The 53,705-nt window shown below is 63.0% G+C and carries 60 protein-coding genes and 1 tRNA gene (1 of these 61 running past the window's edge); 33 read left to right on the top strand and 28 right to left on the bottom strand.

Going from position 1 to position 53,705, the window contains the following annotated elements; translation table 11 throughout:
* From ACUXVH_RS15115 to hpaI, 7 genes are all read left to right on the top strand, one after another.
* Window positions 1–54, top strand: partial view of a fumarylacetoacetate hydrolase family protein gene (locus ACUXVH_RS15115; protein WP_019095470.1) — the 3' end only. 747 nt of this gene lie to the left of the window's left edge; only the last 54 of its 801 coding nucleotides appear in the window; the start codon falls outside the window, past its left edge; it ends in the stop codon at window positions 52–54.
* Window positions 55–1,515 carry a 5-carboxymethyl-2-hydroxymuconate semialdehyde dehydrogenase gene (gene hpaE, locus ACUXVH_RS15110; RefSeq protein ID WP_041118525.1) on the top strand — a complete coding sequence of 487 codons (1,461 nt, stop codon included), beginning with the start codon at window positions 55–57 and terminating at the stop codon, window positions 1,513–1,515.
* Between the two features lie 54 nt (window positions 1,516–1,569).
* Entirely contained in the window at window positions 1,570–2,427 is an 858-nt protein-coding gene (gene hpaD, locus ACUXVH_RS15105; protein ID WP_065364203.1) for a 3,4-dihydroxyphenylacetate 2,3-dioxygenase, read from the top strand.
* 65 nt (window positions 2,428–2,492) lie between these two features.
* Window positions 2,493–2,882 carry a 5-carboxymethyl-2-hydroxymuconate Delta-isomerase gene (locus tag ACUXVH_RS15100; protein WP_011061656.1) on the top strand — a complete coding sequence of 130 codons (390 nt, stop codon included), beginning with the start codon at window positions 2,493–2,495 and terminating at the stop codon, window positions 2,880–2,882.
* Between the two features lie 135 nt (window positions 2,883–3,017).
* Complete coding sequence (locus tag ACUXVH_RS15095) at window positions 3,018–4,325, top strand: MFS transporter (RefSeq protein ID WP_011061657.1); 1,308 nt, start codon at window positions 3,018–3,020, stop codon at window positions 4,323–4,325.
* A gap of 2 nt (window positions 4,326–4,327) precedes the next feature.
* Complete coding sequence (gene hpaH, locus ACUXVH_RS15090; RefSeq protein ID WP_015635875.1) at window positions 4,328–5,131, top strand: 2-oxo-hept-4-ene-1,7-dioate hydratase; 804 nt, start codon at window positions 4,328–4,330, stop codon at window positions 5,129–5,131.
* A 10-nt stretch (window positions 5,132–5,141) separates the two neighbouring features.
* The gene (gene hpaI / locus ACUXVH_RS15085; protein ID WP_053158925.1) at window positions 5,142–5,942 is read left to right on the top strand and encodes a 4-hydroxy-2-oxoheptanedioate aldolase; all 801 of its coding nucleotides are present in this window, start codon (window positions 5,142–5,144) and stop codon (window positions 5,940–5,942) included.
* Window positions 5,943–6,043: 101 nt separating this feature from the next.
* On the opposite strand, the gene ACUXVH_RS15080 is transcribed toward hpaI, so the two are convergent.
* Together ACUXVH_RS15080 and ACUXVH_RS15075 are read right to left on the bottom strand one after the other, a co-directional pair.
* On the bottom strand, window positions 6,044–7,183 hold the full coding sequence (locus ACUXVH_RS15080; RefSeq protein ID WP_065364204.1) for a glycerate kinase: 1,140 nt from the start codon (window positions 7,181–7,183) through the stop codon (window positions 6,044–6,046).
* Window positions 7,184–7,442: 259 nt separating this feature from the next.
* Window positions 7,443–8,564, bottom strand: coding sequence for a sugar diacid recognition domain-containing protein (locus ACUXVH_RS15075; RefSeq protein WP_065364205.1), 1,122 nt, complete (start codon window positions 8,562–8,564; stop codon window positions 7,443–7,445).
* Window positions 8,565–8,755: 191 nt separating this feature from the next.
* On the opposite strand from ACUXVH_RS15075, the gene ACUXVH_RS15070 reads away from it, so the two are divergent.
* On the top strand, window positions 8,756–10,066 hold the full coding sequence (locus ACUXVH_RS15070) for an MFS transporter (protein ID WP_011061662.1): 1,311 nt from the start codon (window positions 8,756–8,758) through the stop codon (window positions 10,064–10,066).
* 78 nt (window positions 10,067–10,144) lie between these two features.
* Here the strand turns inward: ACUXVH_RS15070 and ACUXVH_RS15065 are convergent, their stop codons facing one another.
* Window positions 10,145–10,555: a hypothetical protein gene (locus ACUXVH_RS15065; protein WP_065364206.1), complete on the bottom strand. Its 411-nt coding sequence runs from the start codon at window positions 10,553–10,555 to the stop codon at window positions 10,145–10,147.
* Window positions 10,552–11,283, bottom strand: a complete 732-nt coding sequence (locus ACUXVH_RS15060; RefSeq protein WP_053151981.1) for an SDR family oxidoreductase — start codon at window positions 11,281–11,283, stop codon at window positions 10,552–10,554. Before ACUXVH_RS15060 ends, ACUXVH_RS15065 begins: the two co-directional genes overlap by 4 nt.
* Window positions 11,284–11,383: 100 nt before the next feature.
* Between ACUXVH_RS15060 and ACUXVH_RS15055 the strand changes: the two genes are divergently transcribed.
* The 3 genes from ACUXVH_RS15055 (at window position 11,384) to rarD (ending at window position 14,610) form a co-directional block, all read left to right on the top strand.
* Complete coding sequence (locus ACUXVH_RS15055; protein ID WP_065364207.1) at window positions 11,384–12,283, top strand: LysR family transcriptional regulator; 900 nt, start codon at window positions 11,384–11,386, stop codon at window positions 12,281–12,283.
* 227 nt (window positions 12,284–12,510) lie between these two features.
* Entirely contained in the window at window positions 12,511–13,524 is a 1,014-nt protein-coding gene (locus ACUXVH_RS15050) for an aldo/keto reductase (protein WP_053151983.1), read from the top strand.
* Window positions 13,525–13,728: 204 nt separating this feature from the next.
* A complete protein-coding gene (rarD, locus tag ACUXVH_RS15045) occupies window positions 13,729–14,610 on the top strand; it encodes an EamA family transporter RarD (protein ID WP_015635880.1) in 882 nt (293 codons plus the stop codon).
* 48 nt (window positions 14,611–14,658) lie between these two features.
* Here the strand turns inward: rarD and hpaR are convergent, their stop codons facing one another.
* The 3 genes from hpaR to ACUXVH_RS15030 all read right to left on the bottom strand — a co-directional run bounded on the left by hpaR (window position 14,659) and on the right by ACUXVH_RS15030 (window position 17,494).
* The gene (gene hpaR, locus ACUXVH_RS15040; protein WP_011061668.1) at window positions 14,659–15,081 is read right to left on the bottom strand and encodes a homoprotocatechuate degradation operon regulator HpaR; all 423 of its coding nucleotides are present in this window, start codon (window positions 15,079–15,081) and stop codon (window positions 14,659–14,661) included.
* 128 nt (window positions 15,082–15,209) lie between these two features.
* Complete coding sequence (gene hppD / locus ACUXVH_RS15035; protein WP_011061669.1) at window positions 15,210–16,286, bottom strand: 4-hydroxyphenylpyruvate dioxygenase; 1,077 nt, start codon at window positions 16,284–16,286, stop codon at window positions 15,210–15,212.
* 251 nt (window positions 16,287–16,537) lie between these two features.
* Window positions 16,538–17,494 carry a DMT family transporter gene (locus ACUXVH_RS15030; RefSeq protein ID WP_065364208.1) on the bottom strand — a complete coding sequence of 319 codons (957 nt, stop codon included), beginning with the start codon at window positions 17,492–17,494 and terminating at the stop codon, window positions 16,538–16,540.
* Between the two features lie 85 nt (window positions 17,495–17,579).
* Here ACUXVH_RS15030 and ACUXVH_RS15025 point away from each other — a divergent pair, with 85 nt between their 5' ends.
* The 3 genes from ACUXVH_RS15025 to ACUXVH_RS15015 all read left to right on the top strand — a co-directional run bounded on the left by ACUXVH_RS15025 (window position 17,580) and on the right by ACUXVH_RS15015 (window position 20,689).
* Window positions 17,580–18,452, top strand: coding sequence for a LysR family transcriptional regulator (locus tag ACUXVH_RS15025; RefSeq protein WP_041118536.1), 873 nt, complete (start codon window positions 17,580–17,582; stop codon window positions 18,450–18,452).
* An 89-nt stretch (window positions 18,453–18,541) separates the two neighbouring features.
* On the top strand, window positions 18,542–20,080 hold the full coding sequence (locus tag ACUXVH_RS15020) for an EAL domain-containing protein (protein ID WP_065364209.1): 1,539 nt from the start codon (window positions 18,542–18,544) through the stop codon (window positions 20,078–20,080).
* A gap of 243 nt (window positions 20,081–20,323) precedes the next feature.
* The gene (locus tag ACUXVH_RS15015; RefSeq protein ID WP_011061673.1) at window positions 20,324–20,689 is read left to right on the top strand and encodes a histone-like nucleoid-structuring protein, MvaT/MvaU family; all 366 of its coding nucleotides are present in this window, start codon (window positions 20,324–20,326) and stop codon (window positions 20,687–20,689) included.
* A 230-nt stretch (window positions 20,690–20,919) separates the two neighbouring features.
* On the opposite strand, the gene ACUXVH_RS15010 is transcribed toward ACUXVH_RS15015, so the two are convergent.
* Window positions 20,920–21,447 carry a DUF4946 domain-containing protein gene (locus ACUXVH_RS15010; RefSeq protein WP_445495259.1) on the bottom strand — a complete coding sequence of 176 codons (528 nt, stop codon included), beginning with the start codon at window positions 21,445–21,447 and terminating at the stop codon, window positions 20,920–20,922.
* Window positions 21,448–21,645: 198 nt separating this feature from the next.
* Here ACUXVH_RS15010 and gloA point away from each other — a divergent pair, with 198 nt between their 5' ends.
* Window positions 21,646–22,167, top strand: coding sequence for a lactoylglutathione lyase (gene gloA / locus ACUXVH_RS15005; RefSeq protein ID WP_065364210.1), 522 nt, complete (start codon window positions 21,646–21,648; stop codon window positions 22,165–22,167).
* 172 nt (window positions 22,168–22,339) lie between these two features.
* Here gloA and ahpF read toward each other — a convergent pair whose 3' ends face one another.
* The 3 genes from ahpF to ACUXVH_RS14990 form a co-directional block, all read right to left on the bottom strand.
* Window positions 22,340–23,905: an alkyl hydroperoxide reductase subunit F gene (gene ahpF / locus ACUXVH_RS15000; protein ID WP_065364211.1), complete on the bottom strand. Its 1,566-nt coding sequence runs from the start codon at window positions 23,903–23,905 to the stop codon at window positions 22,340–22,342.
* A gap of 124 nt (window positions 23,906–24,029) precedes the next feature.
* Complete coding sequence (gene ahpC / locus ACUXVH_RS14995; RefSeq protein WP_011061677.1) at window positions 24,030–24,593, bottom strand: alkyl hydroperoxide reductase subunit C; 564 nt, start codon at window positions 24,591–24,593, stop codon at window positions 24,030–24,032.
* 151 nt (window positions 24,594–24,744) lie between these two features.
* Window positions 24,745–25,683, bottom strand: a complete 939-nt coding sequence (locus ACUXVH_RS14990; RefSeq protein WP_065364212.1) for a site-specific integrase — start codon at window positions 25,681–25,683, stop codon at window positions 24,745–24,747.
* A gap of 180 nt (window positions 25,684–25,863) precedes the next feature.
* Here ACUXVH_RS14990 and ACUXVH_RS14985 point away from each other — a divergent pair, with 180 nt between their 5' ends.
* Window positions 25,864–26,871 carry a DNA-binding protein gene (locus tag ACUXVH_RS14985; protein WP_011061679.1) on the top strand — a complete coding sequence of 336 codons (1,008 nt, stop codon included), beginning with the start codon at window positions 25,864–25,866 and terminating at the stop codon, window positions 26,869–26,871.
* Here the strand turns inward: ACUXVH_RS14985 and gorA are convergent, their stop codons facing one another.
* Window positions 26,872–28,230 (bottom strand): glutathione-disulfide reductase, encoded by a 1,359-nt coding sequence (gorA, locus tag ACUXVH_RS14980; RefSeq protein WP_041118540.1) that lies wholly within the window; start codon window positions 28,228–28,230, stop codon window positions 26,872–26,874. It abuts the gene before it with no gap.
* A 130-nt stretch (window positions 28,231–28,360) separates the two neighbouring features.
* Complete coding sequence (galU, locus tag ACUXVH_RS14975; protein ID WP_011061681.1) at window positions 28,361–29,200, bottom strand: UTP--glucose-1-phosphate uridylyltransferase GalU; 840 nt, start codon at window positions 29,198–29,200, stop codon at window positions 28,361–28,363.
* 465 nt (window positions 29,201–29,665) lie between these two features.
* On the opposite strand from galU, the gene ACUXVH_RS14970 reads away from it, so the two are divergent.
* A complete protein-coding gene (locus tag ACUXVH_RS14970) occupies window positions 29,666–29,947 on the top strand; it encodes a hypothetical protein (protein WP_011061682.1) in 282 nt (93 codons plus the stop codon).
* A gap of 14 nt (window positions 29,948–29,961) precedes the next feature.
* On the opposite strand, the gene ACUXVH_RS14965 is transcribed toward ACUXVH_RS14970, so the two are convergent.
* From ACUXVH_RS14965 to ACUXVH_RS14950, 4 genes are all read right to left on the bottom strand, one after another.
* Entirely contained in the window at window positions 29,962–30,192 is a 231-nt protein-coding gene (locus ACUXVH_RS14965; RefSeq protein ID WP_011061683.1) for a hypothetical protein, read from the bottom strand.
* A gap of 69 nt (window positions 30,193–30,261) precedes the next feature.
* Window positions 30,262–31,113 carry a c-type cytochrome gene (locus ACUXVH_RS14960; RefSeq protein WP_255313436.1) on the bottom strand — a complete coding sequence of 284 codons (852 nt, stop codon included), beginning with the start codon at window positions 31,111–31,113 and terminating at the stop codon, window positions 30,262–30,264.
* Window positions 31,114–31,178: 65 nt separating this feature from the next.
* Window positions 31,179–31,829, bottom strand: coding sequence for a c-type cytochrome (locus ACUXVH_RS14955; protein ID WP_065364214.1), 651 nt, complete (start codon window positions 31,827–31,829; stop codon window positions 31,179–31,181).
* Window positions 31,830–32,126: 297 nt separating this feature from the next.
* Window positions 32,127–32,477: a hypothetical protein gene (locus ACUXVH_RS14950; RefSeq protein WP_011061686.1), complete on the bottom strand. Its 351-nt coding sequence runs from the start codon at window positions 32,475–32,477 to the stop codon at window positions 32,127–32,129.
* Between the two features lie 211 nt (window positions 32,478–32,688).
* Between ACUXVH_RS14950 and ACUXVH_RS14945 the strand changes: the two genes are divergently transcribed.
* From ACUXVH_RS14945 to ada, 5 genes are all read left to right on the top strand, one after another.
* Window positions 32,689–32,991 carry a DUF1883 domain-containing protein gene (locus ACUXVH_RS14945; RefSeq protein ID WP_011061687.1) on the top strand — a complete coding sequence of 101 codons (303 nt, stop codon included), beginning with the start codon at window positions 32,689–32,691 and terminating at the stop codon, window positions 32,989–32,991.
* A gap of 29 nt (window positions 32,992–33,020) precedes the next feature.
* Window positions 33,021–33,191, top strand: a complete 171-nt coding sequence (locus ACUXVH_RS14940) for a hypothetical protein (protein ID WP_015635890.1) — start codon at window positions 33,021–33,023, stop codon at window positions 33,189–33,191.
* Window positions 33,192–33,294: 103 nt separating this feature from the next.
* Window positions 33,295–34,011, top strand: a complete 717-nt coding sequence (locus tag ACUXVH_RS14935) for a 2OG-Fe(II) oxygenase (RefSeq protein WP_065364215.1) — start codon at window positions 33,295–33,297, stop codon at window positions 34,009–34,011.
* Window positions 34,001–34,681 carry a DNA oxidative demethylase AlkB gene (alkB, locus tag ACUXVH_RS14930; protein ID WP_065364216.1) on the top strand — a complete coding sequence of 227 codons (681 nt, stop codon included), beginning with the start codon at window positions 34,001–34,003 and terminating at the stop codon, window positions 34,679–34,681. The genes ACUXVH_RS14935 and alkB overlap by 11 nt, the downstream gene beginning before the upstream one ends.
* Before the next feature lie 85 nt (window positions 34,682–34,766).
* Window positions 34,767–35,852, top strand: a complete 1,086-nt coding sequence (ada, locus tag ACUXVH_RS14925; protein WP_011061691.1) for a bifunctional DNA-binding transcriptional regulator/O6-methylguanine-DNA methyltransferase Ada — start codon at window positions 34,767–34,769, stop codon at window positions 35,850–35,852.
* On the opposite strand, the gene ACUXVH_RS14920 is transcribed toward ada, so the two are convergent.
* Window positions 35,804–36,292 carry a GyrI-like domain-containing protein gene (locus ACUXVH_RS14920; RefSeq protein ID WP_065364217.1) on the bottom strand — a complete coding sequence of 163 codons (489 nt, stop codon included), beginning with the start codon at window positions 36,290–36,292 and terminating at the stop codon, window positions 35,804–35,806. The two genes, ada and ACUXVH_RS14920, sit on opposite strands and share 49 nt — an antisense overlap.
* A gap of 214 nt (window positions 36,293–36,506) precedes the next feature.
* On the opposite strand from ACUXVH_RS14920, the gene ACUXVH_RS14915 reads away from it, so the two are divergent.
* The 7 genes from ACUXVH_RS14915 (at window position 36,507) to ACUXVH_RS14885 (ending at window position 43,699) form a co-directional block, all read left to right on the top strand.
* Window positions 36,507–37,571: an NAD(P)H-dependent flavin oxidoreductase gene (locus ACUXVH_RS14915; RefSeq protein WP_015635893.1), complete on the top strand. Its 1,065-nt coding sequence runs from the start codon at window positions 36,507–36,509 to the stop codon at window positions 37,569–37,571.
* 174 nt (window positions 37,572–37,745) lie between these two features.
* Window positions 37,746–38,513, top strand: coding sequence for a molybdate ABC transporter substrate-binding protein (gene modA / locus ACUXVH_RS14910; protein WP_011061694.1), 768 nt, complete (start codon window positions 37,746–37,748; stop codon window positions 38,511–38,513).
* Window positions 38,514–39,194 carry a molybdate ABC transporter permease subunit gene (gene modB / locus ACUXVH_RS14905; protein WP_015635894.1) on the top strand — a complete coding sequence of 227 codons (681 nt, stop codon included), beginning with the start codon at window positions 38,514–38,516 and terminating at the stop codon, window positions 39,192–39,194.
* A 4-nt stretch (window positions 39,195–39,198) separates the two neighbouring features.
* Window positions 39,199–40,281 (top strand): molybdenum ABC transporter ATP-binding protein, encoded by a 1,083-nt coding sequence (gene modC, locus ACUXVH_RS14900; RefSeq protein ID WP_065364218.1) that lies wholly within the window; start codon window positions 39,199–39,201, stop codon window positions 40,279–40,281.
* A gap of 80 nt (window positions 40,282–40,361) precedes the next feature.
* The gene (locus tag ACUXVH_RS14895) at window positions 40,362–41,399 is read left to right on the top strand and encodes a DNA topoisomerase IB (RefSeq protein WP_065364219.1); all 1,038 of its coding nucleotides are present in this window, start codon (window positions 40,362–40,364) and stop codon (window positions 41,397–41,399) included.
* Between the two features lie 178 nt (window positions 41,400–41,577).
* Window positions 41,578–43,218 (top strand): ABC-F family ATP-binding cassette domain-containing protein, encoded by a 1,641-nt coding sequence (locus tag ACUXVH_RS14890; protein WP_065364220.1) that lies wholly within the window; start codon window positions 41,578–41,580, stop codon window positions 43,216–43,218.
* 88 nt (window positions 43,219–43,306) lie between these two features.
* Window positions 43,307–43,699 carry a VOC family protein gene (locus ACUXVH_RS14885; protein ID WP_019094154.1) on the top strand — a complete coding sequence of 131 codons (393 nt, stop codon included), beginning with the start codon at window positions 43,307–43,309 and terminating at the stop codon, window positions 43,697–43,699.
* A gap of 20 nt (window positions 43,700–43,719) precedes the next feature.
* Here ACUXVH_RS14885 and ACUXVH_RS14880 read toward each other — a convergent pair whose 3' ends face one another.
* Window positions 43,720–44,040 (bottom strand): YbjQ family protein, encoded by a 321-nt coding sequence (locus ACUXVH_RS14880; protein ID WP_011061700.1) that lies wholly within the window; start codon window positions 44,038–44,040, stop codon window positions 43,720–43,722.
* 123 nt (window positions 44,041–44,163) lie between these two features.
* Complete coding sequence (locus ACUXVH_RS14875) at window positions 44,164–44,322, bottom strand: hypothetical protein (RefSeq protein WP_011061701.1); 159 nt, start codon at window positions 44,320–44,322, stop codon at window positions 44,164–44,166.
* Window positions 44,323–44,501: 179 nt separating this feature from the next.
* Here ACUXVH_RS14875 and ACUXVH_RS14870 point away from each other — a divergent pair, with 179 nt between their 5' ends.
* Window positions 44,502–44,786, top strand: a complete 285-nt coding sequence (locus tag ACUXVH_RS14870) for a hypothetical protein (protein WP_065364221.1) — start codon at window positions 44,502–44,504, stop codon at window positions 44,784–44,786.
* A 193-nt stretch (window positions 44,787–44,979) separates the two neighbouring features.
* Here the strand turns inward: ACUXVH_RS14870 and ACUXVH_RS14865 are convergent, their stop codons facing one another.
* The gene (locus ACUXVH_RS14865) at window positions 44,980–45,366 is read right to left on the bottom strand and encodes an MliC family protein (protein ID WP_019094152.1); all 387 of its coding nucleotides are present in this window, start codon (window positions 45,364–45,366) and stop codon (window positions 44,980–44,982) included.
* A gap of 269 nt (window positions 45,367–45,635) precedes the next feature.
* Here ACUXVH_RS14865 and ACUXVH_RS14860 point away from each other — a divergent pair, with 269 nt between their 5' ends.
* A complete protein-coding gene (locus ACUXVH_RS14860) occupies window positions 45,636–46,310 on the top strand; it encodes a polysaccharide lyase family 7 protein (RefSeq protein WP_065364222.1) in 675 nt (224 codons plus the stop codon).
* 59 nt (window positions 46,311–46,369) lie between these two features.
* Here ACUXVH_RS14860 and ACUXVH_RS14855 read toward each other — a convergent pair whose 3' ends face one another.
* Window positions 46,370–46,969, bottom strand: a complete 600-nt coding sequence (locus tag ACUXVH_RS14855) for a GNAT family N-acetyltransferase (protein ID WP_011061704.1) — start codon at window positions 46,967–46,969, stop codon at window positions 46,370–46,372.
* Window positions 46,970–47,186: 217 nt separating this feature from the next.
* On the opposite strand from ACUXVH_RS14855, the gene ACUXVH_RS14850 reads away from it, so the two are divergent.
* Window positions 47,187–48,134: a hypothetical protein gene (locus ACUXVH_RS14850; RefSeq protein WP_065364223.1), complete on the top strand. Its 948-nt coding sequence runs from the start codon at window positions 47,187–47,189 to the stop codon at window positions 48,132–48,134.
* A gap of 71 nt (window positions 48,135–48,205) precedes the next feature.
* Here ACUXVH_RS14850 and ACUXVH_RS14845 read toward each other — a convergent pair whose 3' ends face one another.
* The 6 genes from ACUXVH_RS14845 to ACUXVH_RS14820 all read right to left on the bottom strand — a co-directional run bounded on the left by ACUXVH_RS14845 (window position 48,206) and on the right by ACUXVH_RS14820 (window position 52,102).
* Window positions 48,206–48,589: a c-type cytochrome gene (locus ACUXVH_RS14845; RefSeq protein WP_072441558.1), complete on the bottom strand. Its 384-nt coding sequence runs from the start codon at window positions 48,587–48,589 to the stop codon at window positions 48,206–48,208.
* A 484-nt stretch (window positions 48,590–49,073) separates the two neighbouring features.
* Window positions 49,074–49,394: a hypothetical protein gene (locus tag ACUXVH_RS14840; protein ID WP_041774282.1), complete on the bottom strand. Its 321-nt coding sequence runs from the start codon at window positions 49,392–49,394 to the stop codon at window positions 49,074–49,076.
* 265 nt (window positions 49,395–49,659) lie between these two features.
* Window positions 49,660–50,292: a hypothetical protein gene (locus ACUXVH_RS14835; protein ID WP_019095839.1), complete on the bottom strand. Its 633-nt coding sequence runs from the start codon at window positions 50,290–50,292 to the stop codon at window positions 49,660–49,662.
* 634 nt (window positions 50,293–50,926) lie between these two features.
* Window positions 50,927–51,013, bottom strand: a tRNA-Leu gene (locus ACUXVH_RS14830).
* 356 nt (window positions 51,014–51,369) lie between these two features.
* Window positions 51,370–51,570 (bottom strand): hypothetical protein, encoded by a 201-nt coding sequence (locus ACUXVH_RS14825; protein ID WP_015635906.1) that lies wholly within the window; start codon window positions 51,568–51,570, stop codon window positions 51,370–51,372.
* A 268-nt stretch (window positions 51,571–51,838) separates the two neighbouring features.
* A complete protein-coding gene (locus ACUXVH_RS14820; RefSeq protein WP_015635907.1) occupies window positions 51,839–52,102 on the bottom strand; it encodes a DUF1652 domain-containing protein in 264 nt (87 codons plus the stop codon).
* Between the two features lie 352 nt (window positions 52,103–52,454).
* Between ACUXVH_RS14820 and ACUXVH_RS14815 the strand changes: the two genes are divergently transcribed.
* Window positions 52,455–52,943 carry an AAA family ATPase gene (locus tag ACUXVH_RS14815; RefSeq protein ID WP_015635908.1) on the top strand — a complete coding sequence of 163 codons (489 nt, stop codon included), beginning with the start codon at window positions 52,455–52,457 and terminating at the stop codon, window positions 52,941–52,943.
* Window positions 52,944–53,705 lie beyond the last annotated feature (762 nt).

Genomic DNA, 53,705 nt, shown 5'->3' with positions numbered 1-53,705 from the left:
TTCACCCATCACGCCCACCCGGAGCCCACTGCCGTGGCCAAGGAGCACGCATAAATGATCAAGCACTGGATCAACGGCCGCGAAGTCGAAAGCCGCGAAGTGTTCACCAACTACAACCCCGCCACCGGTGAAGCCATTGGCGAGGTGGCCAGCGGCGGCGCCGAGGAAATCGCCCAGGCGGTAGCGGCGGCCAAGGACGCCTTTCCGAAATGGGCCAATACCCCGGCCAAGGAACGCGCGCGGCTGATGCGCCGCCTGGGTGCGCTGATCGAAGAGAACGTGCCGCACCTGGCGGAGCTGGAAACCCTGGACACCGGCCTGCCGATCCACCAGACCCGCAACGTGCTGATTCCCCGGGCCTCCCACAACTTCGATTTCTTCGCCGAGGTCTGCACCCGCATGGATGGCCACAGCTATCCGGTGGACGACCAGATGCTCAACTACACCCTGTACCAGCCGGTGGGCGTCTGCGCCCTGGTGTCGCCATGGAACGTGCCGTTCATGACCGCCACCTGGAAGACCGCGCCGTGCCTGGCCCTGGGCAATACCGCGGTGCTGAAGATGAGCGAACTGTCGCCGCTGACCGCCAATGAGCTGGGCCGGCTGGCGGTGGAAGCCGGGATTCCCGCCGGGGTGCTGAACATCGTCCAGGGCTACGGTGCCACCGCCGGCGATGCCCTGGTGCGCCACCCGGACGTGCGGGCAATTTCCTTCACCGGCGGCACCGCCACCGGCAAGAAGATCATGCAGACCGCGGGCCTGAAGAAGTACTCCATGGAACTGGGCGGCAAGTCGCCGGTGCTGATCTTCGAGGACGCCGACCTGGAACGGGCCCTGGACGCCGCGCTGTTCACCATCTTTTCCCTGAACGGCGAGCGCTGCACCGCCGGCAGCCGGATCTTCATCCAGGAAAGCGTCTACCCGCAGTTCGTCAAGGAGTTCGCCGCCAGGGCCAGGCGCCTGATCGTCGGTGACCCGCAGGACCCCAAGACCCAGGTCGGCTCGATGATCACCCAGGCCCACTACGACAAGGTCACCGGCTATATCCGCATCGGCCTGGAAGAAGGCGCAACCCTGCTGGCCGGCGGCCTGGAACGCCCGGCCAACCTGCCGGCGCACCTGGCCCGCGGGCAGTTCATCCAGCCCACGGTGTTCGCCGACGTGGACAACAAGATGCGCATCGCCCAGGAAGAGATCTTCGGCCCGGTGGTGTGCCTGATCCCGTTCAAGGACGAGGCCCAGGCCCTGCAACTGGCCAACGACACCGAGTACGGCCTGGCCTCCTACATCTGGACCCAGGACATCGGCAAGGCCCATCGCCTGGCCCGTGGCATCGAGGCCGGCATGGTGTTCATCAACAGCCAGAACGTGCGCGACCTGCGCCAGCCCTTCGGTGGCATCAAGGGTTCGGGCACCGGTCGCGAAGGCGGCGAATACAGCTTCGAGGTCTTTGCCGAGATCAAGAACGTCTGCCTCTCCATGGGCAGCCACCACATCCCGCGCTGGGGCGTGTAAGGTTCAGAACCGTCCCGGATCACCCCAACAAGAAGATGTTTCAGGAGAAGCACCATGGGCGAAGTCGTCATGGCCGCCAAGGTCTGCCACGTACCATCGATGTACCTGTCCGAACTGCCGGGCAAACACCACGGCTGCCGTGAGGCGGCCATTGCCGGGCACAAGGAGATCGCCCGCCGGGCCCGGGAGCTGGGGGCCGACACCGCGGTGGTGTTCGATGTGCACTGGCTGGTCAACAGCGGGTACCACATCAACTGCGGCGAGGCGTTCAACGGCACCTACACCAGCAACGAGCTGCCGCACTTCATCAAGAACATGACCTACGACTACCAGGGCTGCCCGGCGCTGGGTGAGCTGATCGCCGCCGAGGCCAATGCCGCCGACGTGCGCACCCTGGCCCACAACATTCCCAGCCTGGAACTGGAGTACGGCACCCTGGTGCCCATGCGCTACATGCACATGGACGTGCCCGCCGCCGAGCACTTGAAGGTGGTGTCCATCGCCGCCTGGTGCGCCTGGCACCGCCTCGAAGACAGCTTCACCTTTGGCGCCGCGGTGCGCCGGGCCATCGAGAAGAGCGATCGCAAGGTCCTGGTGCTGGCGTCGGGCTCCCTCTCCCACCGTTTCTCCAACGACCGCGAGGCCGAGGCCAACATCCACAACTGGACCCGGGAATTCGACAAGCAGGTGGACCAGCGGGTGGTGGAGCTGTGGCAGCAGGGCCGCTTCCGCGAGTTCTGCGCCATGCTCCCGGACTACGCCAGCAGCTGTCATGGCGAGGGCGGAATGCACGATACGGCCATGCTCCTGGGGCTGTTGGGCGGGCCTGAATACAACCGCCCAGCGGAAATCGTCACTCCGCTGTTCGGCAGCTCCGGCACCGGCCAGATCAACGCCATCTTCCCTGTCTAGGCCCAGCTGCCACCCTGACTCGCAAGCGGCCGGGTTCCCGCCGGCCACTTGCGAAGGAGTTCCCCATGCCGCATTTCATCGCTGAATACACCGACAACATCGAACAGGCTGCCGACCTGCCGGGGCTGTTCGAAAAGGTCCATGACTACCTGGGCGCCACTGGCGTGTTCCCCCTGGGGGGCATCCGCAGCCGCGGGGTGCGCCTGGACACCTGGCGCATGGCCGACGGCAAGCACGACTACGCCTTCGTCCACATGCGCCTGCAAGTGGGAGCCGGCCGCGACCTGGCCACACGACGCCAGGTCGCCGAAGGCCTGTTCGAGATCATCAAGGCGCACTTCGCCGAGCTTCAGGGCCAGCGCCTCTTGGCCCTGTCGTTCGAAATGAGCGAGCTGGATGCCGAGCTGAACTTCAAGCACAACAACGTGCACGAGTTCCTGCGCGGACAAGCCTGAGGGTAGCCGCCGGTAGGAACCGGCTCGCCAGCGAAGCGGCCCTCAGGCCTTGTGCCAGCCCCGGATCCGCCTTCGCCGGCAAGCCGGCTCCTGCAGGCCGGCCACCCACACAAGAACAATAACGAGATCATTGCCATGCCCCACTCAACCCTTGCCACGGCGCCGGTCGCCGAGGTCGATGACTGCTATCGCAAGATCACCTGGCGGCTGATGCCGCTGTTGTTCGTCTGCTACATCTTTGCTCACCTGGACCGCATCAACATCGGTTTCGCCAAGCTGCAGATGACCCAGGACCTGGGCTTCAGCGACAGCGTCTATGGCCTGGGTGCCGGGCTGTTCTTCGTCGCCTACGCGCTGTTCGGGGTGCCCAGCAACCTGGCCCTTGACCGGGTCGGCCCACGGCGCTGGATCGCCTTCCTGATGCTGGTCTGGGGCCTGCTGTCCAGCGCCCTGATGCTGGTGGACAGCGCCTGGGGCTTCTATGTTTTGCGCTTTCTGCTGGGGGTCGCCGAGGCCGGCTTCTTCCCCGGCATCCTGGTGCTGCTCAACCGCTGGTTCCCGGCCAGCCGCCGCGGCCAGGTCACCGCCCTGTTCGCCATCGCCGTGCCCATGGCCGGAGTCATTGGCGGCCCCCTCTCCGGGTGGATCCTGGAAAGCTTCCACGACTTCGGCGGCCTGCGCGGCTGGCAGTGGATGTTCCTCATCGAAGGCCTGCCGGTGGTGCTGCTGGGCCTGGTGGTGCTCAAGGCCCTGCCGGAAAGCATCGAACAGGTGGGCTGGCTGACCCCGGCGCAGAAGACCTGGCTGCTGCAGGCCCTGCAACAGGAAGAACAGCACAAGTCCATCACCCGTTTCAGCGGCATCCTCAGGGACCGCCACGTCTGGCTGCTGGTGTGCATCTACTTCGCGGTGATGCTGGCGGTGAACACCATCGCCTTCTGGATGCCGACCCTGATCCACCACGCCGGCATCGCCCGGGACAGCAATGTCGGCCTGCTCAGTGCCCTGCCCTACCTGGCAGGCTGCCTGTTCATGCTCGGCGTCGGCCGCTCCTCGGACCGCCTGCGTGAACGCCGCTGGCACCTGGGGGTGCCGCTGCTGATGTCCAGCCTGGGGCTGATCCTCACCGGGCTGGCCCCGGACAACCCCTGGCTGGTGATGTTCGGCCTGCTGGTGGCGGGCATGGGTGCCAGCGCCGCCTTACCGATGTTCTGGCAGTTGCCGCCGGCCTTTCTCGCCAGCAGCACCCAGGCCGCGGGTATCGCCCTGATCAGTTCCTTCGGCAGCGTCGCCGCGTTCCTTGCCCCTTACCTGATCGGCGTGGTGCGCGACGCCACCCAAAGCGCCAGCCTGGCCCTCTACGCCCTGGCCCTGCTGATTGCCTGCGGCGCCTGGCTGGTGCTCCAGGTACCGGCTCATATCGTCAACCCTCGGGAGAAATAACCATGCTCAGCCCCTCGGATATCCAGGAAGCCGCCGCGCGCCTCAACGCCGCCGAGCGCAGCCGTGAACAGATCGGCCAGCTGTCCCTGCAATACCCCGCTATCAGCATCGAAGATGCCTACGCCATCCAGCGCAGCTGGGTGGAACAGAAAATCCGCGACGGGCGCAAGCTGGTGGGCCACAAGATTGGCCTGACCTCACGGGCCATGCAGGTTTCCTCGAACATCACCGAGCCGGATTTCGGCGCCCTGCTGGACGACATGCTGTTCGATGAAGGCAGCGACATTCCCTTCCAGCGCTTCATCGTGCCCCGGGTCGAGGTGGAACTGGCGTTCATCCTCGGCAAGCCGCTCAAGGGGCCCCACTGCACCCTGTTCGATGTGCTGGACGCCACCGACTGGGTGATCCCGGCGCTGGAGATCATCGATGCGCGCATCCAGCAGGTGGACCCGCAGACCCAGGCCACCCGCAAGGTCTTCGACACCATCTCGGACAATGCCGCCAACGCCGGGGTGGTGATGGGTGGCCGCGCCGTGCGTCCAGGGGATGTGGATTTGCGCAAGGTGCCGGCGGTGCTCTACCGCAATGGCGTGATCGAGGAGTCCGGGGTCTCTGCCGCGGTGCTCAACCACCCGGCCAAGGGCGTGGCCTGGCTGGCCAACAAGCTCGCGGCCTATGACGTCGGCCTGGAGGCCGGGCAGATCATTCTTGGCGGCTCCTTCACTCGCCCGGTGGCCGCCCGTCCCGGGGATGTATTCCACGTGGACTACGATCAGTTGGGCAGCATTGCCTGCCGTTTCGTCTGAGGAGACTGCCATGGACATGCCACTGAACCTGTTCAAGCAACGCCTGCAACAGCGCGAACCGCAGATTGGCCTGTGGCTGGGCCTGGCGGACGGCTACTGTGCCGAGCTGGCGGCCAACGCCGGTTTCGACTGGCTGCTGCTGGACGGCGAACACGCGCCCAACGATCTGCGCAGCCTGCTGGCGCAGTTGCAGGCCATTGCCCCTTACCCAGCCCAAGGCATTATCCGCCCGCCCATTGGCGATACCGCGCTGATCAAGCAATTGCTGGACATCGGCGCCCAGACCCTGTTGATCCCCATGGTGGAAAGCGCCGAGCAGGCACGCCAGCTGGTGCGCGCCATGCGCTATCCGCCACTGGGGGTTCGTGGCGTAGGCAGCGCCCTGGCCCGGGCGTCGCGCTGGAACAGCATCGCCGGCTACCTGGATCAGGCGGACGAGCAGATGTGCCTGCTGGTGCAGATCGAGAACCTCGAAGGCCTGCGCAACCTGGATGAGATTCTCGCGGTGGACGGGGTCGACGGGGTGTTTATCGGCCCGGCGGACCTGTCGGCGGCCATGGGCCAGCGGGGCAACCCCGGGCACCCGGACGTGGTGGCCGCGATTGAAGACGCCATCGTGCGGATTCGTCGGGCGGGCAAGGCCGCAGGGATTCTCAGTGCCGATCAGCGACTGGCGCGGCGTTGCATCGAGTTGGGGGCAAATTTTGTCGCGGTGGGCGTGGATACCACCGTCCTGATGAAGGGCCTGCAGAGCCTGGCCGGCCAGTACAAGACCCTGGACACCCCCACCAGCGAAGGCGGGGTTTACTGACGCGCGATGGCTGTAGGAGCCGGCTTGCCGGCGAAGGCGGTCTTGCGGATGCGGCAAGGCTTGAGGGCCTATTCGCTGGCAAGCCAGCTCCTACGGGGTGCCTAGTGGTTGCTGGCCAGGCGCCAGACGCGGGCGATGTCGGCGGCGCGTTCGCGCAGCAGACGCGGAGCTTCGCGGCAGGCCTGTTCCAGGCTCATGGGGCCTGAGGTCAGGGCGAAGGCCGCATCCACGCCGTGGGCGTACATCTGCTGGTAACCCTCGCCCAGGGTGCCGGCAATGACAATCACCGGAACCCCCTGCTCACGGGCGATGCGCGCCACGCCGAACGGGGTCTTGCCGCGCAAGGTCTGGGCGTCGAAGCGACCTTCACCGGTGATCACCAGATCGGCACCGCGCACGGCCTGTTCCAGGCCCACCAGTTCCGCCACCACTTCCACCCCGGGACGAAATTGCGCGCCGAGAAACGCCTTGGCGGCAAACCCCAGGCCACCGGCCGCGCCGCTGCCGGGTTCATCACGCACATCCTTGGGCAGTACCTGGGCGCACAGGTCGGCAAAGTGTCCCAGGGCCTGGTCCAGTTGCTGCACCTGCTGCGCCGAGGCGCCTTTCTGCGGGCCGAAGATGGCTGAAGCGCCGTGCTCGCCGCACAGCGGGTTGTTGACGTCGGCGGCGATGTCGAAGCGCACCTGGGCCAGGCGCGGGTCCATGGCATCCAGTTCGATGTGGGCGAGGTCGGCCAGGGCCAGGCCGCCGCGAGGCAGTATCCGGCCCTGGCGGTCCAGCAGCTTGACCCCCAGCGCCTGCAGGGCCCCCGCGCCGCCGTCGTTGGTGGCGCTGCCGCCGATGGCCAGGATGATGCGCCGGGCACCGGCCTCCAGAGCGGCCTGGATCAGCTCCCCGGTGCCGAAGGTGCTGCTGTTGCACGCATCGCGCTGCTCCAGCGCCAGCAGTTGCAGGCCACTGGCCTCGGCCATTTCGATGATTGCCGTGTGGCTCTGGGGCAGCCAGCCCCAGCGCGCCTCCACGATCGCTCCCAGCGGCCCCTGGACCCGGTTGCTGCGCAGTTGCCCGTCACAGGCGGCGAGAATCGATTCCACCGTCCCTTCGCCACCGTCGGCCATGGGGCATTGGCACAGCTCGGCGTCGGGCCACACATCCGCCAGCCCCTGGGCAATGGCCTGGGCCACGCCTTCGGCACTCAGGCTGTCCTTGAACGAGTCGGGGGCGATGATGATCTTCATGGGTTTTCTCCGGTTCTTGTGCCGCCATGCTGCCATCTGGCGCAGGCGCTGACCCCGGGCCACTGCACAAGTCCGAGGGCGCTTTATTGTTCATTGCTACAACCGCGCAACCTCGCCTAGCGTTGAAACCGCTGCCGCAGGCTGCGAACGGGCGCGTAGCGCTCGCGAGGGTCTTGGAAGCGATACAGGTTTGGCTGGAGATTGCCAGGCAAGGCCCTGTTGGATCGGGATAGGCGATGGTGGAGATCGGCGCGATAAATCAGGCCGGCTCGCTGCGGTGGGGCAGCAGCTGTACGCCAAGATAAAGAGCCAGCATGCCGTCCAGGCGCAAGGGGTCGACGCCGCTGAGCTCGGCTATCCGTTCCATGCGGTAGCGCAGGCTGTTGCGGTGGATGCCCAGGGCATCGGCGCAGGCCTGGCTCTGGCCGTCGTGGTCGCACCAGCTACGCAGGGTCGCCAGCAACTGGCCGTTGCTGTCCTTGGCCAGGACCTTGCGCAACGGCGTCAGCAGTTCGTCCAGGGCGTCATCGTTGCGGTGGCGCCAGAGCATCACCGGCAGGCGGTAGCGGTTGAGGGTGAGCAATCGCGCGTCCGGCAGGATATCCCGGCCGTAGGCCAGCAGGTCGCCGACCCGGCGGTAGCAGCGGCGCAATCCGGCCAGGCCCTCGGCCTGCCCGCCCACCGCCACCCGCAGGATGTTCCAGCCCTGGCCGTCGAGCTTTTCCAGCAGCCGCGGGTTGTCCAGGCTCAGGCTCGCCGGGCGGCACCAGAGCAGGGAACTCTTCGACGAGCTGACGCACCAGCTGTCCGGATAGCGGCTCAGCAACCAACTGCTGAGGCTATCCACGCCATGCCCCGAGGTCGGTTCCTGGGCCAGTTCGAACAGATAGGGCGTACGCGCCAGCTGTGGCTTGAGGCCCATCTGCTGGGCTTCATCCACCAGCCGCGGTGAGTCGCCGCCGTCGCTCAGCAGCAGGGCCAGCAGGTCGTCGCAGCGCTGGCGCCGCCATTGCTGCTCGGCCTGCTGGTGGCGCTGGCCCACCAGCATCTCGGCGGTCATGCGCACCAGTTCGGCATAGGTGCGCAACTGCGCCGGGTCGCCGGTAATGCCCAGCACCCCGATCAGCCGCTGGTCATGCAGCAACGGCAGGTTGATGCCCGGCTGCACGCCCTTGAGCTGGCGCGCGGTGGGTTCGTCGATCTCCACCACCCGGCCGTTGGCCAGCACCAGTTGCGCGCCTTCGTGCCGGGTGTTGATACGCTCCGGCTCGCCGCTGCCAAGGATCAGGCCCTGGCTGTCCATGACGTTGACGTTGTAGGGCAGGATCGCCATCGTGCGGTCGACAATATCCTGCGCCAGGTCATGATCCAGTTCGAACATGGGGGGATGATCCTTGACGGCTACAGCTGCGTGGGCGGGCCGCGGGGTACGCGGCGTTGTTCAGTGGCACAGGGCCCGGGGCCAATCGCTGTGCGCCGGCACAAAGACAGGCCCGCGCCGGTGACCGAGACTCTCAGGGCGGTCAACGTTACCCTTGCACCGCGAAAAATCATAATAAAGAGAGACACACCATGTCACAGAGCGCCGCTGCCCCACTGGCCCAGGCTGACGACAAGAACGCCGTCTACAAGCGCATCACCCTGCGCCTGATCCCCTTCATCTTCGTCTGCTACCTGTTCAACTACCTCGACCGGGTCAACGTTGGCTTCGCCAAGTTGCAGATGCTCGATGCCTTGAAATTCAGCGAAACGGTCTACGGCCTGGGCGCCGGGATTTTCTTCATCGGCTACGTGCTGTGCGGCGTGCCGAGCAACCTGGCACTGAACCGGTTCGGCCCGCGGCGCTGGATCGCGCTGATGATGATCACCTGGGGCACCTTGTCCACCTGCCTGCTGTTCGTCACCACGCCGACCCAGTTCTACACCCTGCGCCTGTTCACCGGGGCTGCCGAAGCCGGCTTCTTCCCCGGCGTGGTGCTGTACCTCTCGCAGTGGTTCCCGACCTTCCGCCGTGGCCGGATCATGGCCCTGTTCATGTCGGCGATCCCGGTGTCCGGCCTGCTGGGCAGCCCGTTTTCCGGCTGGATCCTCAACCACTTCGCCGCCGGCCAGGGCGGCCTCGCCGGCTGGCAGTGGATGTTCCTGCTGCAGGGCATTCCTACCGTGATCCTCGGCGCCCTGGCGTTCTTCCTGCTTAGCGACAGCTTCGCCCATGCCAAGTGGCTGACCCCGACTGAACGCGCGGTGCTGGAGGCCGACCAGGCCAGCGACCTCGCCAACCAGCCCAAGACCGCCAGCGACTCCCTGGCCGCGGTGTTCAAGAACCCGGCGATCTGGGCCTTCGGCCTGATCTACTTCTGCATCCAGAGCGGGGTTTACGCGATCAACTTCTGGCTGCCGTCGATCATCAAGAACCTGGGGTTTGCCGACAACCTGGTGATCGGCTGGCTGAGTGCCATTCCCTATCTGCTGGCGGCGGTGTTCATGCTGCTGGTGGGGCGCTCGGCGGACCTGCGCAAGGAGCGCCGCTGGCACCTTGTGGTGCCGATGCTGATGGGCGCCGTGGGGCTGCTGATCGCGGTTAACTTCGCCGCCAACCCGGCCATCGCCATTCTCGGCCTGACCCTCGCCACCATGGGTGCCCTCACCGGCCTGCCGATGTTCTGGCCGGTGCCCACTGCCCTGCTCAGCGCCGGTGCAGCTGCCGGTGGCCTGGCGCTGATCAACTCCATGGGCCAGATGGCCGGGTTCCTCAGCCCCTATATCGTCGGCTGGGTCAAGGACAGCACCGGTTCCACCGACGCCGCGCTGTACCTGCTGGCCGGGGTAATTGTTGCCGGCAGCCTGCTGGCGCTGCGCATGACCCGCACCCTGAACCGCTAAGCCCCGGCACTACACAGCCCCGGCCACGACAAAAGCCCGTTCGAGCCTCGGCTCCAACGGGCTTTTTCATGGCTGGGCTCAGGCCGGTGCCCCACCTTGTCGGGCGTAGTCGTGGCTGATGCTCAACGCCCCCATCGCCGGAGCATCCAACTCCAGCACCAGGCCGCCGGGCAAGCGGACGAAGATCTGCCAGATGCCGTCTTCCGGCACCTGCGCCACTTGATGCTCCAGGCCACTGGCCTGCACCCGGCGCAACACGGCTTCGGCTGCCTCCTGGGTACTGAAGGCGATGTGGCTCAGTTGCGGCTCAGGGCAATGGGCCTGTTCGATGACGTGCACCAGCGCCGCCTCGCCCTGGTACAACCAGCGCCCGGGAAAGGGAAACGGCGGCCGCCGGCCCGTTTGCAGGCCCAGCAGATCGGCGAAGGCCTGCTGCAACGCCTCGCCCTCGGCGCAGTTGAACGCCAGGTGATCGAAGCGCCAGCTCATAACAGGCCTCCACCATCGACATCGATCAGGCTCCCGCTGATAAAGCCGTTCTCCATGGCCAGGATAAAGGCCGCCGCCACCTCATCCGGCTGGCCGACGCGGCCCACCGGCAGGTTGGCACCGGTGCGGGCGAACATGGCTTCGCGGGCGTCCTCGGGCATCCCGGCATAGGCTTCGGTGGCGGTGACCCCGGGGCTGATGACATTCACCCGGCGTGGCGCCAGCTCCTTGGCCAGGTGCTTGCCCAGGGCTTCGAGGGCGGCGTTGAGGGTGGTCTTGAGCACTTGCCCGGGGACCATTTTGCGCGACAGCAGGCCCGAGGTCAGGCTGATGCTGCCTTGCGGCGCGAGTGTCGGCAGCGCCGCCTGGACCGCGCGCCACACGCCCCAGAACTTCACCTCAAAAGCCCGCTGGGCATCCAGCAGATCGGTGTCGGCCAGGGGCTTGGCGGCAATGGCCGGACCGGCGCTGATCACCAGGTGATCGAAGGCCCCCACCCTGGCGAACAAGGCCTGGAGACTGGCGGTATCGGTAATGTCCACGGCGATGCTGCAGGCCGATTCCGGCAGCTGTGCCTGCTGGCGCTGCAAGGCCTCGAGGCTGCGCCCCGCCAGTACCACCCGAGCGCCACGGGCCGCGGCCTGGCGCGCCACCGCGGCGCCAATGCCGCTGCCGGCGCCAATCACCACCAAGGTTTGCTGGGCCAGGCTTGAGTTGGAAAGAGTCATTGCGATCACCTGCTGCGATTGAAAGTGATTGCATCTTCCCAGCTTGCCAATCGAGGAAAAATCCAGCTAAAACGCAAAGATCTTTAAAGGATTTTTATTAATGAGCTCGATACTGGACCTGGAAATCTTCGTACGCACCGCCGATGCCGGGAGCATTTCCGCCGCGGCCCGCTCCCTGGGCCTGACCGCCGCAGCCGCCAGCATCGCCCTCAAGCGCCTGGAAACCCGCCTCGGCAGCCGTCTGCTGGCGCGTTCCACCCGCAGCATGCGGCTCACCGAGGAAGGCCGCCGCTACCTGGAAAGCGTGCGCCTGGCCCTGACCACCCTGGAGGACGGCGAGCTGGCGCTCAAGCAGCAGAGCCTGGGCCTGGCCGGGGTGCTGCAACTGTCGGCGCCCTCGGACTTCGGGCGCAATGCCCTGCTTCCCTGGCTCGATGAATTCAAGGCCGAGCACCCGCAACTGCGCCTGCAACTGCGGCTCGATGATCGCCACGCCGACCTGTTCCGCGACGCTGTGGATGTGGCCCTGCGGTTTGGCGTGCCCGAGGATTCCAGCCTGGTGGCCTTGTCGATTCTCCCCGGGCACCGACGCATCGCCTGCGCCAGCCCGGCCTACCTGGCCCGTTGCGGGGTGCCGCAAAACCCCGAGGCGCTGGCCGGGCACAGCGCCCTGCTGTACCTGCGCAACGGCCAGCCCTATGACCGCTGGCGTTTCAGCCGCGGCAGCGAAACCCGCGAAGTCCTGGTGCGGGGCGATTACCTGTGCGACGACGGTGAGGTGGCCCGGCGCTGGGCCCTGGCCGGCCACGGCATTGTCTACAAGGCCCGGCTGGATGTGGCCGAGGACATCCGCGCCGGGCGCCTGGTGCCGCTGCTCGGCGACTGGCAAGGGGAACCGGCCCCCTTCAACTTGCTGTGCCCCCATCGCCTACAGGTTTCCCAGCGGGTGCGCCTGCTGCACAGCTTTGTGTTGCAGCGCTGCCGGGCGCTGTGCCCCTGACCCGCAGCGGCTCCGGGACGGCTGGCCGTTGCGCGGTTCGCCGGCAAGCCGGCTCCTACGGAACCTCCTTGCAGGAGCGGGCTTGCCAGCGATAGCGATCTCACGGGCACCTGTGCCGGCAAGGAGGCGCCATTCAGGCATTGCAGAGGCCCGGGGTTGTGGTATTTGATGGTCGCCCCCATGGCCGGAAACGCACTGGCCAGCCCTCTAGCACAAGGATTCCGCCCATGAGCTATCGCACCCTCGGCCATTCCGGTCTCAAGGTTTCCACCCTGACCCTGGGCACCATGATGTTCGGCGAGCAGACCAGTACCGAAGACTCGCTGCGTATCATCGACAAGGCCTGGGACCAGGGGATCAACTTCATCGACACCGCCGACGTCTATACCCAGGGCCGCTCCGAGGAGATCGTCGGCGAAGCCATTGCCAGCCACCGCCATGAGTGGGTGCTGGCGTCCAAGGTCGGCTTCGGTCCGGTGGACGGCGTGCCCAACCGCAGCGGCCTGAGCCGCAAGCACATCTTCAACGGCATCGAGGCCAGCCTGACCCGCCTGGGCACCGATTACCTGGATATCTACTACCTGCACCGCGAAGACCACAACACGCCTCTGGAGGTGAGCATCTCGGCCATCGGCGACCTGTTGCGCCAGGGCAAGATCCGCTACTGGGGCCTGTCCAATTATCGTGGCTGGCGGATTGCCGAGGCGATTCGAGTCGCCGACCAGTTGGGGGTGGACCGCCCAGTGATCAGCCAGCCGCTGTACAACATCGTCAACCGCCAGGCGGAGGGCGAGCAGATCACCGCCGCCCGCGCCTATGGCCTGGGCGTGGTGCCCTACAGCCCCCTGGCCCGTGGTGTGCTCAGCGGCAAGTATGCGCCGGACGTCACCCCGGACGCCGGCAGCCGCGCCGGGCGCCAGGACAAGCGCATTCTGGAGACCGAATGGCGGGTCGAATCCCTGCGCATCGCCCAGCAGATCCAGGAATACGCCCAGGGGCGCGGGGCCGGGATCGTCGAGTTCGCCATTGCCTGGGTACTGAACAACCAGGCGGTGAGCTCGGCCATTGTCGGCCCGCGCACCGAGGCCCAGTGGGACGCCTACACCCGGGCCCTGGAGGTGAAGATCAGCCCTGAGGACGAAGCCTTCATCGACGCGCTGGTGACCCCGGGGCACGCCTCGACACCCGGTTTCAATGATGTCGGCCATTTTGTCTCCGGACGTTTTGCGCACCTGGGCTAAACACGGGCCCTGGCCGCGCAAACCCAGCAGCCATCGCAGTCCGGCCTTTCCCTGGAAGGCCGGGCCGCGCCACAAACGAGAAATTTTCCCGCCGGGGTGTCGCAAACAGAGCAAAAATCCCGGGGCAAACCCTCTATATTCCCCCTCGCTCCACTCTCCCCTTCTTTTTGTGCATCCCGAGCGTTCGGGTTCTACGAGGACTGCGTGTCTAAAGGTATTGCGTTATCGGTTCTGGCGTCGGTGCTGTTTGCCGTCATGTATTTCTACACCTCGCTGCTGGCGCCCCTGACCGGGGTGGAGATCTTCGGCTGGCGGATGTTGCTGACCCTGCCCTGCATGACCCTGTTCATGCTCCTGGCCGGTGAATGGCATCGGGTCGACGAGGTGCTGCGACGGGTACGCAGCAAGCCCGTGCTGGGCCCGGCGCTGCTGCTGTCGTCGGCGCTGGTCGGGGTGCAGCTCTGGCTGTTCATGTGGGCACCGCTCAACGGCCACAGCCTGGATGTATCCCAGGGCTATTTCCTGCTGCCGCTGACCATGGTCCTGACCGGACGCATCGTCTATGGCGAACGTCTGTCGCGGCTGCAGAAGCTGGCAGCGGTGCTGGCCTGCATCGGCGTGCTCAACGAGCTGTACCAGGTGGGCAGCTTTTCCTGGGCGACCCTGGTGGTGGCCCTGGGCTACCCGCTGTATTTCGTCTTGCGCAAGCGCCTGGGCACCGACCACCTGGGCGGCCTGTGGGTGGACATGGCCCTGCTGATGCCGGTGGCGCTGTGGGTGGTGCAGAGCGGCGAACAGGGCATTGCCGTGGTCGCGGCCCAACCCTGGCTGTACCTGCTGATTCCCGTGCTGGGGGTGATCAGTGCCTCGGCGCTGGTGTGCTACATCATTGCCAGCCGCTTGCTGGCCTTCAGCCTGTTCGGCCTGCTCAGCTATGTGGAACCGGTACTGCTGCTGTTGGTGGCGCTGCTGCTGGGGGAAAGCATCAAGGCCGGGGAATGGCTGACCTACGTGCCGATCTGGCTGGCGGTGCTGGTCCTGGTGCTCGAAGGCGTGCGCCATCTGCTGCGCCAGCGCCGGGGCTGAGCCCGGCTGCGGGGGTATCTCGCGTGCATCAAGGCCTGCAATACGGGCTCAGGGCTTGATCTGCTTCAGTTCGTTGAGCAGGGCCAGCAAGGCCTGCATCTTGTCTTCGCCGAACTGCTGCTGGATCTTCTGGTAGTTGATTTCCATGTCGCCGCTCATGGATTCGAAACAGGCCTGGCCCTTGTCGGTCAGGGTGATGAACAGGCGGCGCTGGTCTTCCGGAGACTTGCGCCGGCTGACGTACTGGTCGCGCTCCAGGCGGGTCAGCACGCCGGTCATGCTCGGCGGCAGGATGCAGGCCATCTTCGCCAGCTGATGGCTCTCCAGCTCGCCGTTCTGGCGCAGGATGCGGATCACCCGCCATTGCTGTTCGGTCAGGTCGTGCTGGTTCAGCGAGGGACGGAAAAACGCCATGGCGGCCTCACGGGCCTGCAGCAGGGTCAAGGTCAGGGAAGGTCTGGGTGTGTTCATCGAGGCATCGGTCAGGGGCTGGGAATCGGGGGCGAAACATTAACACATTCACAATCGCCAACCGACAGGCAAAATAAAGCCCGACCAGAAACCTCCTGATCGGGCCTTGGACTCAAGCGTGCCGGGGCTTACTCGGTGGCGAGTACGCCACGACGCACCTGGTCGCGTTCGATCGATTCGAACAGTGCCTTGAAGTTGCCCTCGCCGAAGCCATCGTCGCCCTTGCGCTGGATGAATTCGAAGAACACCGGGCCCATCAGGGTTTCCGAGAAGATCTGCAGCAGCAGGCGCTTGTCGCCGGCTTCCGAAGAACCGTCCAGCAGGATGCCCCGCGATTGCAGCTCGTTGACCGGCTCGCCGTGGTTCGGCAGGCGCCCTTCGAGCATTTCGTAGTAGGTGTCCGGTGGCGCGGTCATGAAGCGCATGCCGATCTTCTTCAGGGCGTCCCAGGTCTTGACCAGGTCGTCGGTGAGGAAGGCCACGTGCTGGATGCCCTCGCCATTGAACTGCATCAGGAACTCCTCGATCTGCCCGGCGCCCTTGGACGATTCCTCGTTCAGCGGGATGCGGATCATGCCATCCGGAGCGGTCATGGCCTTGGAAGTCAGGCCGGTGTACTCGCCCTTGATGTCGAAGTAGCGGATCTCGCGGAAGTTGAACAGCTTCTCGTAGAAGCCGGCCCAGTAGGCCATGCGCCCGCGGTACACGTTGTGGGTCAGGTGGTCGATGATCTTCAGACCCGCGCCCTTGGGGTTGCGGTCCACGCCTTCGAGGAACACGAAGTCGATGTCGTAGATCGAGCTGCCCTCGCCGAAACGGTCGATCAGGTACAGCGGCGCGCCGCCAATGCCCTTGATCGCCGGCAGGTTCAGTTCCATCGGGCCGGTTTCAATGTGAATCGGCTGGGCGCCCAGTTCCAGGGCGCGGTTGTAGGCCTTTTGCGAATCCTTGACCCGGAACGCCATGCCGCACACCGACGGACCGTGCTCGGCCGCGAAGTAGGAAGCGACGCTATGGGGTTCGTTGTTGAGGATCAGGTTGATCGCACCCTGGCGATACAGATGCACGTCTTTGGAACGATGGGTCGCGACTTTGGTGAAACCCATGATCTCGAAGATCGGTTCGAGGGTGTTGGGGGTAGGCGATGCGAATTCGATGAATTCAAAGCCCATCAGGCCCATTGGGTTTTCGAAGATATCTGCCATGGTTGGCGCCTCATCATATTTTTAGAATTAACGGATCGTTAGTTGCTAGCAATGCTGAGGAGGGACGGTGGCGCACAGGAGATACCGCGCACGCTGCGGGCGAGGAAGTCACCATAGATCAGTTGAAACCCGAGAATCTTCATTTCGACCCTGTCTTACAGGCTGGGGGGCGAGGCTTCTGCTGCCAGAAGACTTTATTATTGTATGCGTAACCGGATTCTACACAGCGTAAAAGCCTTTGTCCGCATTCTCTATAAAATCGCCTTTTTTGCCCCGCCCGCAAGGGGTTTGTTGCACTGGTAGATACCGCCGAGAATCAGCGCCCCGCCCAACCCCATCACCGGGCTCAACTGTTCTCCCAGCACGAGCGCGCCGAGGATCACCGCCGTCAGCGGATTGAGGGCGATGAATACACCGCAACGGGTGGCACCAATCCGCCGCAAGCCGTCGTAATACCAGATATAGGCCAGCGCCGAACCCAGCACGCCCAGGTACAGCAGGCTCAAGCCCTGGGCCAGGTTCAGGCGAGCCACCGCCTGCAGGTCGAACTCGCCACGGATCAGGGTGGCGGCGCAGAGCATCAGGGTGCCCAGGAGGATCGAGCAGGTCACGGTTTGCAATGAGCCCAGGCTGTGGTTCAGCCCCCTGGAGAACAGCGAGTACACGCCCCAGCCCAGCACGCAACCAAGAATCAGCAGGTCGCCTTGCCAGCTCCCGGCCTGCGCCGCCAGGGCCGAAGGGTCACGGCTGCAGATCACCAGGGCCGCGCCACAGAGGCACAGGGCAATGCCCAACAGCTTGCGCCGGCCCAGGCGCTCCTTGAACAGCGCCCAGGACGCCAGGGCAATCACTGCCGGGTTCAGGGCCACGATCAACGATGCCCGAGAAGCCTTGACCTGCTCCAGGCCGAGGAAGAAACACAGGTTGTAGAAGAAGATCCCGAAGAACCCCAATAGTGCCAGTTGGCCGAACTGCCTGAGGCTGGGCCGCACCAGGGGAATGCGCGCCACGGCCATGAAGCCGAGCAGGGCCAGGCTGGCCAGCAGGAACCGCAGGCTGGCGGCCAGCAAGGGCGAGAGCCCGCCGGCCAGGTAGCGCCCGGCAACGAAGGTGCCGCCCCAGATCATGGTGACTGTCGCCAGGCGGCCATACACCGCCAGGTCCCGGTATTCGCCCGCCAGGGGGCCGTTGATATTGCTTTCACTCATGGTCAAGACGCTCTGAGGCAATGGGTTTGTACTGCACGACCATTTTTTGTCTAATGCCTGATCATCGTAAAATGAGCTTTTACTCATGACCCTGACCCAGCTGGAGATCTTTTCCCTGGTGGCCGAACTCCAGGGCTTTACCAGCGCCGCCACGCGCCTGGGCATCACCCAGTCGGCGGTGTCTCATGCCATCAAGTCACTGGAGCAGGAGCTGCAGGTGGACCTGTTTCGCCGGCACCAGGCCCAGGTCGAACTCACCGACATCGGCACCCAGTTGCTGCTGCGCGCCCGGGCCATGCTCGGCCTGGCGGCGACCCTGGCCCAGGAAGCCGCGGATGCCCGGGGCATGAAGCGCGGCACCTTGCGCATCGGCTCGTTCGGCCCCACCTCGTCGATCCGCCTCCTGCCCCGGATTCTTCACGACTACCGCCGCGAATATCCGGACATCGAAGTGCATATCGACGAAGGCCCCGATCGCCAGGTCCTGCAATGGCTGGAAGAACGACGGGTGGACCTGGGCTTCGTGGTGTTGCCCCAGGAGCGCTTCGACACCGTGCCTGTGGTCGAGGACCAGTTGCTGGCATTGATTCCAGCCAGCCACGCCCTGGCCAGTGAAGCGCAACTGCGCCTGGACCAACTGTGCCATGACCCCTTCGTGCTCACCGAAGCCGGCTCGGCGGAGCTGGTGTCACGCCTGTTCATCGGTGCCGGCCTGCGGCCCAATATCCGCTACCGCAGCACCCAACTGCTGAGCACCCTGGAAACCGTGGCCCGCGGCGATGCCTTGAGCATCGTTGCCGAGTTGTCCCTGCCCCAGGCCGCGGACCCGCGCTACACCAGCCGCCCCCTGGAGCCTGCCGTGCGCCGCCAAGTGGGGATCGCGGTGCTCGACCGACGCCAGGCGTCGCCGGCGGCCCTGGCCTTCATCCAGCACGCGCAGCGCCTTTATCGCCGGTAAAAGCCGGCTATCCTGCGATGATCAAGACAGCCGCAGGGGCCATGCCCCCCGGTGCCATCCTCCCCCTCGCCCTCCCACAGGTCCGATCCATGCCCCTGACCGCCAAAGGTCCATTGAAGCGCTCTACCCGTACCTTCTGGACATTGCTGGCCATGCTTCTTCCCATCGGGCTCGGCGCCCTCATCCTCTACGCCCAGGCCGAACGAACACTGATGCACAGCAGCCTGGAAACCGCCGAAGAGGCCATCCGCCAGTTCGACCTGATGCTCGACAACACCGACATCGCCGCCAGGGCGCTGCTGCCCCAGGTGGGCCGCGATTGTGATGAAGTCCGGCAACTGGCCCTGCGCGAACAGGTCACCCGCCGACCGTTCGTGCGCTCGACCAACCTGGTGTGGCGCAACAACAACTATTGCAGCTCCCTGCTCGGCAGTTTCGCAGTCCCGCTCAACCCCCTGGACTACGTGGACGGCCGCCTCTGGCTGATGAGCGGCAACCCTGTCACCCCCGACACGGCCCTGCTGGTCTATCGCTGGAGCGAGGGCGATCGCGCCGCCCTGGCCACCATCGACGGCTATCACCTGACCAATGCCCTGCGCCTGATCAGCCGCTTCGCCGACCTGCAATTGCAGGTCGGCGGGCATTGGCTGTCCAGCGACGGCCGTGTCCACGAGGGCAGCCCGCCACTGGCGGCCGTGGCCAGCCAGCAACTGAGCTCATCGCGCTATCCCTACAGCGTCAGCTCGGGGTTTCCCGAGGGCGACGTGTGGAACTACATGAAGAGCCAGTACCCGGCGCTGTTCAGCCTGCTGGTGTTTTTCGGCGCGGCGGCAGGCGTACTTGCCCACTGGCTGCAAAAGCGCTCCGCCTCCCCCACCCACGAGCTGCAACGGGCACTGGGGGCCCAGGAGTTCATTCCGTACTTTCAGCCGGTGGTGCGCGGGGACACCCTGGCGTGGGCCGGCATCGAAGTCCTGATGCGCTGGCAGCATCCGAAAGAGGGGCTGGTGCGCCCGGACCTGTTCATCCCCTTCGCCGAGCATTCGGGGCTGATCGTGCCCATGACCCGCTCGCTGATGCAGCAGACCCAACAAGCCCTGGCGCCCCATGCCGCGCACTTTACCGACGGTTTCCACATAGGTATCAACATCACCGCCAGCCATTGCCATGACCTGCAGTTGCTGGAGGACTGCCGGGAGTTCCTCACCGGCTTCCCCCCAGGCAAGGTGATCCTGGTGCTGGAGTTGACCGAACGCGAACTGATCGAGCCCACGGCCACCACCCACCAGCTGTTTGCCGCCCTGCACGAACTGGGTGTGATGATCGCCATCGACGACTTCGGTACCGGGCATTCCAGCCTGGGTTATCTGCGCCAGTTCAATGTGGATTATTTGAAGATCGATCAGAGTTTCGTCGCCATGATCGGTGCCGACGCACTGTCCCTGCATATACTCGACAGCATTATCGAACTCTCGGCCAAACTCGATCTGGGCATTGTCGCCGAAGGTATTGAAACTGCAGAACAGCGGGATTATCTAGCAGCTAAAGGGGTGGATTTCCTGCAAGGTTATTTATTCGGACGGCCCATGCCCAGTGCCGAATTTGTTGCAGCCCTGGCGCGCCATTAAATAGCCATACCCGAACAAAAAGTGCTGGATCTAACAACTCGGGGCCTGCACAAATTTGAATCAATTGGTCAATATCGCATTTAACAAGAACAACCTGATTTACTCTCGATGCATTAACTACTACAATTTTTCCCGCCTGTACAAGATTCACAGGTAGGCCACTTAATCGAGCCTTAATCGGCTCATGGCTTATAGCTTTGTTTGTGGTTTGTATCAGCCAAATAGACTAGTGGAGTGAAGATATTGTCCAGACTTGCTGAGTTTCGTGCTGCAGAAAAAGCACTTCAAGAACAGCTCGCGCAGCTTGAATCCCTGAAAAACGACGCCGGGCTCAAGAAGGAAATCGAGTTCGAAGAAAAGCTCCAGGCCCTGATGAAGTCCTACGACAAGAGCCTGCGTGACATCATCGCCATCCTTGATCCCAACCAGGGCAAGGCCGGCCAGCCACAGGCCAACGCCCCCAAGCAGCGCCGTGCCCGCGTGGTCAAGGTCTACCAGAACCCGCACACCGGTGAACTGATCGAAACCAAAGGCGGCAATCACCGCGGCCTGAAGGCCTGGAAAGAACAGTACGGTGCCGCCACTGTGGATTCCTGGCTGCGCGCTTGAACAAAGCCGCACCCCGAAAAAGGCCCTGCATATGTAGGGCCTTTTACATTGATTAAGAAAATTCTTATTACGACTTGCATCTAAGGGAAGAGCCGAGCGGGATCCCACCCCTCCCCCTAGCCGATACATCGCGCAATAACGTCTGATTCCCGAGCAACTTCAGGCTTAATGCCTTTTCGCTAACGAACGGGCAACCTGCAGAAAGCGAACCGATTGGTTCAGATTTTTCCTTAAAGTTTAAGGCCATTTCGTACAGCGAGTATTTCATCCTGGCTCTCGGCAAAAGCCGCAGCCTGGCCAGCGTATGAAAGTACATAAGCCTTATCCCCATTCAGTGCCGCCACCAATGTTTGCGAGAGCACATGCCGGCCATTCTGGGTAATGGTGCAAGTAGTCTCCAGCGCCTCGAGACGACTCAACTGCGCGGCATGAATCTTGTTACAGACACTCTGATAACCACCCTGGGCAAAGTCCTTTTGCACCGACTTGCGCATCTCCAGCAATACCCCCTGCAGATTGACTACATGCCCACTGTCCACCTGAGTCATGGTCAACTCCATGACCATGAGTGGATTGCCAGCGATATCGCTCTTGACCGCTCTCTGCCGAGACACCTTGGCGGCCTCTTCGCCTTCTGGGGCCGGCAGCGGTTCCACCGTCCAGCCCTGGGGCCAGGTCACTTGCGGCTCGGCCTCTGCAACACCGGCCAGCGCCAGTAGCAACAGAGCTGCGGCGCGGAACTTAAAAGACTCGATCATGCGTTTGCACACTGAGGTAAAGGGGCCTGGAAGTCTGAGCCCGGCGCCAGGAATGGGCAATAGATCAGGAGCTTTGGGTTTGGCGCCAGCCGACCCACTTGCGTATCATTGCCCGATCCCAAGGATGTCCGAACCATTGCCAGCCAAGGCTGCTTGCCCCGGCAAGCAGTCTTGGCCGCACTTTCTTCTGGAGGGCCCATGAGCCTCAACGAACTCAATACCTTTCCCGGCGTGACCGCCCAACCGGATGCGGCCACTGCCCGTTTCGTGTTCAACCACACCATGTTGCGCGTCAAGGACATCACTCGCTCCCTGGACTTCTACACCCGGGTCCTGGGCTTTTCCCTGGTGGAAAAACGCGACTTCCCTGAAGCCGAGTTCAGCCTGTACTTCCTGGCCCTGGTGGACAAGGCACAGATCCCGGCAGACGCTGGCGCGCGAACCGAGTGGATGAAGTCGATTCCCGGCATTCTCGAACTGACCCACAACCACGGCACCGAGAACGATCCAGCCTTCGCCTACCACAACGGCAACAGCGACCCGCGCGGCTTCGGCCACATCTGTATCTCGGTGCCGGACATCGTCGCCGCCTGCGAGCGCTTCGTAGCCCTGGGCTGCGATTTCCAGAAGCGCCTGAACGATGGCCGGATGAAAAGCCTGGCCTTCATCAAGGACCCGGACGGCTACTGGGTCGAGATCATCCAGCCAGCACCGCTGTAAACCTATGCAGGTGCGAAGCCGGCCTGTGTAGAAGCTGGATTGTCAGCACTCCCCTTCTCAAGGGCGGCGCAAGACCCAGCGGCCACTTCAGCGACAAGCCGGTGCCTGCCGGCACAGCAATAAAAAACCCCATGAGCCAGGCTCATGGGGTTTTGTTTTTCTAAGCGACCGATCAAGCCGGTGCTGAGGTACGGATCAAGTGATCGAATGCACTGAGGGAAGCCTTGGCGCCCTCGCCCACGGCTATCACGATCTGCTTGTAGGGCACCGTGGTGACGTCACCTGCAGCAAATACCCCAGGCAGCGAAGTCTCGCCGCGGGCATCGACGATGATCTCGCCACGAGGCGACAGCTCGACGGTGCCCTTGAGCCAATCGGTGTTGGGCAACAGGCCGATCTGCACAAAGATGCCTTCCAGGTCCACCGTGTGGAACTCGCCCGAATCACGGTCCTTGTAGGCCAGGCCGGTGACCTTCTGGCCGTCACCCTTCACTTCGCTGGTCAAGGCGCTGGTGATGACTTTGACGTTGGGCAGGCTGAAGAGCTTGCGCTGCAACACCGCATCCGCCCGCAGCTTGCTGTCGAACTCCAGCAGGGTCACGTGGCTGACGATACCCGCCAGGTCGATGGCCGCTTCGACACCGGAGTTGCCGCCGCCAATCACCGCCACACGCTTGCCCTTGAACAGCGGGCCGTCGCAGTGCGGGCAGAAGCACACGCCCTTGGCCTTGTATTCCTGCTCACCCGGCACGCCCATCTCGCGCCAGCGGGCACCGGTAGCCAGGATCACCGACTTGGCCTTGAGGCTGGCGCCGCTTTCGAACTGGATCTCGTGCAAGCCGCCGACTTCCTTGGCCGGCACCAGGGCACTGGCCCGCTGCAGGTTCATGATGTCCACGTCGTACTGCTTGACGTGCTCTTCCAGGGCGGCGGCCAGCTTCGGCCCTTCAGTTGCCTGCACCGAGATGAAGTTCTCGATCGCCATGGTGTCCAGCACCTGGCCACCGAAACGCTCGGCAGCCACACCGGTACGGATGCCTTTGCGAGCGGCATAGATGGCTGCCGAAGCACCCGCTGGACCACCGCCGACCACCAGCACGTCGAAGGCTTCCTTGGCGTTGAGTTTCTGCGCCTGCTTCTCCACCGCACCGGTGTCGAGCTTGGCGAGGATTTCCTCCAGCCCCATGCGCCCCTGGCCGAAGTTCACACCATTGAGGTAGACACTGGGCACCGCCATGACCTTGCGTTCATCGACTTCGGCCTGGAACAGCGCGCCATCGATGGCCACGTGACGGATGTTGGGGTTGAGCACCGCCATCAGGTTCAGCGCCTGGACCACGTCCGGGCAGTTCTGGCAGGACAGCGAGAAGTAGGTTTCGAAATTGAACTCGCCCTTGAGCGAGCGGATCTGCTCGATCACCTCGGTACTGGCCTTGGATGGATGGCCACCCACTTGCAGCAAGGCCAACACCAGGGAAGTGAATTCGTGGCCCATGGGAATACCGGCGAAACGCAGGCTGATATCACTTCCCGGGCGATTCAACGAGAACGAAGGCTTGCGCGCGTCGCTGCCGTTATCGAGCAAGGTAATCTGGTTGGAAAGACTGACAATGTCTTTGAGTAACGCGAGCATTTCCTGGGATTTCGCACCGTCGTCGAGGGAGGCTACGATCTCGATCGGCTGGGTGACCCGTTCCAGGTAAGACTTCAACTGAGCTTTAAGATTGGCGTCCAACATACGGGCGATCTCCTGTTTTGATTCGGTAGAAAAAACAACGCCCGAGCGAATCTCGCCCGGGCGTTGTTTGAGGGCGGTGCAGCTGACTTAAGTGCGGATCACCGCCCTTGGGTAATGCATGGACTTAGATCTTGCCGACCAGGTCCAGGGACGGAGCCAGGGTGGCCTCGCCTTCTTTCCACTTGGCTGGGCAGACTTCGCCTGGGTGAGCAGCGACGTACTGAGCGGCCTTGATCTTGCGCAGCAGCTCGGAAGCGTCACGGCCTACACCGCCGTCGTTGATTTCAACGATCTTGATCTGCCCTTCAGGGTTGATCACGAAGGTGCCGCGGTCAGCCAGACCGGCTTCTTCGATCAGCACATCGAAGTTGCGGGAGATGGCCAGGGTCGGGTCGCCGATCATGGTGTACTGGATCTTGCCGATGGCTGGCGAAGTGTTGTGCCAGGCAGCGTGGGCGAAGTGGGTGTCGGTGGAAACGCTGTAGATCTCGACGCCCAGCTTCTGGAATTCGGCGTAGTTGTCGGCCAGGTCTTCCAGCTCGGTTGGGCACACGAAGGTGAAGTCAGCCGGGTAGAAGAACACGACAGACCATTTGCCTTTCAGATCGGCGTCCGACACTTCGACGAATGCGCCGTTTTTGAATGCGGTAGCTTTGAAGGGTTTAACTTGGCTGTTGATGATAGGCATCGTTGACTCTCCATCAGTGGTTGAGAACATTGGGTGAAAACTTGATGGGGAGAATCCTAACCAATGAATCGCCCCTTGGCTCATTGGCAAACCTGATGCTGCCGATTGGTTTTGACTATCAGCCAACAGTATTAATAGAAGAAACCTTAATCTACTGCTGTACCGGCTTCTCGCCGATGCGCGCCATGCCCATGAACGGGTTGGCCTCGAGGTAGCGCATGGCGGACTGCATGTCCTTCCAGCCGACATAGCTCATAAGTGATTTCAGATCCCAACCGCTGCGGTGCGCCCAGGTGGCGAAGCCCCGGCGCAGGGAATGGCTGGTGTAGTGTTCGCCAGCGATACCGGCACGCTCCAGGGCTTGGCGCAGCAACGCGATCACGCTATTGGCATGCAACCCCTGCTCGCTCAGGCGCCCCCAGCGGTTGATGCCGCGAAACACCGGCCCGCGGACCAGCGCCGCGCTGTTGATCCACTCGATATAGGCCTGCACCGGACACAGGCGCAGCAAGGCCGGGGTGTGAAAGGTCCGCCCAAGGTTGTCACGGTCACTCTTGCTGCGGGGCAGGTAGAGGCTGATGCCCGACCCGGCCACCGCTTGCACATGCTCAATCTGCAAGCGGCACAACTCATCACTGCGAAAGCCGCGCCAGAAGCCCAGCAAGATCAGCGCCCGATCACGCCGGGCACGCAAGAGATCCCCCTGGCGCTGTTCAGCTGCGGCACTCGCCACCTCCTCATCTAGCCAGGCGACGACCTGTTCCAGGTGCTGCAGCTCCAAGGGTTGCGCCTGTTTTTCCTGTACCGGGTGCAGCGCACGGATGCCCTTGAACACCTGGCGCACCACCGGTGCCTTGGTCGGGTCGGCAAAACCCTGGCTGCTGTGCCACTGGGCCAGGGCCGACAGGCGCAACCGCAGGGTATTGATCGACAGCTCACCGGCATAGGCGGCCAGGTAGCGGGCCACGCTTTCGGCCGTAGCCGGAAGGAAACCGCCCCACTGCACTTCGAAATGCTCGATGGCCGCCCGATAGCTGCGACGGGTGTTGTCGCGGGTGGCGGCTTGCAGATAACGATCCAGCTCGCTCATGGCAGCTCAACTCAGGCAAATGTATGGCGATGGCTGGCGGAAACCGCCCTCAGCGCCTATCACACGGGGTAATACCATAATATCCCATGTCAGTTTCAGGCTTTTGATAATTTCACATTTGCTGTACAATTCCATGTAATTACATACCACGTAACACAGTATTAAATCGTCGGAGGATGCATGGCTCGCGGAGGCATAAACAAGGCGGTGGTGAAGAAAGCGCGTCAGGCGATTCTTGCCCGCGGCGAACACCCCAGCATCGACGCAGTACGCATCGAAATGGGTAATACCGGCTCGAAAACCACCATCCACCGCTATCTCAAGGAGCTGGATGACGGCGCCAGCCGGCGTGACAGCGGCCCTGCACCCCTGGACCAAGAACTGGGCGAACTAGTGGGGCGCCTGGCGCAACGTCTGCAGGAGCAGGCCCAGGAACCCCTGGAGCAAGCCCTCGCCCACTTCGAAGAACAGAAGCAGGTGCTGGAACACCAGTTGAACGAAGCCCACCAGCTTCAGGAGCAGTTGCAACAGCAGTTGCAGATTCAGGCCAGCGCCCTGGCCGGGGAAAGCGCCGCCCTGCAAGACACTCGCTCCATGCTGCAGAGCGAACAGACCCGCAACGCCGAACTCAACCAGGCACTCAAGGGCCTTGAGCTGCGGCTGGAGGACAAGGAGCAGCAGATCCACTCCCTGGAGGAAAAGCACCTGCATGCCAGGGACGCTCTGGAGCACTACCGCGCGGCCAGCAAGGAACAGCGCGAACAGGAGCAGCGCCGCCACGAAGGGCAGTTGCAACAGATCCAGATGGAGCTGCGCCAGGCCCAACAGAGCGCGCTGGTACGCCAGGACGAGATCACCCAACTGCATCGCGATAACGAGCGCCTGCTCAGCGAACAGCGCGCCATCCACAAAGAGCTCAAGCAAGCCCAGGATGCCGCCAGCAAGAATTCGGCGCTGCAGGCCCGCCTGAGCGAACAGGTCGCCCGCCAGGACAGCGAAAGCACCCTGCTCCAGGAACGCCTGCGCGTTGCCCAGGAAGAAGTTCAGGCACTCAAGGAACAAACCAGGAAACAGGCTCGATCGAGCAAGGAGATGGAGTTGCGCGCCACCAAGGCCGAGGCCGGCCTGGAGGCGTTGCGCCTGGCTGCTGCCACCAAGGCCCAGCCAGACGCACCTGCGAAGGCTTGATCAGCCCGCGACAGGCGTACGCATGGTGACGAACTCTTCGGCGGCCGTCGGGTGCACGCCGATGGTTTCGTCGAAGTCGCGCTTGGTCGCCCCCGCCTTCAGGGCAATTGCCAGGCCCTGAACGATTTCACCGGCATCCGGGCCGACCATGTGGCACCCCAGGACCTTGTCGCTGTCGGCGTCCACCACCAGCTTCATCAGGGTGCGTTCCTGGCAGTCGGTCAGGGTCAGTTTCATCGGCCGGAAGCGGCTCTCGAAGATCTGCACCTTGTGCCCCGCTTCTCGCGCCTGCTCTTCGGTGAGGCCGACGGTACCGATGTTCGGCAGGCTGAACACCGCCGTAGGAATCATCTGGTAATCCACGGGACGGTACTGCTCGGGCTTGAACAGGCGCCGAGCCACGGCCATGCCCTCGGCCAGGGCCACCGGCGTCAGCTGCACGCGGCCGATGACATCGCCAATCGCCAGGATCGACGGCTCACTGCTCTGATACTGCTCGTCCACTTCAATGAAACCGCGCTTGTCGAGCTTCACGCCGGTATTCTCCAGCCCCAGGTTGTCCAGCATCGGCCGGCGCCCGGTGGCATAGAACACACAATCGGCGGCCAGCTTGCGACCATCCTTGAGGGTGACCTCAAGACTGCCGTCGGCCTGCTTGTCGATGCGCTCGATGTCGGCATTGAACTGCAGGCCCAAACCACGCTTGGTCAGTTCCTCCTGCAAGTGCTTGCGCACTGCGCCGTCGAAACCGCGCAGGAACAGCTCACCGCGATACAACAGCTGGGTATCGGCGCCCAGGCCATGGAAGATCCCGGCAAACTCCACCGCGATGTAGCCACCGCCCACCACCAACACGCGCTTGGGCAGCTCCTTGAGGAAGAAGGCCTCGTTGGAACTGATGGCATGCTCACGCCCCGGGATATCCGGGATCTGTGGCCAGCCGCCGGTGGCAATGAGGATGTGCTTGGCGCTGTAGCGCTGGCCGTTGACCTCTACCTGGTGCGGATCGATCAGCTTGGCGTGGCCTTCATGCAGGGTCACGCCGCTGTTGACCAGCAGATTGCGGTAGATGCCGTTGAGGCGATTGATTTCGCGATCCTTGTTGGCGATCAGGGTCGCCCAATCGAAATTCGCCTCACCCAGGGACCAGCCGAAACCCGAGGCCTGCTCGAAGTCTTCGGCGAAGTGCGCGCCGTACACCAGCAGCTTTTTCGGCACGCAGCCGACGTTGACACAGGTACCGCCCAGATAGCGGCTTTCAGCGACCGCGACCTTCGCGCCAAAACCCGCCGCGAATCGCGCGCAGCGCACACCGCCGGAACCGGCACCAATTACATAAAGATCAAAATCGTAGGCCATTTCACTCTCCCAGGCAGGCTGACAAGCATAACCGCAGATGGCGATCGGGTCAGCGCAGAGGTCTACATAAGGGCGACAAATGAAAAAGCCACCCGAAGGTGGCTTTTCCGAAAAACCCGTGCAGCGGCTATCAGTAAGCCTTGCCGGTCTTGTAGAAGTTCTCGAAGCAGAAGTTGGTTGCGTCGATGTAGCCTTCGGCACCACCGCAGTCGAAACGCTTGCCCTTGAACTTGTAGGCCATCACGCAGCCGTTCTGCGCCTGCTTCATCAGGGCGTCGGTGATCTGGATCTCGCCACCCTTGCCCGGCTCGGTCTGCTCGATCAGGTCAAAGATGTCCGGAGTCAGGATGTAACGACCGATGATCGCCAGGTTCGACGGTGCGTCTTCCGGCTTTGGCTTCTCGACCATGCTGTGAACGCGGTAGATGTCGTCACGGATCATCTCGCCAGCAATCACGCCGTACTTGTTGGTTTCCTGCGGATCGACTTCCTGGATGGCCACGATCGAGCAGCGGAACTGCTTGTACAGCTTGACCATCTGGGTCAGTACGCCGTCGCCTTCGAGGTTGACGCACAGGTCGTCCGCCAGCACCACGGCGAAGGGTTCGTCACCGATCAGCGGGCGGCCAGTCAGAATGGCGTGGCCCAGGCCTTTCATTTCGGTCTGGCGAGTGTAGGAGAACGAGCACTCGTCCAGCAGCTTGCGGATACCGACCAGGTATTTCTCCTTGTCGGTGCCCTTGATCTGGTTTTCCAGCTCGTAACTGATGTCGAAGTGGTCTTCGAGGGCGCGCTTGCCGCGGCCGGTCACGATGGAGATTTCATTCAATCCGGCATCCAGCGCTTCTTCAACGCCGTACTGGATCAGTGGCTTGTTCACCACCGGCAGCATTTCTTTAGGCATGGCTTTAGTCGCTGGCAGGAAGCGAGTACCGTAACCGGCTGCTGGGAACAAGCATTTCTTGATCATATGAGTCCTTAAAAAGGCTGTGTGTACGAGTTTCGGCGCAGTCTAATGAGGGCGCGAGCGCCTTACAATGCCCCGCGCTGGCTAACCGCTGCCATCATAGAGAAATAAAGTGCCGGATAGTTCCGCAGCATCCTCCAGATAGCCTGCCAGGTAAACCTCCATCACCGCGCAGCGCTTGTAAACCGGCACCTGCACAGGGTTGCCGGAATGCCCCAGGCATCGACCAGGTACACCCTCGACTCAACAGCCAAGGCGGGCCATCCGGACTCCATGATGGCACCGTTTTCGCCCTGGCGATGTTCACCCGCAGGCACCACAACCCCCTCACCCAGAGGGGCTGCGGCACTTTTGCAGGCCCGCGAAGGACTAAGGTGACGTGCTGTACCGAAATGGCCATTAGCTATAGCATCGCCACTGGCATGCACGGCCACTTCACCCCCTCCCCCTCAGATGACGAAATCCCCCATGAACAGACTTTTCACTGTCACCGCAGTACTGGCCCTGAGTGGATGTGCCACCGCCTCCAATACCTACCTGGCCAATGGCGAACAAGGCCTGAGCATCGATTGCTCTGGCGAGGCCAGCTCCTGGGCCAGCTGTTACGAGAAAGCCGAGGCCTCCTGCGCCGGCACCGGCTATCGGATCGTCAGCACTGTCGGCACGCCCGCCACCAAGGAAAGCGACAAGACCCTCGGCGTCGATGTTGGCAACTATAAGAGCCGCAGCGTGGTGGTGGTCTGCAAGTAGAAGGCGCACGCCCTCTACATATGAATTTCGGCGAACTTGATGCCCAGGCCTCGAATGGTTTCGATCAGGTCGTCGAGACGGCAGAAAGATTCCACCTCGTCGCTGTCGTCCACCAGAAAATAGCTGCGCCCGGCGCTCTTCTTGAAAAACACAATCCATTCCCCTGAATTGGCGGGGTTCTGGATCACGTGGGTGGCAGAGATCAAGCCCTCTGCATGCTTTGCCCTGACATCTTCCCGCTTCATGCTTTCTCCCAAAAAATCGATGCCGCCCAGGCTTGAGCCCGGGCGGCACCGGCAACAATGGGCGCTAGTTTATCGGATGCCCTGGCCTATCAGCACGCCTTCTACCGTCTGACCGTACAAATTCACCCCGTCATTGGCGTGGAACTTGACCCGGGTCTTCTCGATGGAACCCTCCACCAGGCGCGGGTCCTGCGGCCGCTCGTGGCTGTTGACGAACGCCGCCACGTCCCAGGCCTGCTGATCGCTCAGGCTGCCGCCCTTGCCCAGAGGCATGTTGTGCTTGATGAAGGACGCCGCAGTATTGATCCGGTGCATCCCTGCACCCCAGTTGTAGGAATCCTTGCCCCAGAGTGGCGGCATCACGTAATCCGCACCGGCCTTCTGGCCCTGGCCGTTGTCACCGTGGCAAACCGCACACTGCGCCTGATACACCGCCGCACCCTGCTTGAGGTCGTAGCCTTTGGCGGGCTGCGCCACATCGGGATACCCGCGCCCGGGCAGCTCGACGCCCAGCGGCGCCTTGCTCGCCAGCCAGTAGGCATACACCGACAGCGCGGTAATCTGCGGACTGTCCGCCGCCGGCGGCTTGCCACCGTTCATGCTGAACTGAAAACAGCCTTGCAGGCGCTCGGCAAAGGTATTCACCTTGTCGTTCTTCTTGCGATAGGCCGGGTACATCGGGTACGCGCCCCACAGTGGCGCCGAGTTGGCCAGGCGCCCCTGGTCAAGGTGGCAATTGCTGCAATTGAGGCCGTTGCCAACGAACTGCGGCGCCAGGCGCTTGGTATCGACGAACAGGGCGTAGCCTTCGCGTACCAGCTTGCCGTAGGCGTTGTCCGGCAGCTCGCTTTCAGCCGGCGGCTTGAAGTACTCGACATGGGCGGAAGCGCTCGGCGCCGAGATCTGCGACTGGTCCTCCATGGCGATGGTGGCCGCCTGGACCTGGATCGCGAGCAGGCTCAGCAGCGCCCCTGGAATCAATAGTTTCATGGGCGCGCCTCCTGGGAGTTCAAGGTTGCAAAGTAGTCCGCCACGGCAGCCACTTCTTCGGCGCTCAGGGATTTGGCGATGTGCCCCATCAAGTCATTGGGGTCGTTGTGGCGGGTACCTTCACGCCAGGCGTTGAGCTGTGCCACCAGGTAGCTGGCAGGCTGCCCGGCCAGGGGTGGGAAGGCGGTACCGACGCCCACGCCACCCGGTCCGTGGCAACTGACGCACTCGGGCACTTGCCGTTCCCAGGCACCACGCAGGGCCAGGCGCTCACCGACACCGGTGGCCACCTGGCTACGGCTGACAGGAGCCAGCTTGGGCGCAGGCATGGCGGCCAGGGTCGTGGTGACCGCGGTGATTTCCTCCTCACTCAAGGCCTTGGCCAGCGGTTGCATCACAGGGCTGGTGCGGGCGCCGCTGCGAAAGTCTTGCAACTGCTTGCCCAGATAGCCCGCTGGCAGCCCGGCAAGGCGTGGAAACCCGGCCGGAGCCAGGCCCATGCCATCGGCGCCATGGCAGGCCAGGCAAGCCGTCGCCCCCGGCTGGGCGCCTCCCTGGGTAAAGACTTTCTGCCCCTCCACGGCATGGGCAGTTTGAACCAACAGCAGCATCAGGCCACTCAATAGCATTCGATCCAGTGGGATCATATGAACTCCATTATTCTAGTTATATGCTTAGACCTGCATGGCATAAGCACACAAATAGTAGGTCAATTGATCCACCGGGACAACGCGAAATTGCCCCGCGCCTATCGAATACCGAACAGCAAAACAAGGTTTTACCAGGCGAAAAAAAGCGGCTAATCGCCGCAGTGCAACAAGGCTTCTGCCCACGCAAAAGCAGCCCCGGGCCGCGCTTGGTGGCGCTACCCGGGGCCTGGGGCAAAGTCTGGAGAAGGGATGCAAGCGGGTAACCGGGGCCGGTCACCCGCAGGGAGCAACGGCTTAGCCGGAGATACAGTCTTCACCGGCCTTGCGCACATCCTGAGGGCGCAAGGGGTTGTTGCTCATCTGCTCGTGCAGCTTGATGCTGCTGCCACCGGAACGCGCCTCAATGTAGAACACTGCAGCCGGGGCCGGCGACAGGCTCTGGGGCACTAGTACCCGAAAGCCATCCTTGTGCGGCTCGACCTGCAGCGCGCCGCGGCTGCCGGAGAGCTTGTCGGCCAGGCACTTGGCGTATTCCTGAGGCTTCTTGCCGGAAATCACGCTCAGGGTTGGCGGTGTCTGGTTGATGTCCGAGACGCTTGCGCAACCGCCGATGGCCAAGACCAGAACCCACACCCAGCGCTTCATATGAAAATCTCCAATAAAGTCCCTCCGACAGCAAAGGCGCCGTTTTTCTCCGGAGGCACGGCTTTATCGCCGATAAAAATCCAAATAACTGTTTTAAATTGTCAAAGCTCGACGCCGGGGCCGAATAATACTCCTTTGGGCCTGATAAACTGCGCCACCGCCCACGCAAACGTTTTTTGCTTTTGTAGCTATAGCCCTTCTGGAGGCGCCCATGAAATTCATCCACCAGCGCGAGCACCTGAACGAAGACGATATCGTCGTCATCGAATGCTCCCAGGTCTGCAACATTCGCCTGATGAGCGACGCCAACTTCCGCAGTTTCAAGAACGGCGGCCGTCATACCTATCACGGCGGCGCCTTCGACAAGTTCCCGGCAAAGATCACCGCCCCCAGCACTGGCTTCTGGAACATCACCATCGACACCGTCAACCGTCGGCCCATCAGCGTGACCCGCAAGCCGAACCTGACGCATTCGATCCGCATCATTCGACGCTCCAGCTCGAAACTGCGCTAAGCTCTCCCCTCGCGACAACAGGTAGCCCCGTGCCCCAGACCACCAAGTACGTCATCAAATACAAGCTCAACGGTGAGCGCCGCTTCGAATTCGCCCAGTTGCAGACCGGCTCCGAGGAAGAAGCCCGGGCCGCCCTCGAGGCGCTGCATGGCCAGTCCGACGATGTCATCAGCGACGTCAGCGTCAGCAAGGCCTTGTAGAGCGCCGCTGCGAACCACCGATTCAAGCGCAAGCAACGGAGTGTTCGGCGGCCAACCGTGCCGCAGACTGGCCGGGTTCCCTACCGCCCAGGACACTCCCGCCATGCCCGCCCCCTCGCTACACGATCGCCTGCAACAACTGGATTGGGCCCGCATCGAGCAGGCCCTCGACCAGGACGGCTGCGCCCGCCTCGAAGGCCTGTTGACCCCAGCGCAATGCCAGACCCTGAGCCGGCTTTACCAGAGCCCCGAGTTGTTTCGCTCGAAAGTGATCATGGCCCGCCATGGTTTTGGCCGTGGCCAGTACCAGTATTTTGGCTATCCGCTGCCGGAGCCCGTGGCGCAATTGCGCCAGTTGCTCTACCCGCGCCTGGTGGACCAGGCCAACCGCTGGAACCGCCTGATGAATATCGACGTCCAATACCCGACGCAACACGCCGCCTTCATCCAGCGCTGCCACGACGCCGGGCAGATGCGCCCGACGCCCTTGCTGCTGCAATACGGCCCCGGGGACTACAACTGCCTGCACCAGGATCTGTACGGCGAGCACGTATTCCCCTTGCAAGTAGCCTTCCTGCTGTCGCAGCCGGGAAGCGACTTCAGCGGCGGTGAACTGGTGCTCACCGAACAGCGCCCACGCATGCAATCACGGCCGCAGGTCATTGGTCTGAAGCAGGGTGATGGGCTGGTTTTCGCCGTGCATCATCGCCCGGTAGCCGGAGCGCGCGGGCACTATCGGGTGACCTTGCGCCACGGTGTCAGTCGCGTTCACAGTGGCCAACGCCATACCCTTGGAGTGATTTTTCACGATGCACTGTAATGATGGCGGCCCAGCCACCCTCGGGCTGTTCAGTGACAGCGACCTGCAGCAGCCTGCCCGCGTCGAGGTCCTGGGCCCACAATCCCGGGTATTGCGCGGCTTCGCCCTGCCCTGGGTCGAAGCGCTGCTGCCGCAACTCGATGCCGTGCTCGCCGCTGCGCCCTTTCGCCAGATGCAGACGCCCGGCGGCTTCACCATGTCGGTGGGCCTCAGCAGTTGCGGGCAACTGGGCTGGACCACCGACCGCAGCGGCTACCGCTACAGCCCCATCGACCCGCAAAGCCAGCGCCCCTGGCCAGCACTGCCCAAGGTATTCCAGGAGCTGGCCGAAGCCGCGGCCGAGGCTGCCGGCTTTCCCGGGTTCGCCCCGGACTCCTGCCTGATCAACTGCTACCGGCCGGGGGCAAAGATGTCACTGCATCAGGACAAGAACGAGCGCGACTACTCAGCCCCTATCGTGTCCCTGTCCCTGGGCCTGCCGGCGATCTTTCTCTTCGGCGGCCGGCAGCGCAGCGACAAGAGCCAACGGGTCGCGCTGCTGCATGGCGATGTGGTGGTCTGGGGCGGCGTCGACCGCCTGCGCTATCACGGAGTGATGGCCCTCAAGGACGGCCACCACCCGCTGTTGGGCCAGCAACGGATCAACCTGACCTTGCGCCGGGCCGGCTGACGTTGAGAATTCAAGCGCAAGACCCGGAGTGCCGAACGGCCCCAGCTTGGTTAATCTGGCCGCCACCGCTTACCGAGTACCGACCATGACCGCCTTGTCGCGCAAGCACCGCATCGAACAGGACCCCCGCTGGCAAGCCGTGCTCAAGCGCGATGCCAGCGCCGACGCCAGCTTTGTCTACGCCGTGCGCACCACCGGCGTCTATTGCCGCCCCAGCAGCCTGTCGCGCTTGCCCAAGGCCGAGAATGTCGAATTCTTCGACAGCGCCGAGCAAGCCGAAGCCGCCGGCTACCGCCCGAGCAAGCGCCTGGCCAGTGACCAGACCCAGGTCGCGGCGCACCATGCCACGCTGGTGGCGCTGGCCTGCCGGCAGATCGAGGGCGCCGAAACACCGCCCAGTCTGGGCCAGCTGGCGCAGCAGGCCGGCATGAGCAGCTATCACTTTCACCGAGTGTTCAAGGCCGCCACCGGGCTGACCCCCCGGGCCTATGCCAACGCGCAACGCTCACGCAAGGTACGCTCCCACCTGGAACGCGGCCAGTCGGTCACCGAAGCCCTGTATGACGCCGGCTTCAACTCCAACAGCCGTTTCTACGAAGCGGCCGACCAGTTGCTGGGCATGACGCCCAGCGACTACCGCGCCGGCGGCCCCAACACCGATATCCGCTTCGCCCTCGGCCAGTGTTCCCTGGGGGCAATACTGGTGGCGCAAAGCGCGCGCGGTGTGTGTGCGATTCTCCTGGGGGATGAACCCGGCCCGCTGCTGGAGCAACTGCAGGACAAGTTCCCCCGGGCCAACCTGATCGGTGCCGACCGCGATTTCGAGCGCCTGGTCGCCCAGGTAGTGGGGTTTATCGAGGCCCCGGCCATTGGCCTGGACCTGCCCCTGGATCTGCAGGGCACGGTGTTCCAGGAGCGGGTATGGCAGGCCCTGAGGAGCATTCCTCTGGGCAGCACCGCCAGTTACGCCGAAATTGCCCAGCGCATTGGCGCGCCCAAGTCCATGCGCGCCGTGGCCCAGGCCTGCGCGGCCAACAGCCTGGCGGTGGCCATTCCCTGCCACCGGGTGGTACGCAGCGACGGCAGCCTTTCGGGCTACCGCTGGGGTGTGGAACGCAAGCGTCAGTTGCTGGAGCGCGAAGCGGCCTGCGAGGCCTCGATGCCGATGTAGATCGCCACCGAATCGGCACTGGTGTAGACCTCGAAATCCGTGGCGAAGGCGCGCCGGACCAGGGGGTTGTCCTGGAAGTAGGCCCAGATCAGCCCCCAGGTCTGGATCACGCAATCGGGCATAGCGCCCTTGGCACTGAACACCAGGTAGTCCCCGCCCTGGACAGCCACGCTCGGGTAGTCGGCGCAGGCACCTTCCAGCGCCACGCCGGCGGTCACGTCGAAGTGCCCGCTGGCATCGGACTCGTAGTTGGAATAGACGCCATAGACGAACGAATCAGCCTGGCGAGGGCTGATCTTGTCGAACAGCCCCTCGACATAGAAGCGCTGCCACATCGGCCCGATCCGTGCGCTGTCGGCCTGTTGCTCGGCGGCGTTGAGGGTCCTTACTTGCAGGCCTGCAACGCTGAACGGCAGTACTTCACGCAGTTTTACATCCATGGTCAGCCTTCCTTGAGGGGTGCGATGAGGAAAAATATCCGCCGCAGTCTAGCGCCGGATCGAAGCCGCCGACAGCCGTCGGCAGCGGCCGCCGTATCGGTTGCAAAGGCCTGGAATCGAGCCCCGTGGAAAAGTCAGCTGGCCTCGGGGCGCCATCTCCTGATAAAAACCACGGGCTGCATCGTCTAAACCTGCCGACGGAGAATTCCCGCAAATGAGCCAATGGACTGATCGCCGCCTCTTAGACCTGCTGGGTATCGCCCTGCCCATCATCCAAGCGCCCATGGCCGGCCCCTCCGGCTCCGCCATGGTGATCGGCGCCTCCCGGGCCGGTGCTCTGGGCTCCCTGCCCTGCGCCATGCTCGACGCCGGGCAGATCCGTCAGGAAGTGCAGGTGATTCGCTCAGCCACGCAGAACCCGTTGAACCTGAACTTCTTCTGCCACCAGGTGCAGCCCGTCGATGCCGAACACGAGCAACGCTGGAAGAACGCCCTGGAGCCCTACTATCGCGAGCTGGGCGCCGACTTCGATGCTCCGACCCCGGTCAGCAACCGCGCGCCCTTCGATGAGAGCACCTGCCAACTGGTGGAAGAGTTGCGCCCTGAAGTCGTGAGTTTCCACTTCGGCCTTCCAGAGCCTTCGTTACTGGCCCGGGTCAAGGCCACCGGAGCCAAGGTGCTGTCCTCGGCCAGCACCGTCGATGAAGCGCTCTGGCTGGAGGAGCGCGGCTGCGACGCGATCATCGCCATGGGCTACGAAGCCGGCGGCCACCGGGCAATCTTCCTCGGCGACGATCTCAACAGCCAGGTCGGCACCATGGCCCTGGTGCCGCAGATCGTCGACGCGGTGCAACTGCCGGTGATTGCCGCCGGCGGCATCGGCGATGCCCGGGGCATCGTCGCGGCGCTGGCCCTGGGAGCCTCGGCGGTGCAACTGGGCACCGCTTACCTGTTCACCCCGGAAGCCAAGGTCAGCGCCGCCCACCACCATGCCCTGCGCCACGCCAAGGAAAGCGAAACCGCGTTGACCAACCTGTTCACCGGGCGCCCGGCCCGGGGCATCGTCAACCGCGTCATGCGCGAAATCGGCCCCATCAGCCCGTTGGCGCCGGCCTTCCCCCGGGCCGGCGGCGCCTTGATGCCGCTGCGTGCCAAGGACGAGGCGGACTTCGCCAACCTCTGGTCCGGCCAGGCCCTGCGCCTGGGGGTGGAACTGCCCGCCTACGAATTGACCCTGCGCCTGGCCGAACAAACCCTGGCACAACTGCGCAGACGCTGATTCACTAGAGCCGCGATCCACATCGCGGCCCGGGCAACAAGCGCTGGCAACAGAGTTCCGTTCATCGACAAATCGCTATATATTCCGCTATATAGCGATTCCCCCTCGCCTTGGTGCAGGCCCCTTCCAATAACTCACTGCCCAACGCATCCGTCCCCCCAATGGAGCTGTTTGATGAACCTTCGCGCCTCAGGTTTTGCCCCGACTTGCCTCGCCGCCCTGCTCGCTGTCTTCGCCCTGGGTTCGGCCCAGGCCGATGAAGTTCAGGTCGCGGTGGCCGCCAACTTCACCGCACCGATCCAGGCGATTGCCGCCGACTTCGAGAAAGACACCGGGCACAAACTGGTGGCCGCCTACGGCGCTACCGGGCAGTTCTATACCCAGATCAAGAACGGCGCGCCTTTTGAAGTCTTCCTCTCGGCCGACGACAGCACCCCGCAAAAGCTCGAAAGCGAAGGCGACATCGTCAAGGGATCGCGCTTCACCTACGCCATCGGCACCCTGGCCCTGTGGTCGGCCAAGGACGGCTACGTCGACGCCAAGGGCCAGGTGCTCAAGGACAACCAGTACCAGCATCTGTCCATCGCCAACCCGAAAGCCGCGCCTTACGGCCTGGCCGCAACCCAGGTGCTGGCCAAGCTGGGCCTGACCGACAAGGTCAAGGACAAGATCGTCGAAGGCCAGAACATCACCCAGGCCTATCAGTTCGTTTCCACCGGCAACGCCGAGCTGGGCTTCGTCGCCCTGTCGCAGATCTACAAGGACGGCAAGGTCACCAGCGGTTCGGCCTGGATCGTCCCGGCCCAGATGCACGACCCGATCAAGCAGGACGCGGTCATCCTCAACAAGGGCAAGGACAACCCGGCCGCCAAGGCACTGGTGGACTACCTCAAGGGGCCAAAAGCCGCCGCGGTGATCAAGTCCTACGGCTACCAACTGTAAATGAGCCTGTCGAGTGCCGATTTTTCCGCCATCTGGCTTACCCTCAAGCTGGCGTCCCTGACCACGCTGATCCTGCTGGTGGTAGGCACTCCGATAGCCCTGTGGCTGTCGCGCACCCGCTCCTGGCTGCGGGGGCCGATCGGCGCCGTGGTGGCTCTGCCCCTGGTGCTGCCACCCACGGTGATAGGTTTCTACCTGTTGCTGGCCCTGGGGCCGAACGGTTTCTTCGGCCAGTTCACCCAGTCCCTGGGGCTGGGCACCCTGACGTTCAGTTTTGCCGGCCTGGTGCTGGGCTCGGTGATCTACTCCATGCCCTTCGTGGTACAGCCGTTGCAAAATGCCTTTTCTGCCATTGGCAGCCGTCCCCTGGAAGTGGCCGCAACCCTGCGCGCCAACCCCTGGGACACCTTTTTCACGGTGATCCTGCCCCTGGCGCGGCCAGGCTTCATCACCGCCTCGATCCTCGGCTTTGCCCACACCGTCGGCGAGTTCGGCGTGGTGCTGATGATCGGCGGCAACATCCCCAACAAGACCCGGGTGGTTTCGGTGCAGATCTACGATCACGTCGAGGCCATGGAATACGCCCAGGCCCACTGGCTGGCCGGGGCCATGCTGGTGTTCTCGTTCCTGGTGCTGCTGGCGCTGTACTCCAGCCGCAAGACCAAAGCCGGCTGGAGCTGAGCCGATGAGCATTCACGTCAAGCTGCACCTGGGCTACCAGGACTTCGCCCTGGATCTCGACCTGCAACTGCCAGGGCGCGGGGTAACAGCCTTGTATGGACATTCGGGCTCGGGCAAGACCACCTGCCTGCGCTGCATCGCCGGCCTGGAAAAAGCCGGCCGCGGGCGCATCCAGATCAACGACGAAGTCTGGCAGGACAGCCAGCGCAAGCTGTTCGTCCCGCCCCACAAGCGCTCCCTGGGTTATGTGTTCCAGGAGGCCAGCCTGTTCGCCCACCTGTCCGTGCAAGCCAACCTGGAATTCGGCCTGCGGCGCATTGCCAAGGCACAGCGCCGGGTGGACATGGCCCAGGCCACTGAACTGCTGGGCATCGGCCACCTGCTGCAGCGCCACCCGCAGCACCTTTCCGGCGGCGAGCGCCAGCGCATCGGTATTGCCCGGGCGCTGCTCACCAGCCCGCGGCTGCTGCTGATGGACGAGCCCCTGGCGGCCCTGGATTCGAAACGCAAAAGCGAGATCCTGCCCTACCTGGAACGCTTGCACGACGAGCTGGATATCCCGGTGCTGTACGTCAGCCATTCCCAGGATGAAGTGGCGCGCCTGGCCGACCATATCGTCCTGCTCAGCGATGGCCGGGCCCTGGCCAGCGGCCCCGTGGGCGAGACCCTGGCGCGCCTGGACCTGCCCCTGGCCCTGGGTGACGACGCGGGCGTGGTGGTGGAAGGCCGGGTCAGCCATTACGACCCGGACTACCAGTTGCTGACCCTGCAACTGCCCGGCAGCCAGCTGACTATCCGCGTGGCCCACGAGCCTCTGGCACTGGGCAAGGCCTTGCGGTTCAAGGTCCAGGCCCGGGACGTCAGCCTGAGTCTGCAGGACAGCGAGCACAGCAGCATCCTCAACCGCCTGCCGGTAACGGTGCGCGACGAAATCCCCGCGGACAACACCGCCCATGTGCTGGTGCGTCTGGACGTGGCGGGCAGCCCGTTGCTGGCGCGCATCACCCGCTTCTCCCGGGACCAGTTGAGCCTGCACCCCGGGCAGCAACTCTGGGCACAGATCAAGGCAGTGGCCGTCCTGGCGTAACCCGCAGAGAAAATCGGCACCCTTGGCCGAGGCCGCGGTCCATGGTCTACCGGCCCGCACTTTGCCCAGGACCTGCCGCCATGCCCGACGCTTGCGATACTCCCGCCCTGCCCGCCGACCTGCACTACACCGACGACCGCCAGCCGGGCATCCGGCGGCGCAAGCTGCGGGGCAAGTTCGTCTACTACGACGCCCAGGGCCAGCGCCTCACCCAGGCCGCCGAGGTACAGCGGATCAACGCCCTGGCGATTCCCCCGGCCTACGCTGAGGTGTGGATCTGCCCCGACCCCAAGGGCCATCTGCAGGCCACCGGCCGCGACGCAAGGGGCCGCAAGCAGTACCGCTACCACCCGCGTTGGCGCGAAGTGCGCGACGGTGACAAGTACGCTCGCCTGCTGGCGTTCGGCAACGCCTTGCCCAAGCTGCGCCGGCAGTTGCAGGCGCAATTGGCGGTGCCCGGCTTCAGCCGGGAAAAGGTCATGGCCACCTTGATCCTGCTGCTGGATGAAACCCTGATCCGCGTCGGCAACAGCCAGTATGCCCGGGACAATCGCTCCTACGGCCTGACCACGTTGCGCAACCGCCATGTACAGGTCAGCGGCAGCGCCATCCACTTCCAGTTCCGTGGCAAGAGCGGGGTCGAGCACCAGATCACCGTCAAGGACCCGCGCCTGGCACGGGTGGTCAAGCGCTGCCTGGAGTTGCCTGGGCAGCAGCTGTTCCAGTACCTGGACGAAGACGGTCAACGGCACCACGTCAGCTCGTCGGACATCAACGCCTGCCTGCAGCAACTGACCGGAGCCGACTTCACCGCCAAGGACTACCGCACCTGGGCCGGCAGCGTCCTGGCCCTGGAGCGGTTGCGCCAGCAGCCTTGGGAGCCCCAGGCCGAGGCGAAGAAACACATAGTGGCAACGGTCAAGGAAGTGGCCCGGGAACTGGGTAACACTCCGGCGGTGTGCCGCAAGTGCTACATCCATCCGGCGCTGCTGGAGCGCTTCGTCCTCGGTGAGTTGGCGCAGTTGCCCAAGGCCCGGGCCCGCCAGGGCCTGAAGGCCGAGGAAGCGGGCCTGGCGAACTTTCTGCGGCGCCTGGCGAAGAAGGCCCAACCGGCCTGACGACGGCCACCTTCGAATTTGCGTACTTGTCAGTCAGAGAATTCTGAGGTTAGGCTACGCACCCTCTTTCCCGTCCAAGGACGATTGCCGACGTGAACAACTAAGCCTTCCAAAAATGTATCCGCGATGAGCACTGCTAGCGCTCATTGGCCTGTTGCCACATTTTCCGGAGGTGCTGATGACTCACGTCACCCGGCTGCCCGCACTGGTTTCCCTGAACCAGCTGACCTATCAATTCGCCAATGGCGAAACCCTGCTTGATGCCCTGAACCTGAGTTTCGATCGCCTGCCCACGGCCATCGTCGGGCGCAATGGCGTGGGCAAGTCCCTGCTGCTGCGCCTGATCGCCGGCGAGCTGCAACCCTCCTCCGGGAGCATCAGCCACACTGCCAGCGTGGCCTATGTGCCCCAGGACCCGCAGGTACAGCCGGGGCAGAGCGTGGCCCAGGTCGCCGGCCTCGCCGAGACGCTGGGCGCCCTGCAGCGCCTGGCCGACGGCAGCGCCAGCCTGGAAGACCTGCACCTGGTGGATGATCGCTGGGACCTGGCCCAGCGCCTGCGCCTGGCCCTGGATGAAGCCGGCCTGGAGCACGTGGAACCGCAGGGCCCGGCGGACGTCCTCAGCGGCGGCCAACTGGCCCGGGTGGTGCTGATCGGCGCCCTGCTGGGCAACGCCGACCTGCTGCTGCTCGACGAGCCCAGCAATCACCTGGACCGCCACGGCCGGCGCTGGCTGACGGAACAACTGCAAGGCTGGCGTGGCGGGCTGATCCTGGTCAGCCATGACCGCCAGTTGCTCATGCAGGTGCAACGCATCGTCGAACTCGGCCCCCAGGGCGCCCAGGTCTATGGCGGCAACTATGCGCTGTACCAGGCGCAGCGCCAGGCCCACAGCGAGGCGGCGCAGGCGGCGCTGGACCATGCGCGTACCCAGCGCAGCCGCGAGCACAAGCGCCTGCAACGGGAACACGACACCATCCAGCGCCACGCCGCGGCTTCGCGCCGGCACGCCAAGACCGCCAACGTCTCAGGCTTCGAACGGGCCAAGCTGCTCGGCGCCGCGCGGGACATCATGGGCCAGGTACGCCACGCCCATCAGGGGCACAAGAGCGAGCTCGACGAGCAGGTGCGCGACGCCTTTGCCCGGGTCGGCGCGCAGTCACCGACCTTGCTCACTCTGCCCGCCACCACCTTGCAGGCCGGCCAGCCGGTATTCAGTCTGCTGCAGGCGCAACTGCCCTGGCTGGACCCGCAAGCCCCGGCCAGCCGCCTCACCTGCAACGTCGTCGGCCCGGCGCGCATCGCCCTGGTCGGCCCCAATGGCTGCGGCAAGTCCACCTTGCTGAAACTGCTGGCCGGCCAGTTGCAGCCACTGAGCGGCGAATGCCGAGTGGCGGTAGCCAGTGCCTATCTGGATCAGCATCTGGCGCAACTCGATCCCGCACGCTCACTGCTCGAACAACTGGGCAACGCCGCCACGCCCCTGGAGGAAAGCGCCTTGCGTACCCGCCTGGCACGCCTGCAACTGGATGCCCGGCGGGTGCTGCAACCCTGCGCGCAACTGAGCGGTGGCGAGCGCCTGAAAGCCGCCCTGGCCCTGGCCCTGTGGGGCGGCAACCCAGCCCAACTGCTGTTGCTCGACGAACCCACCAACCACCTGGACCTGGAGTCGGTGCAGGCCTTCGAATGCGCCCTGCGGGACTTTCCCGGGGCCCTGGTGGTGGCCTCCCACGATCAGGCCTTTCTCCAGGCCCTGGCGCCGACCCATGAGCTGCAATGCTCGGCCCTGGGCTGGCACCTGAGGGAGCAGCAGCCATGAAACAGCGGCTTACAACGACGGGCCCTGCGCAGCCGCAGGCCCGTGCTAGATTCGCCGCCTCACAATCCATGGACAGGAGCGTCACGCCATGCAGTTCGGATACACCATCATCTACGTACCCGAAGTCGAAGGTTCCTTGCGCTTTTTCGAGCAGGCCTTTGGTTTCAAGCGGCGGTTTCTCCACGAATCCGGCACCTATGGCGAGCTGGAAACCGGCAGCACTACCCTGGCCTTCGCCGACCATGACCTGGCAGAAATGAATTTCCCGGCCGGCCATGTGGCGGCTCACTCCTCGCCCAGGCCCCTGGGCATGGAACTGGGGCTGGTCACCGCAGACGTGCAGGCGGCCCATGCCCGGGCCCTGGAGCACGGTGCCCGGGAACTGGCGCCCCCCACAAGCAAGCCCTGGGGGCAGACGGTGTCCTATGTGCGCTGCCCGGACGGCACTTTAGTGGAGCTGTGCACCCCGGTCGCGCCCTGAACGCCCGGAGGAGTTGAACGCTACTTGAGCCTGACGGCGGTGCCGGTGGCGAAGACCACTACCATGCCACCGCGCCCTGCCGGCATGCTGATCTCAAAATCCACGCCGACCACCGCATCGGCGTTGCACTGCCGGGCGCGCTCCTTGATTTCATTGGTGGCCTGTATCCGCGCTTCCTTCAGGGCGCGCTCCAGGGTCTGGGAGCGGCCGCCGAAAAAGTCGCGCATGCCGGCGAACAGGTCACGGACCACGTTGATGCCGTGGACCGATTCGGCGCTGACGATGTCCAGGTAGCTGGCAATTTCCCGGCCTTCGATATGGGCGGTGGTGGTGACAATCATGTGTTTCTCCCTTGAACGGACCACTCGCCCCGGCGCTTCGGGGCGGCAAAACCGGGGATGGTAACAGAGCCCGCCCAAGGCTTTGCCACAAACGACAGCCCCGCTCTGGAGCGGGGCTGTGGGTCACGGTTTCAAGGGACGTTCTTCATCCAGTTCCGACAGGCTTTTGCCATCATCCGGATGCTTCCAGGTCTGCGGAGGCGGCTCCTTGTGTTCAACCTCGTAGGGTGCCGTCTCATCGCTGCGTTCCTGCTCGTAAGGGCGTTGCTGTTGCGTTGCCATGCCCACCTCTCTTCCTGAAGGGATTTTTCACTCGCCTTAGCAGGTTAGAACAGATCTGCCGGGGGCTCGGGGTTTGCCGACAAAACAACGAACGTCGCCTGTGCCCTGCGGTCGTAAAAGAATGGAGACGCATCGAACACACGACGCGTGCTCCGTACTCACTCCGAAGGAGAAACGCGATGGTTACTCACTTCAAGGTCGCCGGGCATCTGGCCTGCGGTCATCACGGCACCCAACTGGCCTCCACCGGCGAACTGAACCGGGTCAAATGCCGCAGTTGCCGAAACACCGAGATCTACAAGGAGGCCCGACGCAACCAGCGCAATGCCGCTCGTCGGGCTGCACGCAAGGCCAAGGCCAGCCATGGCGGCCAACTCTGGCGTAACGCCTGGACCGAACGCCTGACCGCCCTGCCGGGCCTGCAGCGTCTGCCACGGGGCTTTCACGGCCAGCCCTTCGTCTGAAACCGAAGCACGCCAGCGTGCCGGCCGAGTACGGGACTGGGCAAGGCCGGCCCCCTGAGGCGCAAGATGAAACTTCTTTCACCCAGCGGCGAAAAAGCGCTGTGTATAGTCGCCTCGCTCATTCAAGCAACTACGTTCGCCCGCACTCCCCGCGGGCTTTTTTTTGCCCGCGGGAAAGTGCGTTGGCGGTTTTTCAGTCCTGCTCGAGTTCCTTGCAGTCCTTGAGCAGGGTTTGCTCCGTGGCGGTGTGGTCCGCCTCCAGGAACGAGAGCACCCCCATCTTGCCCTTGGTGTGCCAGCGGAAGCTGTTCTGCTCGTCGTCCGCCACGTACAGGGCGCCGGAAGCGGAACGCGCGATGTGCATGGGGATCAACTGGTCCTTGTAATACAGCGTGGCAAACGAGGAGCCGTTGTCGATGTTCAGGTAGGCGGCGTCGATGCGCACCTGCCCTTCACACTGGTAGCGTGCTACCTGGCTCTGGTAGGCCGGCTCGGCGGTAGTGGTCTGGGCAGCCTGTGCCAAGAGCGCCTGGCTTGAAGCCAGAACCGCGGCGCAGAGCATTGCAGGATGAGTTTTCATGGTGTTCCCCCAGTCGTTCAAAGATGCCCAATGGGACTGGCAGGGGCGTTTTTAGTTCAGGCTGATCAAGCCCCTCGGACCACGGTGCGGCAAAGCTCGAGATAGAACTGCGGGTCGGTGAGGAACGGGGTCGACAGTCACATCGCCACCGCGGTCTAGCGGCTCCGGGGGCGCTCCGGGAAACAGCTCCCGCTGATACCGCGGCCCCGCAGCCGCGAGCATCGCCCTGGACGCTGGCCCACCGACCGCCCCGACAAGGAAACCTCCACATGCCGGTAGACATCAGCACACTCGACATCGCCACCCCACTACCCACCTCGGCCAGCAACCCGCTGGCACTGGAGCTCAACGGCAACCTCGCCCTGGCCCAATGCCCGAGCGTGATCTCGCGCCTGGCAGATGGCTCGATACAACTGTGCGCGCCGACCCGGGGCGCGGCGAGCAAAAGCACCCATCGAACTCGCTGCGAGTGGAAGGAATCCCGCTACTGGGCCCTGAGCAGCGCCGCCGATCATTGGAACCGCCAGCAGATGACCCTGACCAAGGTCAACTCGGCGCAGAAAGTGGTGGTTGCGCAAATGCATGTACGCGATGACGTGAATCCGGCCGTCAAGGTGTTCTGGGACAAGGGCACCCTGACCTATGCCCTGCGCCAGAGCTTCAACGGCGCCGACCCCAGGCCGCTACCGCTGCTCGGCGGCGTCCCGCTCGACGCGCTGTTCCAGCTCAGCATCCACTGCACCTACGCTGGGCTGATCACCATCGGCGCCAGTTGCAATGGCCAGCAAGCCAGCTCTCCCCCGCACGCCCTGGACTCGACCTGGAATGGCCAGGTATTCGACTTTCATGGCGGGATCTACAACCAGATCGATTTCACCCCCAGCACTCCGGCGGAGGATGGCTCGGCCTGCATCATCAGCCAGCTGTCGCTCAGCCACGCCTAGCACCTGGCTTGGGCGTTGCCTTGCGGTAGTCACGCCGTCCGGGTGCTCCTGGCACCTTGTCAGGAAGGTACCTGCTCCTCGCTGCGATCACGGGGCATCAGGGCCAGGTAGTCGGCCAGCGCATCCCCGGCCAGGGGCTTGATCATGATCCGCACCTGGTGCTGCAAGCGCCCCAGCTCGATCCCGTCACGGGTACGCACTTGGGCATAACCGCAGGCATTCCAGAAGCCCTGTGCCCGGGCATTGTCCTGGACCACGCTCAAGCGCAGCCAGCGTGCGCCCTCGCCCGCAGCCCAGGCCTCCAGCTCAGCGTGCAACTGCCGGGCAAGGGAGCTGCCGTGGCAGGGGGTAGCCAGCATGAACAGGCCTATGTGCCAGACTCCTTGTGCCAACAGGTCGGTGACAATGCTGACGAACGCCAGCAGGCGCCCTTCACTGTCGAAGTAACCGATTTTCCACTTGTGGGTGTAGGACCAGCCCGCTGGCAGTGCATCATCGATCTCGTCGCGCGCCTCGTCCGGCTGCGGCGCTGCACCGTGGACGATATGGAAATACTCCGGGTTCTCGACAAAGAAACGCTGCAACAGAGCTGCGTCATCCAGGGTGATTTCCCTGGGCGCGAGCCCGGTTGCTGATGACGGCAGTAGCCTTGATTGCATGCTGTGGAGCCCCTGGAAAACACTAGGCCGGCAGGTCGGCGACGGATCCTAGCGTCCGGCCAGGTCCTGACGACAGAGTTTATTTGTTGGAAAAATGTGTACCGCCCAGCGCTCGCTTCACAGCGGGCCGCCCTCGCCGCTTTGTTATGATCGGCCCTCACCATGCCCAGCGTTTATCCAGCAGGCCCGCGCCTGCGTTACCCGCGGAATCCAGCCCATGTCCAATCCCTTGTCTTCCCCTGGCTACCAGCGGCTGCTGGCCCTGCAGCAACGCATCCATGAGTTCACTCGGGAGCAGGCCGCCGAGCACGACGACACCGGCGAAGACCCCGCCGGCCCATTGTGGGCCAGCGACTACAACTACCTGGCCCTGGCGCCGATGCGTGACGGCCTGCATCTGGAGTACTACGGCGAGCTATGGGACGAGCCCTTTGCCTGGACCCTGGAATGCCTGGCAGAGCAGAGCGTGGCGGACACCCTCAGCTCGCTGCTGTTTTCCGGTGCCGATGAAGGCGCGAACGGTACCCGCGAGTGGGAGTTCAGCCCCTTGCTGGACAGTGCGGTGCAATTTCCCCGCCTCAGGTCATTGGCGATTCGCCCCACCGAACCTCAGGACCATAACGTTTCGTTGATCCAGAAGGCCGGCACCATCATGGAAGAGGCCGGTGAAATCGCCCGCTGGGTAGCAAAGACCCCCTACCTCAGCGAACTGACCCTGCCCAATGCCCCCAACGCGGACTTCTTCCAGGTCGACCTGCCACACCTTGCGCAACTGCGTATCGGCGCCCATTTCGACACCCAGGGTTTTATCGACAACCTCGCAGGCTCCAGCAACCTGCCGCGGTTGAGCAGCCTGGATTTCAGCGAATCCAGCGCACTTCAGCAAAGCTGGGCAAAAGACCGCGAGGAGCACGCCATCACGTCTTTTGCCAGCTATGAAAGATTGTTTGCCAGCCACGCGTGCGAGCCATTGCGGGCGCTGCGCTTGCGCAATACCTGCCTGAGCCTGGAACAACTCGAAGCCCTGCAGCGCCAGCGACCCAAACTGCCGATCATGGTGATCCAGGCCACCACTGGCGGTTACGTGAAGAATTTCGCCCGGCAGGTATTTCCCTGGCAGCACCTGGTGCAGCCCGACCCGGGCAGCGATGAGCCTCAAGGCTAAAGCCAAGATTGATTGGCCACCGTCTCGGAGCAAGCGGCTCTTGGAACGCTATGCCAGTGCATATGAAGAACTCATCGAGTCTTTGAAATCACGTCACTCATGTATTGATTCAAATCGCGAAAATCCTTAACGCTCCAAGCATGCGGGGGCACCTTCACACCGTTCTCCCGCAAAGTTCTGGGAATCAAGTCTCCATTGGGGCGCAGTATTACCGACGACACAATCACACCCGGATACTCATTGAGTCGCTTTTTGAAAGCAGGGGTCGTCAGATCGGGTGTAGGAGGATTGCTCTTATTGGCCAGCGGCCCAGTTCCCTTGATATCGGCGCCGTGACACATGGCACATCGTTGCACATAGAGACTCTTGCCATTGGTGTTGTCCGCAAAGGAAAGCGTTGCTTGAATCAGCATGAGCCCTCCCAGCAAAGCGATGAACAATGCGTTTATTTTCATTTTTGCATCTGGCCTTATTGTAGAAATCAAATCCCGGAGGCAGCACAGCAACGCTCTGACTCACATCTGAAACGAGAGTCTTAGTCAGCAATAAACATGTGTTTGCCAGAGGTGAACTTCAGCTCAAACGCAGTTCCGCATTTCCTATGCACCCGCGGGGTGGGAAAACACCCCAAAAAAACTGTGTATGCAACCAGCGTTATGTGTCCGGCGCTCTATCTCTCCTGCCCAGAAGGATCCAGATCCGTGCCAGGAAGAACAGCCTCCCCCATCGCACACGCCGATGCATGGGTTGAAGCGTGCCGCAGGCGAATACATCCGTTAAGTACTACTGGGGGCTTCTCGGAGGTAGTCCTCCATACGCTTAAACCGCTCCGCCAACCTTGATCTCGGCACCTTCGAGCGGGCATTCCCCAACAGCAGACCGCACCAGCCCTGGCCATAAGGGCTGGAGGGGTAATGGAACCGTAAATGCGCTGTAGGATTACTGCAGGAGGTTAGGCTGGGTGGGAATCAGGTCCTGAATTTGAGCACAAGAGTAGGTGTTGGAGTAGTCATGGAAACGTGGCTTTATTTCGGCGCCATAGGTCACGCACTGGAACGCCGACGAACCTTTTTGCAAGATCAGAAAGTGCACCAGGCCGACTCGTGCTGGCGCCTGGTAGGCCGCCTTGACTTCATAGCCGCTACGCAGCAACTCGCTCACCGGAGTGGTGTCGTCCGCCAGGGAGAATGGGCTAGCGCCTACAAGGCCCAGCAGGGAGATGCTCAGGGAGATTTTTGCAATACGCTTGGTGATTGGCATGAATCCGTCGTCCATGAATGGAAAATGCCAAGTTACCTAAATTCAGCAACCCCGTCACGATCCCGGCCCGATCGAATTGCAGAATTTAGCGACCTGTGGAGCAGTTTGAACAGTCCAGCCCCGGATGCGATCAGCACCCTATGAAACATGCCAATTGGCGCTCGTCCTGGCCGGTGCAGGCCGTTCAACAATCCGTTTGAAACACCCCGGGCAGTCGAGCGCAGAGCCGCCTCACCTCGATAGTGGCTGGAGAGACGTGCTTCGTTCATTTATCCAGATTCAATAGTTCCTGCATCCGGTCCCCTATCATTCCCCGCAACCACGCAGCATGAAACTCCATCTCCTCCAGAGAAGTGCCCTCGGCCAATCGATATACGAACTCCTTGCCCCTCGGCCCCTGGCACACGACACTAAAATGGCCATCGCGGTCATAACTGGCGAGCACGTAAGGGCAGATACAAATGATGTCGCTAAATGGCACTTGCACTTCGGCGGGCTTGCGAGCGCGACGGGTGACCGTGAGAGTAAGCAGTTGCTGGTTTTCATCGAACGTGAAGGCCAGCACTCTAGATGCAGAAAAAATCCACGCGAAGACCAGCCCCATGAGCACAACAGACCCACACAGGAGCAGGATGAACGACGACGTTGTGAGGCTAGACCCATCGCCGCTCGGTTCACCTGGCATCGCTTCGAACCCGAGTAGGAGCAGTAGCGTCAGCACCAACCCCGGCAACAACCCAAGCACCACAAAGCAGAAACCCAAAATGGCCGCCCCCGTGCTTCCAATGGTCAGCAAGTCCGGGCCGCGATGCCAAACAGGTGGGTGAACGGCAGGGCTCTCAGCGCTTGACGCAACTAGAGGTGTTGCGATGCGGTGAGGTGGACTTTGACTATCCATCTAGCAGGTTCCAGAGATGTAGCGTAGACGGTACCACTACTGCCAGATAGTTCGGCCTAGAGTTACCAGGCTTTTTTCACCACCTCTACTTGCGAACTTCCCCCAAAGAACCACCGGCAAATACCTGGCGATCAGGGCGCCAACAAATAGACGCACATAGCGGATTCATCGATGCTGAAGGGGCGCAAGCCCTTCTCTGCCGCAAGAGCATGCCAAGTATCCGAGCGCTGAGTTGATTTACCCGCCTACTCGACAACTAGTGACAGTGTGATCTATCACTCAAGATCAAGTTGCCGCCATGCTATCCGGCACACGCTCTTGCTCGCCTGATCAAGTAGTAGGCGATCCCCAAGGCAATGATTGCGGGCCCCACGTTATCGAGCTTTGTAGCACCATCGGCCAAATGTCGCCCGGCCTGCACGAGCATGAGGACAGCACCGACATACAGGATCGCCACCTTAAAACGCTTCCAGCTCATTTAGCCCTCCCGCTTTGGAGATGACCGAACAGTGCACGCGCAATCGCAAGGGCAAGAAGGTCTCACCCACAAAGTGAATTGCGGAGCAGTATTTGAAGTTGCGAATTGATTCAGAGTAAGGCTCACTCAAAAAACCGTGCAAGCCCTTGAAATAGATGGTGCCCGAAGCCGGAATCGAACCGGCACGCCCTTACGAGCGGGGGATTTTAAGTCCCATGCGTCTACCAGTTTCGCCATTCGGGCGGTAGCGCGATAACGCGGCACTGGAACATTCAATCGGCATCAGGCCGTCCAGTGCTTGAAGCAGGGAGTGGAATATATACATCCAGTCCTTGTGAAGCAAGGTCGAAGCCGGCAAAAAAGCCCGGTTCCCGACTCGCTGTCGAGGGTAAAAAAACACGGTAAATCAGAGATCTACAGCGTCATCCCGAGGTTCAACCAGGGGCCGCACGGCCTCTCGCCAATTCCCTCAGCGGCGGCAAGACTAACATGGCGCCATAAGCCAACCAACTGATTTTTAAAGACTTATCCTGAAATGACAGCCTCGGACGAAGCTCCTGCCAGCAATGTCCAGCAAGAGCTTCCTCCCCGGGCAGCCCTCAAGCTTGCGCGGAAAAACTCAAGGAGAGCTTGAGCGCGTCGTCCTTGGCGACCGCCTGCTCGGCCTCCAGATGCGCTGCGAACTCCTGCTCCACCGGCGCCTCGGGACCTTTGACTTGAGCAACCGAGCGGTTGTGTTCCAGTACTTTCGAGAGTTGGGCGTAGCTGTAGTTGGCGGGAGGCGTATTGCCGATGTTCATGAAGACCTTCCTTGAATGGGTAAAGACCAAGCCAGGTGCAGAAAGCCTCGAGCACCGCCCGAGTTGCGCACCCTTGGGTGAAAATGGCGAGGGAGGTTAACAGCTATAACCAGAAAGACGTACATCAAGCGCCTGTGGAGTTCGCCCAGTACAGATGACCTCGCCATCCATGAACCGGTAAAGAGTCATAGATACTGGGCGAACGCTGTAACGCTATGCCCTCGCAATGACATGTTCAACTGTCAGCAATACGCGCCTCCCCGCCCCCTCAGCCGGCGTAGTGGGTGAAGGCCCCGGCAAAGGCTCGGCGCCCTGCCCGCAATTCGGTACGCAGCTCGCCAATCAGATTGGAGATGTCGCGCACGCTGGTGAGTTCGGCAGTGGAGACACCGGTGAGCAGCAAGTCCACCCGGCCCGACTCTGCATCGTAGATCTTGATGGTCAGGGAGCCGTTGGGGTTCAGGGCGCAGGCGCAGGACAGCGGGAGAAAGCCGGACTCCAATATGTGGCAAAGCTCGCTGGTAGAGAGCATGGCTTCTCGCCTGTATGGGGGAGGTGAAGTTCGCCCGTTCAGGATAGGCCTGTATGCGCGTTTGTGTATCAGAAAAAACACAGAGAAATGTTAACTACCCCGCAGTTATCGAATGCCTGCGCAATGCCTCAGCGCTTCGAAATGATGAAGGCTTGTGCATGGCCGGGCTGTTTTTTTTCGTGGCGACTCTGTAGTTTCCACAACATGAACCCGATCCCCCGGCCTGGCCTCGCAGCGATTATTACCCCCTTCATCAGCAAGGTGGGCTAGCGGCCGTCCAGGCTGTCAAGAACCCGCCTCGGAGGCGGGGTTGACCACCACTCTTCTGAGGCAACTACCCCAGGAGAAAACCATGAAGCACTCATCACCCGCCGTACTGCATTTACTGTGCGGCAAGATCGCCTCGGGCAAGTCCACCCTGGCCAGGCAGCTGGCAGAGGCGCACGGCAGCGTCCTGATCTCTGAAGACCAGTGGCTGGCAGGCCTGTATCCGGAGCAGATTCATTCGATCGCCGACTACCTGCTCCACGCCCAGCGCCTGGCAAGTGTGCTGGAACCGCTGGTGATCGCCATGTTGCGCGCTGGAACCTGTGTCGTCCTGGACTTTCCCGCCAATACCGTCGCCCAGCGAACCTGGCTGCGAGCGCTGGCGGACCAGGCCGGCACCCCTCATCAATTGCATGTACTGGATGTGGATGAAGCCCAGTGCAAGGCAAGGCTGCGCGAGCGCAATCGTCTGGGCGATCACCCGTTTGCCGCCAGCGACGAGCAGTTCGAACGGATTAGCCGCTACTTCGTGCCGCCTCAGGAGGAGGAAGGGCTGCACATCGTCCGGCACTAGGCGTATCGGCAGTCACGGTCGGGTGAGCCAGGTGCCCGATCGTGAATCCTGTGCATCCAGCCCATGGGGAAAAAGCGGCCCGTGACAAATTCCAGGCAAAAAAAAGCCCAAGTAGCTGATGGACACTTGGGGCTAAAAATGCATAAACCGTGGTAGGTGAACGCAGGGCTATAGTAACGGAATCGTACATTCTGTAACAACATATTTTGAGAAAAAAACCACAAATAAAATCACCTAAGTCATTAAATATCCACACTTTTTTTGAGTCTTTGGATTTCAGGACAGGTTTCTGGAAGGCCTCCATCAGTGTTGGAGCCGCGAAAAAAAGGTGCCAGCCACGCACCTACGATGCTTCCTGAAGCATTCAACAAAATAGCGTTGAAAATTCACAGAATCGCAACAGACAGATAACAGCAGCCACCTTAAATTGCCGGCACCCGTCCGAATGGAATGTGCCGGTATGAATGAATTTCTTGATGCCCTGCCCTTGCTGCTCTGCCTGACGACCTTCGCCTGGTGCTGCTGGGGCTAGAGCCAGCCCGCCCTTCGACCGCGACCACCGCCCGCCCGCGCGCGCCAAACGGGGTGCCCGTGGCTGTCGAGGACTGCAGCTCCGACGACGACGATGAGGGCAACGAGGCCGGCGGCGGGTCGAATTTTTCGCGCCAGGCGCGGGCTTCCTCCCATTTGGTCAAGGGAGTCCATGCGCTGGACGGCAGGCTGGAGAGTTTCCAATTCGCCAGCCGGTCCTGATCATCGAAG

It is taken from the genome of Pseudomonas sp. 8(2025) (assembly GCF_052665325.1).
Note: the sequence above shows the minus strand (reverse complement) of the source record. Positions and strands in the feature narration are given on the sequence as shown.

Coding starts and splice junctions, on each gene's coding strand:
- hpaE (WP_041118525.1), top strand. CDS start 55: ATGATCAAGCACTGGATCAACGGCCGCGAAGTCGAAAGCCGCGAAGTG.
- hpaD (WP_065364203.1), top strand. CDS start 1,570: ATGGGCGAAGTCGTCATGGCCGCCAAGGTCTGCCACGTACCATCGATG.
- ACUXVH_RS15100 (WP_011061656.1), top strand. CDS start 2,493: ATGCCGCATTTCATCGCTGAATACACCGACAACATCGAACAGGCTGCC.
- ACUXVH_RS15095 (WP_011061657.1), top strand. CDS start 3,018: ATGCCCCACTCAACCCTTGCCACGGCGCCGGTCGCCGAGGTCGATGAC.
- hpaH (WP_015635875.1), top strand. CDS start 4,328: ATGCTCAGCCCCTCGGATATCCAGGAAGCCGCCGCGCGCCTCAACGCC.
- hpaI (WP_053158925.1), top strand. CDS start 5,142: ATGGACATGCCACTGAACCTGTTCAAGCAACGCCTGCAACAGCGCGAA.
- ACUXVH_RS15080 (WP_065364204.1), bottom strand. CDS start 7,183: ATGAAGATCATCATCGCCCCCGACTCGTTCAAGGACAGCCTGAGTGCC.
- ACUXVH_RS15075 (WP_065364205.1), bottom strand. CDS start 8,564: ATGTTCGAACTGGATCATGACCTGGCGCAGGATATTGTCGACCGCACG.
- ACUXVH_RS15070 (WP_011061662.1), top strand. CDS start 8,756: ATGTCACAGAGCGCCGCTGCCCCACTGGCCCAGGCTGACGACAAGAAC.
- ACUXVH_RS15065 (WP_065364206.1), bottom strand. CDS start 10,555: ATGAGCTGGCGCTTCGATCACCTGGCGTTCAACTGCGCCGAGGGCGAG.
- ACUXVH_RS15060 (WP_053151981.1), bottom strand. CDS start 11,283: ATGACTCTTTCCAACTCAAGCCTGGCCCAGCAAACCTTGGTGGTGATT.
- ACUXVH_RS15055 (WP_065364207.1), top strand. CDS start 11,384: ATGAGCTCGATACTGGACCTGGAAATCTTCGTACGCACCGCCGATGCC.
- ACUXVH_RS15050 (WP_053151983.1), top strand. CDS start 12,511: ATGAGCTATCGCACCCTCGGCCATTCCGGTCTCAAGGTTTCCACCCTG.
- hpaR (WP_011061668.1), bottom strand. CDS start 15,081: ATGAACACACCCAGACCTTCCCTGACCTTGACCCTGCTGCAGGCCCGT.
- hppD (WP_011061669.1), bottom strand. CDS start 16,286: ATGGCAGATATCTTCGAAAACCCAATGGGCCTGATGGGCTTTGAATTC.
- ACUXVH_RS15030 (WP_065364208.1), bottom strand. CDS start 17,494: ATGAGTGAAAGCAATATCAACGGCCCCCTGGCGGGCGAATACCGGGAC.
- ACUXVH_RS15025 (WP_041118536.1), top strand. CDS start 17,580: ATGACCCTGACCCAGCTGGAGATCTTTTCCCTGGTGGCCGAACTCCAG.
- ACUXVH_RS15020 (WP_065364209.1), top strand. CDS start 18,542: ATGCCCCTGACCGCCAAAGGTCCATTGAAGCGCTCTACCCGTACCTTC.
- ACUXVH_RS15010 (WP_445495259.1), bottom strand. CDS start 21,447: ATGATCGAGTCTTTTAAGTTCCGCGCCGCAGCTCTGTTGCTACTGGCG.
- gloA (WP_065364210.1), top strand. CDS start 21,646: ATGAGCCTCAACGAACTCAATACCTTTCCCGGCGTGACCGCCCAACCG.
- ahpF (WP_065364211.1), bottom strand. CDS start 23,905: ATGTTGGACGCCAATCTTAAAGCTCAGTTGAAGTCTTACCTGGAACGG.
- ahpC (WP_011061677.1), bottom strand. CDS start 24,593: ATGCCTATCATCAACAGCCAAGTTAAACCCTTCAAAGCTACCGCATTC.
- ACUXVH_RS14990 (WP_065364212.1), bottom strand. CDS start 25,683: ATGAGCGAGCTGGATCGTTATCTGCAAGCCGCCACCCGCGACAACACC.
- ACUXVH_RS14985 (WP_011061679.1), top strand. CDS start 25,864: ATGGCTCGCGGAGGCATAAACAAGGCGGTGGTGAAGAAAGCGCGTCAG.
- gorA (WP_041118540.1), bottom strand. CDS start 28,230: ATGGCCTACGATTTTGATCTTTATGTAATTGGTGCCGGTTCCGGCGGT.
- galU (WP_011061681.1), bottom strand. CDS start 29,200: ATGATCAAGAAATGCTTGTTCCCAGCAGCCGGTTACGGTACTCGCTTC.
- ACUXVH_RS14970 (WP_011061682.1), top strand. CDS start 29,666: ATGAACAGACTTTTCACTGTCACCGCAGTACTGGCCCTGAGTGGATGT.
- ACUXVH_RS14965 (WP_011061683.1), bottom strand. CDS start 30,192: ATGAAGCGGGAAGATGTCAGGGCAAAGCATGCAGAGGGCTTGATCTCT.
- ACUXVH_RS14960 (WP_255313436.1), bottom strand. CDS start 31,113: ATGGAGGACCAGTCGCAGATCTCGGCGCCGAGCGCTTCCGCCCATGTC.
- ACUXVH_RS14955 (WP_065364214.1), bottom strand. CDS start 31,829: ATGATCCCACTGGATCGAATGCTATTGAGTGGCCTGATGCTGCTGTTG.
- ACUXVH_RS14950 (WP_011061686.1), bottom strand. CDS start 32,477: ATGAAGCGCTGGGTGTGGGTTCTGGTCTTGGCCATCGGCGGTTGCGCA.
- ACUXVH_RS14945 (WP_011061687.1), top strand. CDS start 32,689: ATGAAATTCATCCACCAGCGCGAGCACCTGAACGAAGACGATATCGTC.
- ACUXVH_RS14935 (WP_065364215.1), top strand. CDS start 33,295: ATGCCCGCCCCCTCGCTACACGATCGCCTGCAACAACTGGATTGGGCC.
- alkB (WP_065364216.1), top strand. CDS start 34,001: ATGCACTGTAATGATGGCGGCCCAGCCACCCTCGGGCTGTTCAGTGAC.
- ada (WP_011061691.1), top strand. CDS start 34,767: ATGACCGCCTTGTCGCGCAAGCACCGCATCGAACAGGACCCCCGCTGG.
- ACUXVH_RS14920 (WP_065364217.1), bottom strand. CDS start 36,292: ATGGATGTAAAACTGCGTGAAGTACTGCCGTTCAGCGTTGCAGGCCTG.
- ACUXVH_RS14915 (WP_015635893.1), top strand. CDS start 36,507: ATGAGCCAATGGACTGATCGCCGCCTCTTAGACCTGCTGGGTATCGCC.
- modA (WP_011061694.1), top strand. CDS start 37,746: ATGAACCTTCGCGCCTCAGGTTTTGCCCCGACTTGCCTCGCCGCCCTG.
- modB (WP_015635894.1), top strand. CDS start 38,514: ATGAGCCTGTCGAGTGCCGATTTTTCCGCCATCTGGCTTACCCTCAAG.
- modC (WP_065364218.1), top strand. CDS start 39,199: ATGAGCATTCACGTCAAGCTGCACCTGGGCTACCAGGACTTCGCCCTG.
- ACUXVH_RS14895 (WP_065364219.1), top strand. CDS start 40,362: ATGCCCGACGCTTGCGATACTCCCGCCCTGCCCGCCGACCTGCACTAC.
- ACUXVH_RS14890 (WP_065364220.1), top strand. CDS start 41,578: ATGACTCACGTCACCCGGCTGCCCGCACTGGTTTCCCTGAACCAGCTG.
- ACUXVH_RS14885 (WP_019094154.1), top strand. CDS start 43,307: ATGCAGTTCGGATACACCATCATCTACGTACCCGAAGTCGAAGGTTCC.
- ACUXVH_RS14880 (WP_011061700.1), bottom strand. CDS start 44,040: ATGATTGTCACCACCACCGCCCATATCGAAGGCCGGGAAATTGCCAGC.
- ACUXVH_RS14875 (WP_011061701.1), bottom strand. CDS start 44,322: ATGGCAACGCAACAGCAACGCCCTTACGAGCAGGAACGCAGCGATGAG.
- ACUXVH_RS14870 (WP_065364221.1), top strand. CDS start 44,502: ATGGTTACTCACTTCAAGGTCGCCGGGCATCTGGCCTGCGGTCATCAC.
- ACUXVH_RS14865 (WP_019094152.1), bottom strand. CDS start 45,366: ATGAAAACTCATCCTGCAATGCTCTGCGCCGCGGTTCTGGCTTCAAGC.
- ACUXVH_RS14860 (WP_065364222.1), top strand. CDS start 45,636: ATGCCGGTAGACATCAGCACACTCGACATCGCCACCCCACTACCCACC.
- ACUXVH_RS14855 (WP_011061704.1), bottom strand. CDS start 46,969: ATGCAATCAAGGCTACTGCCGTCATCAGCAACCGGGCTCGCGCCCAGG.
- ACUXVH_RS14850 (WP_065364223.1), top strand. CDS start 47,187: ATGTCCAATCCCTTGTCTTCCCCTGGCTACCAGCGGCTGCTGGCCCTG.
- ACUXVH_RS14845 (WP_072441558.1), bottom strand. CDS start 48,589: ATGAAAATAAACGCATTGTTCATCGCTTTGCTGGGAGGGCTCATGCTG.
- ACUXVH_RS14840 (WP_041774282.1), bottom strand. CDS start 49,394: ATGCCAATCACCAAGCGTATTGCAAAAATCTCCCTGAGCATCTCCCTG.
- ACUXVH_RS14835 (WP_019095839.1), bottom strand. CDS start 50,292: ATGGATAGTCAAAGTCCACCTCACCGCATCGCAACACCTCTAGTTGCG.
- ACUXVH_RS14825 (WP_015635906.1), bottom strand. CDS start 51,570: ATGAACATCGGCAATACGCCTCCCGCCAACTACAGCTACGCCCAACTC.
- ACUXVH_RS14820 (WP_015635907.1), bottom strand. CDS start 52,102: ATGCTCTCTACCAGCGAGCTTTGCCACATATTGGAGTCCGGCTTTCTC.
- ACUXVH_RS14815 (WP_015635908.1), top strand. CDS start 52,455: ATGAAGCACTCATCACCCGCCGTACTGCATTTACTGTGCGGCAAGATC.